The 56959-nt window shown below is 44.1% G+C and carries 58 protein-coding genes, 1 other RNA gene and 1 other annotated feature (2 of these 60 running past the window's edge); of the genes, 40 read left to right on the plus strand and 19 right to left on the minus strand.

Features of this window, described 5'->3' with window-relative positions; translation table 11 throughout:
- Together H9630_RS04500 and recU are read right to left on the minus strand one after the other, a co-directional pair.
- Positions 1-1990, minus strand: partial view of a penicillin-binding protein 1A gene (locus H9630_RS04500; RefSeq protein ID WP_191714265.1) — the 5' portion only. Its footprint begins 755 nt before the window's first position; only the first 1990 of its 2745 coding nucleotides appear in the window; it begins with the start codon at positions 1988-1990; its stop codon lies beyond the left edge, outside the window.
- 34 nt (positions 1991-2024) lie between these two features.
- Entirely contained in the window at positions 2025-2636 is a 612-nt protein-coding gene (recU, locus tag H9630_RS04505) for a Holliday junction resolvase RecU (protein WP_191714266.1), read from the minus strand.
- Between the two features lie 188 nt (positions 2637-2824).
- On the opposite strand from recU, the gene H9630_RS04510 reads away from it, so the two are divergent.
- From H9630_RS04510 to H9630_RS04560, 11 genes are all read left to right on the plus strand, one after another.
- A complete protein-coding gene (locus H9630_RS04510; protein WP_191714267.1) occupies positions 2825-3193 on the plus strand; it encodes a YppE family protein in 369 nt (122 codons plus the stop codon).
- Positions 3186-5456 (plus strand): DEAD/DEAH box helicase, encoded by a 2271-nt coding sequence (locus H9630_RS04515; protein ID WP_225218337.1) that lies wholly within the window; start codon positions 3186-3188, stop codon positions 5454-5456. Before H9630_RS04510 ends, H9630_RS04515 begins: the two co-directional genes overlap by 8 nt.
- Before the next feature lie 6 nt (positions 5457-5462).
- Positions 5463-6710, plus strand: a complete 1248-nt coding sequence (locus H9630_RS04520) for a ribonuclease H-like domain-containing protein (protein ID WP_191714268.1) — start codon at positions 5463-5465, stop codon at positions 6708-6710.
- A gap of 65 nt (positions 6711-6775) precedes the next feature.
- Positions 6776-7069: a cell division regulator GpsB gene (gpsB, locus tag H9630_RS04525; protein ID WP_191714269.1), complete on the plus strand. Its 294-nt coding sequence runs from the start codon at positions 6776-6778 to the stop codon at positions 7067-7069.
- A 48-nt stretch (positions 7070-7117) separates the two neighbouring features.
- An RNA gene (rnpB, locus tag H9630_RS04530) (RNase P RNA component class B) lies at positions 7118-7497 on the plus strand.
- Between the two features lie 272 nt (positions 7498-7769).
- The gene (locus tag H9630_RS04535) at positions 7770-8903 is read left to right on the plus strand and encodes a THUMP domain-containing class I SAM-dependent RNA methyltransferase (RefSeq protein ID WP_191714270.1); all 1134 of its coding nucleotides are present in this window, start codon (positions 7770-7772) and stop codon (positions 8901-8903) included.
- 53 nt (positions 8904-8956) lie between these two features.
- Entirely contained in the window at positions 8957-10864 is a 1908-nt protein-coding gene (locus tag H9630_RS04540; RefSeq protein ID WP_191714271.1) for an ATP-dependent DNA helicase, read from the plus strand.
- 53 nt (positions 10865-10917) lie between these two features.
- Positions 10918-12423: a carboxypeptidase M32 gene (locus tag H9630_RS04545; RefSeq protein WP_191714272.1), complete on the plus strand. Its 1506-nt coding sequence runs from the start codon at positions 10918-10920 to the stop codon at positions 12421-12423.
- 94 nt (positions 12424-12517) lie between these two features.
- Positions 12518-13276, plus strand: coding sequence for an SDR family NAD(P)-dependent oxidoreductase (locus H9630_RS04550; RefSeq protein ID WP_191714273.1), 759 nt, complete (start codon positions 12518-12520; stop codon positions 13274-13276).
- 97 nt (positions 13277-13373) lie between these two features.
- Positions 13374-16955: a dynamin family protein gene (locus tag H9630_RS04555; RefSeq protein WP_191714274.1), complete on the plus strand. Its 3582-nt coding sequence runs from the start codon at positions 13374-13376 to the stop codon at positions 16953-16955.
- Positions 16956-16958: 3 nt separating this feature from the next.
- Positions 16959-17888 (plus strand): sulfurtransferase, encoded by a 930-nt coding sequence (locus tag H9630_RS04560; protein ID WP_191714275.1) that lies wholly within the window; start codon positions 16959-16961, stop codon positions 17886-17888.
- Positions 17889-18414: 526 nt separating this feature from the next.
- Here H9630_RS04560 and H9630_RS04565 read toward each other — a convergent pair.
- Positions 18415-19725: a hemolysin family protein gene (locus H9630_RS04565; protein ID WP_191714276.1), complete on the minus strand. Its 1311-nt coding sequence runs from the start codon at positions 19723-19725 to the stop codon at positions 18415-18417.
- A gap of 170 nt (positions 19726-19895) precedes the next feature.
- Here H9630_RS04565 and H9630_RS04570 point away from each other — a divergent pair, with 170 nt between their 5' ends.
- The 5 genes from H9630_RS04570 (at position 19896) to H9630_RS04590 (ending at position 23683) form a co-directional block, all read left to right on the plus strand.
- Complete coding sequence (locus H9630_RS04570; RefSeq protein WP_191714277.1) at positions 19896-21473, plus strand: amidohydrolase; 1578 nt, start codon at positions 19896-19898, stop codon at positions 21471-21473.
- Complete coding sequence (locus H9630_RS04575) at positions 21473-22222, plus strand: SDR family NAD(P)-dependent oxidoreductase (RefSeq protein WP_191714278.1); 750 nt, start codon at positions 21473-21475, stop codon at positions 22220-22222. Before H9630_RS04570 ends, H9630_RS04575 begins: the two co-directional genes overlap by 1 nt.
- Entirely contained in the window at positions 22219-22428 is a 210-nt protein-coding gene (locus H9630_RS04580; RefSeq protein WP_191714279.1) for a hypothetical protein, read from the plus strand. Before H9630_RS04575 ends, H9630_RS04580 begins: the two co-directional genes overlap by 4 nt.
- 211 nt (positions 22429-22639) lie before the next feature.
- Positions 22640-23278: a pyridoxamine 5'-phosphate oxidase family protein gene (locus tag H9630_RS04585; protein WP_191714280.1), complete on the plus strand. Its 639-nt coding sequence runs from the start codon at positions 22640-22642 to the stop codon at positions 23276-23278.
- 60 nt (positions 23279-23338) lie between these two features.
- Positions 23339-23683, plus strand: coding sequence for a CPCC family cysteine-rich protein (locus tag H9630_RS04590; protein WP_191714281.1), 345 nt, complete (start codon positions 23339-23341; stop codon positions 23681-23683).
- Between the two features lie 45 nt (positions 23684-23728).
- Here the strand turns inward: H9630_RS04590 and H9630_RS04595 are convergent, their stop codons facing one another.
- Positions 23729-24487, minus strand: a complete 759-nt coding sequence (locus H9630_RS04595; protein ID WP_191714282.1) for an alpha/beta fold hydrolase — start codon at positions 24485-24487, stop codon at positions 23729-23731.
- A 231-nt stretch (positions 24488-24718) separates the two neighbouring features.
- Here H9630_RS04595 and H9630_RS04600 point away from each other — a divergent pair, with 231 nt between their 5' ends.
- The gene (locus H9630_RS04600) at positions 24719-27475 is read left to right on the plus strand and encodes a sensor domain-containing phosphodiesterase (RefSeq protein WP_191714283.1); all 2757 of its coding nucleotides are present in this window, start codon (positions 24719-24721) and stop codon (positions 27473-27475) included.
- A gap of 2 nt (positions 27476-27477) precedes the next feature.
- Here H9630_RS04600 and H9630_RS04605 read toward each other — a convergent pair whose 3' ends face one another.
- Together H9630_RS04605 and H9630_RS04610 are read right to left on the minus strand one after the other, a co-directional pair.
- Positions 27478-27858, minus strand: coding sequence for a hypothetical protein (locus tag H9630_RS04605; RefSeq protein WP_191714284.1), 381 nt, complete (start codon positions 27856-27858; stop codon positions 27478-27480).
- 193 nt (positions 27859-28051) lie between these two features.
- A complete protein-coding gene (locus H9630_RS04610) occupies positions 28052-28561 on the minus strand; it encodes an RtcB family protein (protein ID WP_191714285.1) in 510 nt (169 codons plus the stop codon).
- A gap of 246 nt (positions 28562-28807) precedes the next feature.
- Between H9630_RS04610 and H9630_RS04615 the strand changes: the two genes are divergently transcribed.
- Positions 28808-29515, plus strand: coding sequence for a DNA alkylation repair protein (locus tag H9630_RS04615; RefSeq protein ID WP_191714512.1), 708 nt, complete (start codon positions 28808-28810; stop codon positions 29513-29515).
- 54 nt (positions 29516-29569) lie between these two features.
- On the opposite strand, the gene H9630_RS04620 is transcribed toward H9630_RS04615, so the two are convergent.
- Positions 29570-29845: a hypothetical protein gene (locus H9630_RS04620; protein WP_191714286.1), complete on the minus strand. Its 276-nt coding sequence runs from the start codon at positions 29843-29845 to the stop codon at positions 29570-29572.
- Between the two features lie 175 nt (positions 29846-30020).
- Between H9630_RS04620 and H9630_RS04625 the strand changes: the two genes are divergently transcribed.
- Positions 30021-30950, plus strand: coding sequence for a phosphotransferase (locus H9630_RS04625; protein WP_191714287.1), 930 nt, complete (start codon positions 30021-30023; stop codon positions 30948-30950).
- Positions 30951-31030: 80 nt separating this feature from the next.
- The gene (locus H9630_RS04630) at positions 31031-31222 is read left to right on the plus strand and encodes a hypothetical protein (protein WP_191714288.1); all 192 of its coding nucleotides are present in this window, start codon (positions 31031-31033) and stop codon (positions 31220-31222) included.
- A 23-nt stretch (positions 31223-31245) separates the two neighbouring features.
- On the opposite strand, the gene H9630_RS04635 is transcribed toward H9630_RS04630, so the two are convergent.
- Positions 31246-32037: an alpha/beta hydrolase gene (locus tag H9630_RS04635; protein WP_191714289.1), complete on the minus strand. Its 792-nt coding sequence runs from the start codon at positions 32035-32037 to the stop codon at positions 31246-31248.
- Positions 32038-32135: 98 nt separating this feature from the next.
- Here H9630_RS04635 and H9630_RS04640 point away from each other — a divergent pair, with 98 nt between their 5' ends.
- Together H9630_RS04640 and H9630_RS04645 are read left to right on the plus strand one after the other, a co-directional pair.
- Positions 32136-32441: a hypothetical protein gene (locus H9630_RS04640; protein ID WP_191714290.1), complete on the plus strand. Its 306-nt coding sequence runs from the start codon at positions 32136-32138 to the stop codon at positions 32439-32441.
- Positions 32442-32633: 192 nt separating this feature from the next.
- Positions 32634-32852, plus strand: coding sequence for a hypothetical protein (locus tag H9630_RS04645; RefSeq protein WP_191714291.1), 219 nt, complete (start codon positions 32634-32636; stop codon positions 32850-32852).
- A gap of 91 nt (positions 32853-32943) precedes the next feature.
- Here the strand turns inward: H9630_RS04645 and H9630_RS04650 are convergent, their stop codons facing one another.
- On the minus strand, positions 32944-33636 hold the full coding sequence (locus tag H9630_RS04650) for a DUF3169 family protein (RefSeq protein WP_191714292.1): 693 nt from the start codon (positions 33634-33636) through the stop codon (positions 32944-32946).
- Positions 33633-33839, minus strand: coding sequence for a helix-turn-helix transcriptional regulator (locus H9630_RS04655; RefSeq protein WP_191714293.1), 207 nt, complete (start codon positions 33837-33839; stop codon positions 33633-33635). The genes H9630_RS04650 and H9630_RS04655 overlap by 4 nt, the downstream gene beginning before the upstream one ends.
- Before the next feature lie 208 nt (positions 33840-34047).
- Here H9630_RS04655 and H9630_RS04660 point away from each other — a divergent pair, with 208 nt between their 5' ends.
- The 4 genes from H9630_RS04660 to H9630_RS04675 all read left to right on the plus strand — a co-directional run bounded on the left by H9630_RS04660 (position 34048) and on the right by H9630_RS04675 (position 37555).
- Entirely contained in the window at positions 34048-34467 is a 420-nt protein-coding gene (locus H9630_RS04660; RefSeq protein ID WP_191714294.1) for an RrF2 family transcriptional regulator, read from the plus strand.
- Positions 34468-34492: 25 nt separating this feature from the next.
- Positions 34493-35425, plus strand: coding sequence for an NAD(P)/FAD-dependent oxidoreductase (locus H9630_RS04665; protein ID WP_191714295.1), 933 nt, complete (start codon positions 34493-34495; stop codon positions 35423-35425).
- 21 nt (positions 35426-35446) lie between these two features.
- Positions 35447-36043 carry a class I SAM-dependent methyltransferase gene (locus H9630_RS04670; protein WP_191714296.1) on the plus strand — a complete coding sequence of 199 codons (597 nt, stop codon included), beginning with the start codon at positions 35447-35449 and terminating at the stop codon, positions 36041-36043.
- Between the two features lie 129 nt (positions 36044-36172).
- Positions 36173-37555, plus strand: coding sequence for a M1 family metallopeptidase (locus tag H9630_RS04675; protein WP_191714297.1), 1383 nt, complete (start codon positions 36173-36175; stop codon positions 37553-37555).
- A gap of 30 nt (positions 37556-37585) precedes the next feature.
- Here the strand turns inward: H9630_RS04675 and H9630_RS04680 are convergent, their stop codons facing one another.
- Positions 37586-37738 (minus strand): hypothetical protein, encoded by a 153-nt coding sequence (locus H9630_RS04680; protein WP_191714298.1) that lies wholly within the window; start codon positions 37736-37738, stop codon positions 37586-37588.
- Between the two features lie 140 nt (positions 37739-37878).
- On the opposite strand from H9630_RS04680, the gene H9630_RS04685 reads away from it, so the two are divergent.
- The 9 genes from H9630_RS04685 to H9630_RS04725 all read left to right on the plus strand — a co-directional run bounded on the left by H9630_RS04685 (position 37879) and on the right by H9630_RS04725 (position 46873).
- Entirely contained in the window at positions 37879-38328 is a 450-nt protein-coding gene (locus H9630_RS04685) for a hypothetical protein (protein WP_191714299.1), read from the plus strand.
- A 151-nt stretch (positions 38329-38479) separates the two neighbouring features.
- Positions 38480-38962, plus strand: a complete 483-nt coding sequence (locus H9630_RS04690; RefSeq protein ID WP_191714300.1) for a hypothetical protein — start codon at positions 38480-38482, stop codon at positions 38960-38962.
- A gap of 263 nt (positions 38963-39225) precedes the next feature.
- Positions 39226-39408: a hypothetical protein gene (locus H9630_RS04695; protein ID WP_191714301.1), complete on the plus strand. Its 183-nt coding sequence runs from the start codon at positions 39226-39228 to the stop codon at positions 39406-39408.
- 494 nt (positions 39409-39902) lie between these two features.
- Positions 39903-40116: a binding site (T-box leader), on the plus strand.
- 56 nt (positions 40117-40172) lie between these two features.
- Positions 40173-41864: an arginine--tRNA ligase gene (gene argS / locus H9630_RS04700; protein WP_191714302.1), complete on the plus strand. Its 1692-nt coding sequence runs from the start codon at positions 40173-40175 to the stop codon at positions 41862-41864.
- A 198-nt stretch (positions 41865-42062) separates the two neighbouring features.
- The gene (locus tag H9630_RS04705; RefSeq protein WP_191714303.1) at positions 42063-43307 is read left to right on the plus strand and encodes an MFS transporter; all 1245 of its coding nucleotides are present in this window, start codon (positions 42063-42065) and stop codon (positions 43305-43307) included.
- A 36-nt stretch (positions 43308-43343) separates the two neighbouring features.
- Complete coding sequence (locus H9630_RS04710) at positions 43344-43895, plus strand: GNAT family N-acetyltransferase (RefSeq protein WP_191714304.1); 552 nt, start codon at positions 43344-43346, stop codon at positions 43893-43895.
- 653 nt (positions 43896-44548) lie between these two features.
- Positions 44549-45892 carry a PepSY-associated TM helix domain-containing protein gene (locus H9630_RS04715; protein WP_318247980.1) on the plus strand — a complete coding sequence of 448 codons (1344 nt, stop codon included), beginning with the start codon at positions 44549-44551 and terminating at the stop codon, positions 45890-45892.
- Positions 45893-45914: 22 nt separating this feature from the next.
- Entirely contained in the window at positions 45915-46385 is a 471-nt protein-coding gene (locus tag H9630_RS04720) for a FixH family protein (RefSeq protein ID WP_191714306.1), read from the plus strand.
- A gap of 29 nt (positions 46386-46414) precedes the next feature.
- The gene (locus H9630_RS04725) at positions 46415-46873 is read left to right on the plus strand and encodes a GNAT family N-acetyltransferase (protein ID WP_191714307.1); all 459 of its coding nucleotides are present in this window, start codon (positions 46415-46417) and stop codon (positions 46871-46873) included.
- 33 nt (positions 46874-46906) lie between these two features.
- On the opposite strand, the gene H9630_RS04730 is transcribed toward H9630_RS04725, so the two are convergent.
- The 3 genes from H9630_RS04730 to H9630_RS04740 form a co-directional block, all read right to left on the minus strand.
- Positions 46907-47437 carry a GNAT family N-acetyltransferase gene (locus tag H9630_RS04730; protein WP_191714308.1) on the minus strand — a complete coding sequence of 177 codons (531 nt, stop codon included), beginning with the start codon at positions 47435-47437 and terminating at the stop codon, positions 46907-46909.
- A 466-nt stretch (positions 47438-47903) separates the two neighbouring features.
- Positions 47904-49103, minus strand: coding sequence for an MFS transporter (locus tag H9630_RS04735; protein WP_191714309.1), 1200 nt, complete (start codon positions 49101-49103; stop codon positions 47904-47906).
- A 122-nt stretch (positions 49104-49225) separates the two neighbouring features.
- The gene (locus tag H9630_RS04740) at positions 49226-49804 is read right to left on the minus strand and encodes a TetR/AcrR family transcriptional regulator (protein WP_191714310.1); all 579 of its coding nucleotides are present in this window, start codon (positions 49802-49804) and stop codon (positions 49226-49228) included.
- 166 nt (positions 49805-49970) lie between these two features.
- Between H9630_RS04740 and H9630_RS04745 the strand changes: the two genes are divergently transcribed.
- Positions 49971-50447, plus strand: a complete 477-nt coding sequence (locus H9630_RS04745; RefSeq protein ID WP_191714311.1) for an immunoglobulin-like domain-containing protein — start codon at positions 49971-49973, stop codon at positions 50445-50447.
- A gap of 86 nt (positions 50448-50533) precedes the next feature.
- Here the strand turns inward: H9630_RS04745 and H9630_RS04750 are convergent, their stop codons facing one another.
- The 4 genes from H9630_RS04750 to H9630_RS04765 all read right to left on the minus strand — a co-directional run bounded on the left by H9630_RS04750 (position 50534) and on the right by H9630_RS04765 (position 52065).
- The gene (locus H9630_RS04750) at positions 50534-50899 is read right to left on the minus strand and encodes a hypothetical protein (protein ID WP_191714312.1); all 366 of its coding nucleotides are present in this window, start codon (positions 50897-50899) and stop codon (positions 50534-50536) included.
- Positions 50896-51084, minus strand: a complete 189-nt coding sequence (locus H9630_RS04755) for a hypothetical protein (RefSeq protein WP_191714313.1) — start codon at positions 51082-51084, stop codon at positions 50896-50898. The genes H9630_RS04750 and H9630_RS04755 overlap by 4 nt, the downstream gene beginning before the upstream one ends.
- Before the next feature lie 54 nt (positions 51085-51138).
- Positions 51139-51621, minus strand: coding sequence for a flavodoxin (locus tag H9630_RS04760; protein ID WP_191714314.1), 483 nt, complete (start codon positions 51619-51621; stop codon positions 51139-51141).
- A 234-nt stretch (positions 51622-51855) separates the two neighbouring features.
- Complete coding sequence (locus H9630_RS04765) at positions 51856-52065, minus strand: heavy-metal-associated domain-containing protein (protein WP_191714315.1); 210 nt, start codon at positions 52063-52065, stop codon at positions 51856-51858.
- A gap of 381 nt (positions 52066-52446) precedes the next feature.
- Between H9630_RS04765 and H9630_RS04770 the strand changes: the two genes are divergently transcribed.
- A complete protein-coding gene (locus tag H9630_RS04770) occupies positions 52447-54348 on the plus strand; it encodes a heavy metal translocating P-type ATPase (protein WP_191714316.1) in 1902 nt (633 codons plus the stop codon).
- 99 nt (positions 54349-54447) lie between these two features.
- On the opposite strand, the gene H9630_RS04775 is transcribed toward H9630_RS04770, so the two are convergent.
- Positions 54448-55248, minus strand: coding sequence for a TIGR00266 family protein (locus H9630_RS04775; RefSeq protein ID WP_191714317.1), 801 nt, complete (start codon positions 55246-55248; stop codon positions 54448-54450).
- Between the two features lie 277 nt (positions 55249-55525).
- On the opposite strand from H9630_RS04775, the gene H9630_RS04780 reads away from it, so the two are divergent.
- From H9630_RS04780 to H9630_RS04790, 3 genes are all read left to right on the plus strand, one after another.
- Positions 55526-56041, plus strand: coding sequence for a cupin domain-containing protein (locus H9630_RS04780; protein WP_191714513.1), 516 nt, complete (start codon positions 55526-55528; stop codon positions 56039-56041).
- Positions 56042-56090: 49 nt separating this feature from the next.
- Positions 56091-56339, plus strand: coding sequence for a hypothetical protein (locus H9630_RS04785; protein WP_191714318.1), 249 nt, complete (start codon positions 56091-56093; stop codon positions 56337-56339).
- A gap of 312 nt (positions 56340-56651) precedes the next feature.
- A protein-coding gene (locus tag H9630_RS04790; protein WP_191714319.1) for a hypothetical protein crosses the window boundary here: on the plus strand, positions 56652-56959 show its 5' portion. 196 nt of this gene lie beyond the right edge of the window; the window shows 308 of its 504 coding nt (coding positions 1-308); the start codon lies at positions 56652-56654; the stop codon falls past the right edge of the window.

The following is a 56959-nucleotide window of genomic DNA, read 5'->3' on the forward strand; positions in this document are numbered from 1 at the left end:
CTTCGACAACTTTCTCGGTAACTGAATCCGGCTGTTCAAAACGGGCCGTTTCAGGAGAAGAAATCTCAGACATTACACTTTTGAATAAACGCTGAGCTAGCAAACGTTCATCCGATGCTGTGTCAATTGGTGTTTTTCGAGTAGGGTAGCCGCTCCAGACGGAAACTGCATAGTCCGTCGTATAACCCGCAAACCAGACATCTGGTGCTGAGCTGGAGTCTAAATTATAATCTTGCATTTCTTTGGTTGTATAGTTGGTGGTACCTGTTTTTCCTGCCAGGTCCAATCCGCTGATAGCCGCTTCTTTACCGGTAGCACCGGCGCGGTTGGGATCCATGACATCTCTCAAAATGTCCGTCACCATATAGGCAGTACTGTCTTTCATGGCTTGTACCGGCTCCGGTTCAACGATTTGCTCGGTCGAACCATCACGGAATACAATTTTCTTGATGGTGTGCGGTTTAATGAATTCTCCTTTATTCCCGAATGCTGCAAAAGCACCCGCCATTTCGACTGTCGAAAACTCTGCTGATCCTAAAGCTGTTGATTCATAGATATTCTCCATGTCGAGTCCAACATTCTTCATGAATTCGCCGGCGTTTTCAGTGCCTACTTCGGCCAGGGTTTTAACCGCCGGGATATTACGTGAACGGTAAAGTGCTTCACGGATCGTCATGCTTCCAAGGAATCGTCCATCTACATTTCGGACTTCCTGGCCATCGTCATCATAGGAGTAAGGTTCATCCACAACGGTTTGCCCGGTAGACCAGTCCAAGTATTCGATAGCTGGACCATAATCCAGAATAGGTTTGATAATTGATCCTACTTGGCGACTGCCGTCAATTGCATAATTATGGCGTACATCCCCTGTATACTCACGAGCCGCTCCGACTGCGCTGATTCCGCCTGTTTTCGTGTCTACGACGGTCATAGCCGATTGGACATTATCATCAAAGAACAAATCAGAAGCCATCGCTTCGTTTACTTTAGTTTGGACATATGGTTCCAATGTCGTGTAGATGGTGAGGCCTTCGTCCAGCGAGTAGTCGCCTTCCAATGATTCAAGTTCATCCTCTACCATTTCCATGAACGCAGTGTGTTCGCTGCTGGCCGTTTGAGGCTGGCGCTCACCTTCAGGAACCAGTGAATCGGCAACAGGTGCTGCCTGCGCTTGTTCTTTTTCTTCTGTGCTGATTTTTTCGTGCTGATCCATCAGGCTTAAGACGACATTTCGGCGTTCTTCAGCACGTTCTATATTCGTGAACGGGTTATAGCCGTTCGGGCTCTGCGGCATTCCTGCAAGCAATGCTGCTTCAGCAAGCGTCAATTCGCCCAATGGTTTGCCGTAGAAATATTCTGAAGCTGTTCCGAAACCGTAAATGTTTCCAGACATCAGGATTTTATTGAAATACATCTCGAAAATTTCTTCTTTTTCATATTCCTGCTCCAACTTAAAGGCCAGATAAGCTTCCTGTGCTTTTCGCTTTAAGGTCTTATCATTGGTCAGGAACGAGTTTTTAATGACCTGCTGGGTGATTGTGCTGGCTCCTTGAGATCCGAAGCCACCAGTGATATTAGCGATGACAGCTCCGCCTAAACGGATGACATCGATGCCGGAGTGTTTGTAAAAACGGTTATCTTCTGTTGCCAGAATGGCATCTTCCATTACTTTCGGGATGTCTTCGTAGTTAACATATTCCCGATTCTCTGCGGTAATATACGGAATTTCCGTTTCGCCGTCAGCTGCATAGAAGGTCGGGCTGATCGGGTCGCGCAGAAGTTCTTCATCAATCTCGGGTGCGCTGCTTGCGTAGTAGGCAAACAGGGATGCTCCGAATACCAGTCCCGCAATGCCGATGGCGAAGATCGCCATTAGGATCCGTTTCATCCATAAAACTACTGGGGATTTCTTTTTCTTTTTGTTGTTTGCTTTCTTTTGGCGTTCGATTGCTTTTCGGCGTTCTTCACGCGAAATTTGTTTGTCGCTCAAGATCGGTTCCTCACTTTCATATATATGATGGTGCTTAAAGCTTATTCAGAAGAGGCAAATAGTCGATGCGGGGGAATGCTCCAGGTGTAATTTCAAATGAAGTTTCTTCAATTTCCTGCAAAGTAACCGATTTTCTTCCGCCTGTTATCATCCGGTTCCAAAAAACTTCGAGTTCTGCAAAAGGCATGATGAAATAGCGCTGCCAGGAAGAGAATCGGATGATCATGAACGCCGTTCCATTTTGTTTGACCACTTGAGACATATGATGTATCTGGTGGTCGTGAATGTTCTTCAATGGAAATGAAGTTTTGTTTTCCGTTTCCTTGGCTTCAAAGTCAATATAACGGCCATTCCAGACACCGTTATAGTCAGTTGTGGAAGGAGCTTGAAAATAGGCTTCCCGAATCACAGCTGCGCTTCTGGAAGGGTATTCTACTTTAACAATCTGCAGAGGTACCGGCTTCTTATGAATGACCGCCAATCCCAATTGAAGGTAATAATCATTGGTTTCATTCAGTTCATCCTCTAAAGTTTTGCCGCGGTTGCTGAAGGAAAAATCCTTCTTCTTTTTTTTGGCCGCTTGCTCTTTGGCAGGTTGAGCAGTTGAGGGAATGAATTTTTTCCCGTTCGGATAATTTATTGCCATTATGATACACCTCGCTTACTCTATCATATCACAAGCTCTTAGACGACTGATATGCTGAAAGGTTTCAACTTTATGTTCTAATAATAGCGGATTTCACCGGATGCTCCAACCCGAAAGAATGTCTGTTCGATAAAAGTCGTGTCACATTAGTGAATATGATAAACTAATGGCAATGGAGGGGTTGCACAATGACAGTTAGAGAACTCTCTTCCGCATTATACGATGAATGTGGAAAATGCCTGGACCGTTTTTATGAAATGCGTGAAAAAGACGCGGTCCCTGACTTTTATAAAGATGTTAAACCATATGCCGATTACTGGCATGGAAAAATAAATGAATGGCAAAAAGAATCGCTGCTATATATCCAGCAGCAGCGTCCGAAGTATGTACACAAGCCGACAATCGACACTGCGGCAGAAGGCATGACGCAGTTTTTTGTTCAAAGCTTTTACAAGGAAACGAGCAAGAAACGTTTTATCCAAACGATTCAAGCGGCTCAATATACATTGCAGACATTCATTTTGGCCATCGATGAAAAGAGTGCTGAAAATGATTAAGCGAAAAAAACTGCCTGAATTGATGAACGAATGGAAAACGGAACCGGACATGATGGAACGGATTGTCCATTGGCATACTAGACAGGAAAAACCGCCTCAATATGCTGATTTTCCACAGGAGATGCATGACAGCCTAAAAGCGGCACTCCGCAAAAAAGGCATTGAACAATTATATACCCACCAGCGCGAAGCCTTCGATTTGGCCACAGCGGGCAAATCGTTTACAGCAGTTACCCCTACAGCGTCAGGCAAATCGTATTGCTACCATTTGCCTGTCCTGCACAAGATTCTAAATGATCCAGGGGCGCGTGCGCTGTACTTGTTCCCGACGAAAGCGTTGGCACAAGACCAAAAAAGTGATCTGCATGACTTGATCGAAAAAACGGAAGAAGCGATTTTATCTTATACGTATGATGGAGATACTTCTCCTGCAATCCGGACAAAGGTACGCAAAGCGGGACAAATCGTCATGACCAACCCGGATATGCTGCATTCCGCGATTTTGCCGCATCATACAAAATGGGTCTCTCTTTTCGAGAACCTTCATTATATAGTGATCGATGAACTGCATACGTATAAAGGCATATTCGGGACACATGTAGCGCATGTCATCCGCAGACTGAAGCGGATCTGTGAGTTTTACGGAAGCGACCCAGTCTTTATTTGCACATCCGCCACCATCGCTAATCCGAAAGAACTGGCGGAAAACCTGACCAATAGCACCCATCAACTGATTGACCAGAACGGTGCACCCTCCGGCAAAAAGCATATTGTCTTCTACAACCCGCCGATTATCCATCCGACATTTGGCGTCCGCAGAAGCGCAATCCTGGAAGTACGAGATCTCGCCACCCATCTGATCAAAAACGGCATCCAGACCATCGTTTTTGCCAAGAGCCGCGTCCGCGTCGAAATGCTGGTGACGTATCTTCAAGCCATCACCAAAATGAAACTGCAGGACGACTCGATCAAAGGATACCGTGGCGGTTATTTGCCGACAGAGCGGCGAGCCATTGAAAAAGGGCTGCGCGATGGTTCGATACAATGCGTTGTGTCCACCAATGCCTTGGAGCTTGGTGTCGATATCGGCCAATTGCAGGCGTGCATCATGACAGGATATCCCGGCAATATTGCCAGCGCCTGGCAACAGGCGGGGCGTGCAGGGCGCCGGCAGGACGAATCTCTGGTCATTTACGTGGCACAGTCGACTGCACTGGACCAATACATCATCAACCATCCGGAATATTTGCTGGACCAGTCTCCAGAAGAAGCGCGCATCCATCCGGAAAACATCATCATTTTGATGGACCATTTGAAATGCGCTTCTTTTGAACTGCCGTTCCGCATTGATGATCAATACGGCGAGTTTGACGTGCAGGAGTTGCTTGAGTACCTGCAGGAAGAAGGGGTGCTTGTCCGGACCTCGGACCGCTGGCATTGGATGAGCGACCGTTTCCCGGCGCATGATATTTCGCTTCGCTCCGCTTCACAGGAAAATGTTGTCATCATCGACCAGTCTGTACCTGCGGATACACGGGTGATAGGCGAGATGGACCGTTTCAGTGCAATGACGCTTTTACATGAAGAAGCCATCTATCTGCACCAAGGCACACAGTTCCAAGTGGAAATTTTGGATTGGGAAGAAAAGAAAGCCTATGTCCGGGAAGTCGATGTAGATTATTTCACCGATGCCAATTTGGCGGTCGAGCTCAAGGTGATGAGTGAAGACAAAGACAAGAAAATGAACAAATCGGAAGTGTTCTATGGAGATATCGCTGTTCTGGCAATGCCAACAATCTTCAAGAAAATCCGTTTCGATTCGCATGACAATATCGGTTCCGGTCCGATTTCGCTTCCTGCGGAAGAGCTGCATACTTCGTCGACTTGGCTGAGCTTCACCAAGCCGGAGGACTTCTCGGAATCGGAATTGTCGGATACGATGACCGGAGCGGCCTATGCCATCGAGTCGTTCATTCCGGTATTTGTCCAATGCGACCGCCGGGATGTCCATGTTGTGCCGCAAGTGAAGTCGCCGCATAACGACATGCCATCCTTTTTCATCCATGATTCCTATCCGGGTGGCATCGGCATCAGTGAACGGATCTACGATTTGTGGATGCCTTTGCTGGATAAGGCACAGCAGCATGTTTCAGAATGCCCATGCCTCGATGGATGTCCGTCATGCATTGGTGCACAGGATGCTGCCATCAGCATGAAAGGCCATGTCATCCGCCTGTTGGATGATCTCCGTAAAGAGGGGTGAAGAAAGATGTCGTTTGAAAATAAACTTCTTCAGATGAAAGGCATGCTGAAAAAACAGCCGCCTAAAAAGCAGCAGCCGAAAGCGGCAGAGCGGCCGCTCCATGAAGGCAAATGGAATAACATCGGGCTTGAGCTCGTAGAAAATAAATTCGGTTTTGTGTACCGGAAAAAAATCATTTACCCGCTCGATACCCGCCATGGTTCAGTGGTTCTGAATGAACTCGATCCTGTGCTGAAAGCTTGGGGGAATGTGGATTTCGATCATCCGTTTAAACTGAGCGAGCAGGACCCTTTGGTGTTTTTCGATACGGAAACCACTGGCCTTAGCGGAACCGGCGCCTATATTTTTTTGATCGGCTTGCTGGTGAAACGCAGTGACCATTTTGAGATGATGCAATACATCATGCCGGACCCTTCACATGAAGCTGCGTTTTTGTATGAAACCGGTTTGTGGAAAAACGAGGATCCGATCATCTTTTCCTATAACGGAAAAAGTTTCGACTGGCCACAGCTGACATCCCGTTGGACCATGCACCGGCATATTCTGCCGAAATTACCAGTTCCACGGCAAATTGACTTATTTCATGGCACCAAACGGATCTGGAAAAATGAATTGGCCCGGATGAAACTTAGTACCATCGAGGAAGAAAAGCTTGGTTTTATGCGTCAAGGGGATGTGCCGGGTTATTTGATCCCAGCCATTTATCTGGATGCGGTGAAAAGCGGCTTTCCAGAAGGTTTGGCAAAAGTGTTATACCACAATGAACTGGATATCTTGTCATTGGTGTCACTGTACGTGCTGTCGTCCAATCTTTTGATGGAGGATATGGAATCGGAAACAAGCGGCGCCTATACGAATATTGGGAAATGGTATGCGGATTTAAAGCAGTTTGATCAAAGTGCTGCGTATCTTGAACACGTCACCGCAGAAAGAGGAGCTTCTTCAGCATTGGCCCGTTATTTGCTCGCCATCCAAAAGAAGCGGGCGGGCCACCATGAGGAAGCCGTCAAATTGTTCAAGGAAGCGGCGCCTCATCTGCGCGGCAGCATCGAAGTGGAAGCGTGGATCCATGCGGCTAAACTGTATGAACACCAATTGCACAATCTGGACCAGGCATTGATTATGGCCGGCTTTGCAAAAGAAGCCAGCGAGCATACGAAAGTACGCCAGTCATTGATTTCGGATATCCACAAAAGGATAACGCGGCTGGAAGAGAAAAAGCGAAAAAAACGCCCGGAACTTGATGAGAACTAAACACGAAAAATCCACCTTATGCTATACTTAGCGTAAGGTAGTTTTTTTATGGAAGGACGATTAAAATGGAAAATAAATTCACATCTAAAGATATACTGGAAAAAGATTTTAAAACAGGTATGCGCGGCTATAATCAGGATGAAGTAGATCATTTCCTCGATGAAATCATCCAGGATTACGAAGCATTTTCAAAACGGATTGAACAATTGCAAAATGAAAACAAACGCTTGCGTATGGAATTGGAAGATACTCCAAGAAAACAGGCAACCCCGGCTCCAGGCACAACGAATTTTGATATTCTGCGCCGCCTATCCCATTTGGAGAACCACGTATTCGGCAACAAGCTGGATAATAAGTAAAACCATTGTTTTATTGCGCCAAATGACGTATACTAGTAAAGCCATTTGAAATTCTGGCAATCGCTCCGGCTTTTTAGCTGGAGAGGAAAGTCCATGCTCGCACGGTTCTGAGATGACCGTAGTGATCGCGCTCAGTGAAACAATAAGCTGAGGCAGCTAGCAATAGCTGACGGCGGGTAGAACGCCTAAGTCTTCGGATATGGCCGAAATACCCTGAAGGTGCCACAGTGACGGAGCTGTATAAGAAATTATACAGGTGGAACGAGGTAAACCCCGTGAGCGAGAAACCCAAATTATGGTAGGGGCACTTTTCTGAGGGAAATGAACCGATGAAGAGGCAGACGCAAGTTTGCAGATAGATGGTTGCTGTCCACTAGTACGAGGTGCAAACCGTTTGAGTACGTGGAAACAAAACATGGCTTATAGAATTTCACATGGTCTTAAAATGCTTATCAAAGGCTCTCCTGTCGGGGGAGCTTTTCTTCATATTGTGAGACAAACTTTTGAGCAGGGCTGGTTAGATCCTACTAATTTAACTGTGTGCTTGTGCTGAAATATAAAAATTTCTATAATCGCTTCGGCCGCTTTCGGCATGGCGTCCGCCTGGCGCGATTTCTTCATACGTATTTTTCTTGCGATTGATGAAAAATAAAACAAACACCGAAAACTGAAATAGTGAACAACTGGAGAGGGAGTCGTTATGACAACATTTAAATTGCTCGCAACAGCCGCAATGGGCCTAGAGTCGATTGTAGCCAACGAAGTTAAAGAATTAGGATATGAAACACAGACAGAAAACGGCAAAGTATTTTTCGAAGGAAACGAACGCGATATCGCCAAAACAAATCTGTGGCTGCGGACAGCTGACCGCGTCAAGATCATCGCCGGTGAATTCAACGCTTATACTTTTGATGAATTGTTTGAACAGACAAAAGCCATCGAGTGGGAAAAATTCCTGCCGGTGGACGCTGAATTCCCGGTACAAGGGAAATCGGTCAAATCGACGTTGCACAGTGTGCCAAACTGTCAGTCGATCGTCAAGAAAGCGATTGTCGAGCGTTTGAAAAAAGCGTATCACCGCAATTCATTCTTAGATGAAACAGGGCCGCGCTTTAAAATTGAAGTCTCAATTTTGAAAGACAAAGTTCAATTGTCCATCGATACAAGCGGCGCTGGACTGCATAAACGTGGGTACCGTCTGGATCAAGGGGAAGCGCCATTGAAAGAAACCTTGGCTGCAGCTTTGGTGAAGTTATCAAGATGGACGCCGGACCGTCCGTTCGTAGATCCATTCTGTGGTTCAGGTACAATCGCTATTGAAGCGGCGATGATCGGGCAAAATCTTGCACCTGGCTACAACCGGGATTTTGACAGCGAAGAATGGCCGTGGATCGGCCAGAAGATTTGGGATGAAGTCCGCGAAGAAGCGGAAGAGTTGGCGAACTATGACCAACCCCTTAATATTCTGGGAACTGACATCGACCACCGCATGTTGAAAGTAGCGGAAGAAAATGCACGGGAAGCCGGTTTTGGCGACTTGATCCGCTTCGAGCAGCGCCAAGTGAAGGATTTTGTCGCAACGGAAGAAAACGGCGTAGTCGTCGGCAACCCGCCATACGGCGAACGTATCGGTGAGATTGAAATCATTGAAGAAATGATTGCTGACATGGGCCGAGTTTTTGCACAACACCCGACTTGGTCGGTGTATATGCTGTCGTCTATGGGACGTTTCGAAACCCTATACGGGCAGCCGGCAACCAAAAAACGTAAATTGTTCAACGGGTTTATCCGTACGGATCTTTTCCAATTCTGGGGAGAACGTTCTAAAAAATAAATGAGACGAAACGGAAGGGCAGCGGCTCTTCCGTTTCTCTGTGAGGAGAGTTTATGAGACAACCACTACCATTTCCTTTAACAAAGGACAAAACTTTCTTTGAATCACTCAATGATTGGATCGGCGATGTGTTTTACGATGAGCTGCCTGAAAAAGGCTATGACTTGCGCGATGAGCAGATTTTCATGTCTTTCCAAATTGAACAGGCTTTGAAAGAAAAAGCGGTGCTGTTTGCGGAAGCCGGAGTAGGGACTGGGAAAACCATGGCTTATTTGCTTCCTGCGATCGCTTATGCACGCTATACCGGAAAACCGGCACTCATTTCATGTGCGGACGAAACGCTGATCGAGCAATTGGTCAAAAAAGGCGGGGATGTCGACCGTTTGAATGATCTGTTCGATTTGAACCTCGATGTCCGTCTGGCGAAATCACGTGACCAATATCTATGCCTCCAGCGTTTTGAAGGGGCAAAAAAACGCAGCGATGCTGATTTTCTGGATGATATCGAATTCAGCCTGCCGGAATTCGTCAACAAAACCTATTCCATGCAAAATACCTATCCTTACGGCGAACGCTCAAGCTATCCGGAAGTTACGGATGAAGAGTGGCAGCAGGTCAATTACCATCCGATCCAAAACTGCAATGCCTGCGATCTGCGCAATAAATGCGGGCAGACCATCCACCGCAACCATTACCGTCAGGCGACAGACCTTGTCATCTGCTCTCATGATTTCCTGATGGAGCATATTTGGACAAAAGAAGCACGCAAACGGGAAGGGCAGACGCCTTTGCTTCCGGAATTCTCGCAAATTGTTCTTGATGAAGGCCATTTGCTCGAATTCTCCGCACAGCGCGCACTGACTTACGAAGTGCAGGAAAGTACACTTCAAGATGTGACAGAAAGCATTCTTTCCGATGGCATGCGTGAAAAAACATTGAACATGATCGAGCAGACCATAGATCTCCACAATGAGTTTTTCCGTCTATTGCGCATCCATACCGTCGCAAGTACTGAAGACCGCAAAGCCATCGCGAAAGCTCCGGAATTAGTCGAAGTCGGCAAATTGCTGATTCGCCACATTGATTTGATGATGGAAGAATTCGTCTTTGAAGGCGAGCTTTTCACCATTCCTGAATACGAGCTGCGCTTGGCTGAAGAATATTTTGAGCAATACACCTTCTCGATGCGTTTGTTTGTAGAAGAAGGCGACGCGGTAACATGGCTGGAAATAAAAGATGAGATCGAGACATTGGTCATCATGCCGCGCCTCGTTACCGATATTTTGGACGAAAAACTGTTTGACGGAAAAATTCCGATCATTTTTTCTTCTGCTACCTTATCGATTCAAAAAGATTTCACTTATTTGTCTGATAGTCTCGGAATCGATAAATACCAATCATTTTCTGTTTCGTCTCCATTTGATTATGAAGACGTCATGAAAATCTTTAAACATCCACTGGAGCAGCAGCAGAAATTTGAACGTGTCTATGACCTGTTCAGCACGGGCGACCAATCGCTTGTTTTGTTTACTTCAAAAATGGAGATGGACAATTTCAAGAAATCTTTGCCGCTGGATCATCAATACACCATTGAATTCGAAGGAGATCGTGAGCTGTCGACGGTCGTCAAAGAATTTCAGGAAGGCAAATTCCAGATTTTGTGTTCGTATCATTTATGGGAAGGTTTGGATCTGCCTGGTGAAGCTTTGACGAAAGTCATCATCGTGGATCTGCCGTTCCCTCCGAAGGATCCTGTTTTTGATGCCAAACGCAAGTTCAGCAACAACCCGTTGGAAGAAATCGATTTGCCATTCATGCAGCTGCGTATCCAGCAAGGAATAGGCCGCCTGATCCGTACTTCGAAGGATTACGGCGAAATTCATCTATTGCTGAATGAAGACGAACTGCGCGTAGAACATTTATGGGAAACAATTCTGCCGGTCCCTGCTGAAAACTTTTAAGCTGTTGGTTTTGTTGTGATACAATAGTCTCATCAAGCATTGGGGGGATTTAAGTGTCACTCGAAAAACAGTTTACCGAGCATTTCAGCAAGATCAAAGGCTATGAAGAAGCAATTGCATTATTGTATTGGGATTTGCGGACAGGTGCACCCAAAAAAGGCGTAGAACTACGCTCTGAGAGCATCGGTACGTTGTCTGCAGAAGTATTCAATTTATCGACTTCAGATGAGTTTGGCGAACTGCTTTCTTCTTTAGAAGAAAATCAGGCAACACTGGATCCTTATATCCGCCGTTCCGTAGAAGAAGCGCGCAAAGAATACGATTTGAGCAAAAAAGTCCCTCCTGAAGAATACAAGAAATTCATCATTTTGAAGTCCAAAGCGGAATCGGTCTGGGAAACTGCCAAAGATGCTTCGGATTTCTCAATGTTCCTTCCTTATTTAGAGGACTTGGTGAGCAGCACGAAAAAAATGATCGGCTATTGGGGCGAGAAAAATGGCAGCCCTTATAATACGTTGCTCGATCAGTATGAACCGGGCATGACGACAGAGATTTTAGATGAAGTCTTCGGCAAATTGCGTAACCGCATCGTGCCGTTGGTGCAAAAAATTGCCGCTTCACCGAATAAACCCGAAACGGCATTTCTCTATGAGCATTTCCCGAAAGAAGCACAGGAGGATTTCAGCCGTCAAATGCTGGAACAGCTAGGCTACGATTTCGAAGCAGGCAGATTGGATGAAACGGTTCACCCATTCATGATTTCGATCAACCGCCAGGATATCCGGGTAACGACCAAGTACGACGAAGGCGATTTCCGCAATGCGGTATTCGGCACCATTCATGAAGGCGGACATGCCATGTATGAACAGAACTTGGGCGAAGCGTTGGCTGGCTTGCCGATTGAAACGGGCGCATCAATGGGGATCCATGAATCACAGTCTTTGTTCTGTGAGAATTTTATCGGCCGCAACGAACATTTCTGGCAAAACAACTTTAATTTATTGAAGGAGTACGCACCTAAGCAGTTTGCTGATGTGGAACTGGCGGATTACGTGCGGGCCATCAATGAATCAAAACCATCATTGATCCGCATCGAAGCAGACGAATTGTCGTACGCATTGCATATCATGGTGCGCTACGAGCTCGAAAAAGGTTTGTTTGATGGAGATTTACAGGTTCGTGACTTGCCGCAGCTATGGAACGATAAATACGAAGAGTATTTGGGTGTCCGGCCTTCGAATGACGCAGAAGGTGTACTGCAGGATGTCCATTGGGCTGGCGCGAGCTTCGGCTACTTCCCTTCTTATGCACTTGGCTATATGTACGCAGCCCAGTTCAAGGATGCCATGCTGAAAGACTTGCCGAATTTTGATGAGTTATTGGCAGAGCGGAACGTCAAACCGATCCGTGAATGGTTAAGCAAAAACATCCATCATCATGGGGCGTTTAAAAAACCATTGGAAATCCTCAAGGAAGTTACGGGAGAAGGATTAAACCCGGATTACTTGGCAGATTACCTGGAAGAGAAGTATTCGAAGATTTACCAATTGGATAAATAACCAACGAGCTACCGTGAAATTCACGGTGGCTTTGTTTAATTTATAAGACAATTGCCGAATTGTTTGATTATAATAGGAGCGGAGGCGATAAAAGATGTTGAAATCATTCAGTTTAGACGGCAAGACAGCAATTGTCACAGGTGCAGGCAAAGGCATCGGAAAAGCGATCGCCATGGCGCTGGCAGAAGCTGGAGCTAATGTTATGCTGGTGGCACGCACCGAATCGGACCTGCAACAGACCCAGCAGGAAATCGGCAACGGCCGCACCGCATACATACGTACAGATATTACTAAGCGCAGTGACATCCAGGCAGCGGTAGAGAAAACGATGGATCAGTTTGGAGCGATTGACATTCTGGTGAATAATGCCGGAATGAATATCCGTTCTTCTCTGACGGATGCAACCGATGGGGAATGGCATCAAATTATGGACACAAACGCGCAAAGCGTTTTTATGTTTTCACAGGAAGCGGTCAAAAAGATGGAAAGCGGCAGTTCCATCATCAATATTAGTTCAGTCGGCGGAGACCGTGCCTTGAAGACCGGCGTAATTTACGCTGCGTCAAAAGCAGCCATCATCCAAATGACCAAAGTGATGGCGATGGAATGGGGACCGAAGAATATCCGGGTCAACGCAATCGGGCCCTGGTATTTCAAAACGCCTTTAACGGAGAAGATTTTAAACGATCCCGAATACCTGGATTCGATACTGGCAGTGACGCCGATGAAACGTGTCGGGGAATTGCCCGAAGTGGCTTCGCCCGTCGTATTTCTGGCTTCAGACGCAGCGAGTTATATTACAGGGCAGACGCTTTTCGTCGATGGCGGCATGTCCATACACGGGTTTTCATAAGAATACGGACTTCCTTCCCAATTTCGGGAAGGAAGTTTTTCGTTCTCCATTAAAAATGATATGATAGAGAACAGTAAGCGGAGAAGGAGATTTCTAAATGACAGTTCTGGATCATAAAAAAGAATTACTTGAAACGGCGCATCTCTACAAGATCTTCAAAGACAATGAAGATACTGAGCGTGAAGCGAAAGCCCATTTATTTGCGAAGAAAATTCTGAAGAACAATTTCATCATCGGTTTTGCCGGACATTTTTCATCCGGCAAGTCATCCATGATCAATGCGCTGACTGGGGAGACTCTTTTGCCGTCCAGTCCGATTCCGACCAGCGCCAATATCGTCAATGTCCAGAAAGCGGATACGGATTTTGCCATCGTCAATATGCGCAACGAAAAGCCTGTCTACTTTCCCGAGAATTATGATTTTAACGCCGTCAAAGAATTCTGCAAGAGCGGGGATGTTACTCAAATCGATATTGGCCACCAAGCATCGGTCTTGCCTAAAGGCATCACTGTAATGGACACGCCAGGTGTCGATTCAACAGACGACGCCCACCGCCTGTCGACAGAGTCGGCACTGCACGTTGCGGATATGGTCTTTTATGTCATGGATTATAACCATGTTCAGTCCGAATTGAATTTCAATTTCACGAAAGAATTGCAGAAATACACGGAGCTGTATTTGATTGTCAATCAGATCGATAAACACCAAAGCAGTGAAATGAGCTTTGCGGATTTCCAGCAATCGGTCTATGACTCGTTTGCAGCATGGGGAGTCGTTCCAAAAGGCATCTTCTTCACGTCCTTGAAGGATTTCGATTTTCCGGGCAATGATTTTGAGAAGGTCAAGGGCTTGGTGTCCTCGACTATGCAGGATTGGAAAGGCCATATCGGTGAAGCTTCTGATTCAGCTTTGAGCCAATTGAAGGATGAACACATCAAGTTTTTGGAAGATGAAAAAGCAGAGCGTCTTCAGGCGTTTTCCGATACACTCGATCCGGAAGAATGGGAAATGCGCGAAGACCTAAAAAATGAAAACGCGTTGGTGTCCCGCCGGATGTCCGTTCAGGACTTCGAAAACTGGCAAGCCAAGTTCGAGAAGAGCCGCAAAGAACTGCTGGAAAACTCGAATATCATGCCTTATGAATTGCGCAGCGCCTTGACCAGCTACTTGGAGTCGGTGCAGCCGAATTTTAAAGTCGGCATGCTGTTCAGCGGAAAAAAGACAGAAGAAGAACGGCAGAAGCGGAAACTGGATGTGGCTGAACGGCTGGAACTGACTGTTTCCTCTCAGATCACCAACCATTTGAAAAAATTGATGAAGTCTTCATTGAAGGATGCCGGAATATTGACCGATACTGAATCACTGGCAATTGATGATATGGTGTTTGAAGTGCCGTTTTCAGTCGTTGAAGAACAAACGCCAAAAGGTGCTTCCACAACTGGAGATGCCGTACTGAACTTTGCCACCAGCATTTCGACGGCTGTGCAGCGCTGGTTTATCCGTGAAACGGATGGCTGGAAAAAAGCACAGGAAGAAAAGTTCGAAGGTTTGACGGATGATGCCAATACAGAAATCGACATGAAATCACAAATCTTGTCTCAGAAAATATTGGCCATCGAAACGCTCGAAGAGATGGACAGCAAAATCGAAAAAGTGAAAAAATCCTATTCAGCCATGTTGCCGAAACAAAAAGCGGCAGCCGAAGAAAAAGTGGATCAATGGTTGGAAGAATTTGAAGTCTCTATTGAAGAAATGACAGAATTCAATCCGGCTATGCTTGAAAAGAATGAGCAGCAGCAGGAAGTACAAGAACAGCAGGAAGAAACGCTTGAAGTGGCGTCATTCGATGAAATGGCTGTTCTTGAGCGTGCCAACAGAACCGCAGAAGTAATCGACCCGATCAAAGGTTTTGCTGAAACGGCTGCCTATTTGAAACGAAAAGCTGGACGCCTGGAAGGGCAGGAATTCACGATTGCTTTATTTGGTGCGTTCAGTGCCGGTAAATCTTCGTTTTCAAATGCCTTGATGGGAGAAACGGTCTTGCCGGTATCACCAAACCCGACAACAGCCACTATCAACCGCATCCGGCCAGTTACGGAACAGCATCCGCACGAAACAGCGGATGTACGTTTGAAGACACGTGCACAGATGACAGAAGATGTAAAAAACTCCTTTCATGTCCTGGGAGTGGAAGTTTCCACATTGGAAGATGCATATGCCAAGTCTTTAAAACTGCCCGAAAATACACCAACCGAGCAACAGGTTCATAAATCATTCATCACTGCCTTCAACAAGGGCTATCCGGTGTTTAAAGATCGCTTGGGTGAAACCATCCGTACAGACCGTGAAGAGTTTGGCTTATATGTAGCAAAAGAAGAGAAAAGTTGTTTCGTTGATGAAATTGACTTTTATTATGATTGCGAACTGACGCGCAATGGTGTGACGCTCGTGGATACACCGGGAGCGGATTCCATCAATGCGCGGCATACCAATGTGGCGTTCGAATATATCCGCAATGCCGATGCCATCCTGTTCATCACGTACTACAACCACGCCTTTGCACGTGCGGACCGGGAATTCCTGATTCAGCTTGGACGAGTCAAAGACGCTTTTGAAATGGATAAGATGTTCTTTGTCGTCAACGCTATCGACCTGGCTAACAACGAGCAGGAAAAAGATGCGGTCGTTACGTATGTAAAAGACGAGTTGCAGCGTTTTGGCATCCGTTTCCCACGATTGTTCGGCGTGTCCAGCCTTTTGGCACTGCGTGACCGGGAACATTCGGGAATGCCGGAGTTTGAGGAAGCGTTCCAGCATTTCCTGAAAGAAGAACTGAAAGGCATGGCGGTCCAGTCGCTTGCAGAAGAAGAGCAAAAAGCAGTGGACCGCTTCCGCAGCTTGATTGAACATACGGAAAAGAACCTGCTGCGTAAAGACGAACGCTTGGAGGAGCTCAAGCAGTTGGAACAGCAGTTGCGCATCCTTTTCGGTGCATCGATCGCCAAACTATTGGAACGTGAAGCTCTGCAGGAATTGGATGAATTGCTGTATTACGTCAACCAACGGGTCTTTTACCGTTTTAACGACTTCTTCAAGGAAGCATTCAACCCTTCTGTGTTCTCGAATAAACCTGCGCAGCAGGCATTGGATACGGCTTTGCAGGATATGAATGAAATGACCGGTTTTGATTTCCAGCAGGAATTGCGCGTCACCAATTTCCGTCTTGGCCAGTTTATCGAAAAGAGGTTGGAATCGCGCTTCAAGGAAGATGCTGCCAAATTGAAAGAATTGAATCCCGACTTCTCGTTTACTCCATATGAAGTTCAGGAAGCCGGGACCCTGGAAATTGCCAAACCGTTCATGGAGGCCGATTATTCTTCGGTCAAATCGTATTACAAGAACAATAAGAGCTTCTTCGAGAAGAATGAAAAAGAGAAGCTGCGTGATGCGCTGCAGGCCATGATGGAGCCGGATGCGCTGCGTTACCTGGAAAAAGAGAAGAAAGAACTGGGCAACTGGGCTGAATTTTGGATTGAGCAGGAAGCGGAAGGCTTGCGCCAGCATATGCTTCGCCAAGCAGTCGACCAAATTGATTCAGAACGCACCTTGCTGCAGCAATCTGAACGATTGGCACAATGGAAAGAGCTGTATTCAAATTTGATGGACGGAAGGGTGTAGACGATGTCAGTGTTTATTGAAACGACCGATACCGAAAACCATAAATGGATAGATGCACGATTCGATTTAAAAGATCCATCAGCAGGCAGAAAGCTTTATGAGCAAGAGCATGTGGCAGGAGCAGTCTTTTGGGATCTGGAAAAAGACATGTCCGATATGTCCTCTTCTAATGGGCGGCACCCAATGCCGTCAACTGAGCAATTGACTGGACTGATTCGAGCAAGCGGCTTGGACCCCAAGGATTCTGTTGTCATTTACGATCAAGGGGGCTCACCATATGCGGCGCGTGCCTGGTGGCTCTTGAAATATGCAGGTTTTGATCAGGTTTACATCAGCCAAAAAGGCTTTGATAAACTGAAAGAGCAGGGAATCGCCGTTTCTGTTGAAATGCCGAATCCCCAGCCAACTGAGGCAAAAATCGAGTTCAAAGATGAACTTTTTGCTGATCAGGCCTACGTGAAAAATGTCATCAGCGGCGATGAGCTGGGTGTGCTGGTGGATGCACGTTCCGCCGCACGCTATGCAGGGCTGGAAGAACCGATCGATCCAGTGGCCGGGCGGATTCCAGGAGCACGGAATTTGGACTGGGCTCAATTTGTTTCTAAAGGAGAGTTCCAGCTAAGCGATGACATCAGCCACATCGTCCAGCAGCATGAGCCTGCAGTAGTTTATTGCGGCAGCGGCGTAACGGCAGCCGCTCTTTATGCCATCATGGCTGAAAAAGGCTATGACCAGCTGAAACTCTACATGGGCAGTTTTTCGGATTGGATTACAGACGGGGAGAACGTTGTCGAATTCGACCGGGGAGAGCACCCTGAAGCAGCAGATGAGCAAACAAAAGCGATCTTGGCAAAATTGATCGAAGAGGGTTATTCGGGTGAGATGCTGATGAAAAAGTTTGAGTACGAAAAATCATTATTGGATAGCAAATAAGAAAATCCCCGACAGCTGTTTTAGCTGTCGGGGATTTTTTCAGACTGTAGACAAAGTCTTTCCAAAATGAATAGCAGTGCATACCCCAACCGTTCCGGCCACTTCGCGTTCCATGGGCTCAGTTTCAGCCTCCACGTCACTGGAAAAACCTGTGCTCCTGCATCGCTGCGCTGCTCCCACAGGAGTCTCCGTGGCCGGCCCGACGTGGGCGTGTAGCTTCAAACAAAGGAAATAGCCTGCTAGTCAAGATCCGGAAACCATCGTCCCAATAAACTTGGTAACTCCTTCATACAAAGATCCGAAGCGCAAGGCGGCGACTCCAGCGGGATAGCGAAGTGCCGAAATCCACTCGGGCGCCAGTCCGAGTTAGTTCGGCGCAAGCCCGCAGGAAAGCGTCCGCCTGGAGTGCAGGATCCAATAGAAAGACAATAAATTGCATATTCCCTTTTGAACGACATAAATATTCTTTTGACTACAAGCTGGAAAATCCCCGACAGCTGTTTTAGCTGTCGGGGATTTTTTTGAATCATTCTTTTCGTTCAGCGGTGCGTGTCAACAGTACACGGATAATCTGATGGTTTTCCATCTCGCGTACAGTGATGGTATGGGTCGGCAGGTAGACTGATTCGCCTTCATTGATGTCCGTGTTCTTCAATTGAATCCAGCCGCCGATGGTATCGACGTCTTCGCTGTCATCGAACTCGATGGCAAAACGCTCTTCCAAGTCTGATAACAGTACGCGTCCATTCAGTAAATAATTATTGATGTCGACGGCCTTGATCTCGTCGCGTTCGTCTTCATCGAATTCGTCGCGGATTTCTCCGACGATTTCTTCCAAAATATCTTCCATCGTGATGACGCCGGCTGTTCCGCCGTATTCGTCAACGACAATCGCCATATGGACATGCTCTTTCTGCATTTTCAGCAAGACATCCTGTATAGGGGCCATATCATGCACGAAGGGGATATCGTGGACCACAAGACTGTCGTTCAAGTCCTGTTTATAAGTATAATTGGTCAGCATTTCTTTAACGTTGATGAAACCCAAAATGTCATCCTTATCCCCATGTTCGGTGACTGGGTAACGGGTGTACTGATGGTCACGTACAATCTCCATCAAATCGTCATGGCTCATCTCAAGCGAAATGGTCTCCATTTGTGTCCGCGGCAGCATGATGTCTTTTGCCAGCCGTTCGTCGAATGAGAAGATGTTCTGCATATACGATAATTCCGTTTGATTGATTTCACCGCTTTGGTAACTTTGCGTCATGATGATCTTCAGCTCTTCTTCCGAATGGGCCTGTTCATGCTCTGCCGGCTCAATGCCGAAAGCACGCAGCAACAAACGGGCAGAACCGTTCATCAGCCAGATGAACGGGGACAGGATGATGCCGAACAGAAAGAGCGGGCGGGCGAAGATAAAGGCCATTTTCTCAGCGTATTGAATCGCCAGAGTTTTCGGAGCCAATTCACCGATCACCACATGCAAAAAAGTAATAACGGTAAACGCGATGATAAAGGAAAAGATCGACGCAGTGGGCTCTTCGATTCCAAAGTTTTCAAAAACCGGATGCAGGATCCGTTCGACAGTCGGCTCACCCAACCAACCAAGGCCGAGTGCCGTCACTGTAATTCCCAATTGGCAAGCGGATAAATAATAATCCAGGTTGCTGGTGATTTTCTTCGTCAAGATGGCGTTTTTATTGCCTTCTGATACAAGTTGATCGATGCGGGACATCCTGACGCGAATAATTGAAAACTCCGATCCAACAAATAAAGCGGTCAGCCCGATTAAAAGAGCGACCAAAAACAAATTGAGAATGAGTATACTGTCCAATTCGTCCCTCCGACTGGGAGGGTTCACCTCTGCTTTCTATAAGTAAAAACAGTATACCATAAATGAAAGGCATCATGCTTTACGGAAAGTTGAGTGAAAAATTCAAATCAAACGTATTGAATGCCGAGGCGAATAAACTTATGATGGGAAGAGAGAAAAGGAGTGGTTAGATGAAAGTGCTATGGCATGGGGGAACGATTTATACAATGGAAGATGAAGGCGCTACTGCAGAAGCGGTATTAGTGTCTGATGATCGCATAGAGAAAATTGGTACATACAAGGAATTGAAGCAATTTGCAGAACGGGAAGTCGATTTGGGCGAGAAGGTTATGTACCCTGGATTTGCCGATAGCCACATGCATATGATCGGACACGGAGAAAAACTAATGCGTGTCGACTTGTCGAAGATCGAAAGTTCGGAGGAGATGCGTGAACAATTGATCGAATCCACAAAAGGCTTAGGAAAAGATGAGTGGTTTATTGGAGAAGGCTGGAATGAAAATAATTTTGCTGACCGCAAAATTTTCCATCGCTCTGAGCTTGATGAAATCAGTGAATCGCCGATGCTGCTGAAGCGGGTTTGCCGCCATGCCATCCTGGCCAATTCCAGTGCGTTGGCTCTTGCAGGCATCACCAAAGACAGTCCGGATCCAGAAGGCGGTGTGATCGTCCGTGATGCAGACGGCGAACCCACGGGTTACTTGCTGGATGCAGCTCAGGACCTTGTCGCCGACCAGGTGCCGGAAGTCAGCGTCGAATACTTGACGCGTGCCCTGCAAACATCAGTTGACAATTTGCTGTCGCTTGGCTTAACAGGTGCCCATACAGAAGACATGGGGTATTACGGCCATTATTCACGTCCATTGCAGGCCTTTAAAAATGTCATCGGCAACGAAGTGAAATTCCGTGCGCATCTGCTTAGAGCCCATAGTGCTTTTGAAGAGATGATGGAAAACGCCACATACGCAGAGCCGTTTGTCGACCCAGGCCCAATGAAAATCTTTTCGGATGGTTCGATCGGCGGCCGTACGGCATTGTTGAGCAAGCCGTATAATGATGATCCATCAACGGTCGGTGTTGCAATCCAGTCGGATGAAGAGTTCAAACGCTTGGTGTCGATTGCGCGGAAACACGGTGAAGCGGTAGCCATTCATGTTATCGGAGACCTGGGCCTGGAAATGGCATTGGATGCCATCGAAGCGCATCCGGTGCCTGCAGGCAAGCGAGATCGCCTGATCCATGCAATGGTGGTGCGAGAAGATCTAGTGGAGCGCATGAAGAAAATCAATGTGGCTTTGGATCTTCAGCCAAGCTTTGTGACATCCGACTTCCCTTGGGTCGTGGAGCGTCTTGGTGAAAGCCGTTTGGAATGGGCTTATGCGTGGAAAAAGCTTCTCAATCAAGGCTTGATTTGTGCTGGTGGATCAGATGCGCCGATTGAAGAAGTGGATCCGTGTCTGGGCATCTATGCGGCAGTTACGCGCAGAAAGCCTTACGATTTGCATGAAGGCTATCAGCCGGAAGAAAAACTGTCACGTTTTGAAGCCATTCAGCTTTATACAAGCGGCAGTGCGGCAGCGATTTACAAAGAAGACGTGCGCGGAATCATCCGGGAAGGCTTCGACGCCGATTTCACCGTTTTCGATCGAGACCTGTTCTTAGGAAATGAAGAACAGATTCTGGAGGCTCAGGCAGTCATGACTGTCGTTGCAGGAGAAATCATGTTCCAAAAGGGTGAAGAGAAATAATGGCAAAAGAAGCCTATATCATTACTGGTGCATCTAAAGGAATCGGTTTTGAATGGAGCCGCCAGCTCAATGCTGCGGGTCATGTAGTTATTGGAATTGCACGCACTGAGCCGGACAATTGGCCGGGAGGACATTTTTTGCCGTTTGACCTGACAAGGCTGGACGCGATCGAAGAAATTATTGCGCAAGCGTTGAACTTGATTCCTGGAGAAACGGAAACCATTGTCTTGGTGAATAACGCTGGAACGATTGAACCGATTGGGCTCGCACATACTAACGATGCCACTCAGGTCAGCCAAAGCATCGTCCTTAATTTGACAGCGCCAATGCTGCTATGCGGTGCTTTTATCAGGCAGCTGAAAAGCAATTCAGCTGATAAGAAAATTGTCAACACGTCTTCAGGAGCGGGGCGTAAAGTCTATGAAGGCTGGAGTGCTTATTGTGCCGGAAAAGCTGGACTCGATCATTTCAGTTCTTGTCTGGATGCGGAAAATGATGATGTAAAAGTGGTGTCGGTGGCACCGGGAATCATCGATACTGCCATGCAACAGACCATTCGCCAAAGTGAAGCTGCCGACTTTCCATTGATTGACAAGTTTCTTGACTACAAGGAAAGCGGACTGCTCAGCAGTCCGGAAGAAACGGCGCGTCTCTTGATGGAAATGACCCGCCGTCCAGATTTCAACGAATTGCCGACCATTTTGGACATCCGCAATCTACCGCAACCAGGAAAGGGGAGCTTGAATTGAGCAAAACACCGGAACACATCCTGATGAAGCTGGCTGATGCCAACCAAGCGGGAATTGATATGGACAGCCCGAAAGCCGTTGTTACGTTCTTGCTGGCACAAGGGGAAAAAGAATCCATTCTCTTTTTCTACAAACCGAACAGCGTCGAATTCGATTTCGACAAATACAAGGCAGCCGTAACGGAAATGAATGACTGCAAAAATTAAACTCCTGATCTAGGGTTCTTATAGTAGAAATTAACCGGGTGCCTGCAACGTGACAAAACATGTTGCAGGCATATTTTTATGGAGCGAAATAATTGTGGGGCTCTTGAAAAGCAGTCTTTTTGAATCGCATGGATGTTGCATCATTGCTTAAGTTACAATAGAGAAAAAGAAAAAAGAAATAGGGCATTAGAATGAGAGGAGATTTAAAACGATGAAAACCACACAATCATTTCCGAATACAATCCAGACGATAGAAGAACTTCGCGAAATTACGGGAAACCCGAGTGAACTGGTGAACAATAAAGTGATTTCATACTTGGATGAACATTGCAGAGATTTTATCACGAAGTCACCTTTTTTGACGATTTCAACGGCTGATGAATTGGGTTCTTGCGACGTCTCTCCAAGAGGAGACGCAGCCGGTTTTGTCTATGTGTTAAATGAAAAGCAATTGATCATTCCTGAAAGGCCCGGCAATAAGCGGATGGATTCGATGCGGAATATCTTGTCGAATCCGAATATCGGTTTGCTGTTTCTCATACCGGGACTCGGCGAAACTTTGCGCATCAATGGAAAAGCCAGTGTGATCCATGATGAAGAATTGTTAGAAAAAATGGCAGTAAACGGAAAAAGACCGCTTCTTGGAATCGGCGTCGATGTGGAAGAATGCTTTATTCATTGCGCCAAGGCGTTCAGGCGCTCAGAATTATGGAGCCCTGATACATGGAGGAACAAAGGAGAGCTGCCAAAAGGCGCGAAAATATTGGCGGCTCACGCGAAGTTGCCGAATGCGGATGAAGAGGCGATTGGAAAAATTCTGGATAAGAGCTACCGGGAAACATTGTATTAGATTTGATATGAAGAGGGATTTACCTGAAAAAGATAAATAAAACACCAAAGGAGCGTCGGAATGAGCAGAGAAAAATGTCGTTGCTGCGGAAGTCCTACATTAGAGGCGAGAGGCGATTATGAGATATGCCTGCTTTGTGATTGGGAAGATGACAATCAAAACGATCTTCAAGAAAAAGAAGTCTGGGGCGGACCCAATGGAGATTACTCTTTAGAGGAAGCCAGAATTAATTTTGCACAGAACTTAATCATGTATAGAGGGAAAAATGAAATGGATTCTCTCAGCACAAAGGTAAAGAAAACAAAGTTGCTGAAAGCTTATCAGGAATTAGAGGCAAGCAATGAAACGACTAAGAAGTGGCTGGACATTCTACTATTGGAACAGGAACTTTATATGTCTAAATAGCCGATTGGTATTCAGCTTATCTTCAGACGGCAACTCGCCAAACAGCTATTCACCATGTTTTTCATGAGGAAGGCAGTTTAGCCAATCTCTTAACAGTTGGTTAAATTCATGCGCTTTTTGCACCGGCCAAGCATGTTGGGCGCCAGGAATCAAACGTCCTACGGAATTTGGGACTAATTCAGGAGCTAGACTTACAGCTTCCAAAATACCGGGAGATTCCTGGTCCCCTGCTGTGAACAAGCAGGGAACAGCAATATTTCCATACGACGGATCCAGCTGGAACTGCATAATTTCCTTCCAAATGGTTTCATAAGTTTTGCGTGTCAGCAGCTGATAATTCGCACAAAATTCAGCTGCTTTATCGGGAGGCAAATGATAATAGCCACGGGCGACTCTATTGAGATAACGTTCATTTTGGATTTCTCTTTGGACAATTCGGGATTGCATTTTATGGAGAAATTGAAAGCGCATGGGTGTGGCGGTAATGCCACTGATAAAGGCGCTGAGAATTTTGTCGGGATGCCGTTTCGCCAATTCCAAGGCGACATGGCCACCTAATGATATCCCGACTACATGAACGGTCCGGTTTTTTATGACTTCTTTTGCAATCAAATCAGTAGTATCCATTAAGCTGACCCAGGGGACAGAAACGCTTTTTCCATGCCCTGGCAAATCCACCAGGATGATCGGGTAATCCGAGAATGCTTTTTCTTGCTGCCACCACATCCACCGGCCCGCACCAATTCCATGGATAAAGAGAATGGGCTCGTTTTCATTAGTCTCTGTTTCCGAAAAATGGAGCATTATATTCAACTCCTCTCGTTTTCTCCAATCAAAGATCCTCTCTAACCAATGAATTAAAATCCAAAATTAACCATATAAAACAAACTTTTTGACCTTTAAATGAAATAAAATGGTAGAATAATGAGAAAGTCACTAAAATGAATAGACTTCATTTCTATAATGTCATTCATGATGATAAAAATATACCTAATAGCTCTGATGCATATCTAGGAAAAGACGGAGGATCTTCAAATGCAAAAAGAACAAACTAGATATTCTCGGTTAGCTCATATAACAAAATTAATAAATTCCAAGTTCGAATTGCGGCCTTTGATGGAGTATGTCATCACGGCGATATCGGAAGAAATTGTCCAATGTGATTCTGTCGGTATTTATTTGCCTCAAGAAGATGGTAATTTCAGAGGATATGTTGGTAAACCTGAAGTAATAAACGGAATGACCTTGGATATGCACTTGATTGATACGAAATTTGATTTATTGGCAAAAGAAGTAATTGAAACTCAAAAAACAATTTACATACCTGACACAGCTAAAGACCGTCGCCCGGACCCAAGAGCAGTGGCAGGATTCGGAATAAAATCTTTGTTGGCACTTCCTATTTCCTATGAAGGAGAATTGTATGGGCTCGTTTTTTTATTTGACTATGGGATCCCAATGAATCTGTCACCTGATGAAATACAAACGGTTGAAGCCTATGTCAATATGGCAGGTGTTGCCATCCGCAACACGAACAATTTAGCGCGCAAAGAAAATCTCATTTCCGAAAAACAATTGCTGTTGGACCTGACTCGGGATTTATCTATGAGTGCCTCGATTGCGGCTGTTATGGATAAATGTTTCCATTATATCAGCGTTGTTTTAAAAAACGATAATATTGGCGTTCATTTACTGGATCCTTTGGCTGGTGCAAAAATCAAACCTACTAATTTAAGTGAAAAAAGTGATTGGGATAAAGAAGAATGGCTGGAGAAACATGATGAGCTGCGCTTTGACCCTTCAAATGACCCGGTTTTCGACGAAGTGATCCGAACGAAAAAGCCATTGCTGATTGCAGATGTGACAAAAGATGAAAGACCGAATCAGGAAGTATGCCGCTCTTTCGGTATTGAAGGGATGCTTATGATTCCTTTTGTAGCTATGGGAGAAGTTTTGGGTGCCTTGGCTCTCGTGCAGTTTGAAAAGAACGCATCAGCCTACAGTGAATCAGATATACAATTGGCACAATCTATAGCCGATGCCACTGCCTCTACACTATCTAATCTGCTGTACATGGATAAACAAGAAGTAATTATTGAAGAAAGAACTTCAGAAATCCAGACAAAAAATAATGAATTAGAAAAAGTTGTTGCTGAATTGGGAAGCTTGAGCCGGGAAAAGGAATTGATATTAAATTCAGTTGGTGAAGGTATTTTTGGGTTTGATCTGGAAGGAAAAATCACTTTCTGTAATGCGGCAACCGACTCTATCCTGGGTTATGAAAAAGGTGAACTGATCGGACATTCTTATAAATCAGTTTTTGACAAAGCTCAGCTATCCATGAAAAGTTCATCTTCGATAAAAGAAGGTGTAAAATTCCGCAAAAAAGACAGCACTTCTTTTTCGGTTGAATATGTACTTTCGGCAATAAAAGAAAATGGTGAAATCATAGGAGAAGTCGTTACGTTCAGGGATATAACGGAAAGAATGCGATTAGAAGAAGAAATTCGATATTTAGCTTATTATGATAAACTTACTGATTTGCCGAACCGGATTCTTTTAGAGGTTCTCTTGATACAGGAAATAAGCAGAGCAGCAAAATCAAAAGGCAATATAGCAGTTTTTTATTTGGATTTAGATCGGTTCAAAATGATTAATGACAGTTTGGGCCACAGCTATGGAGATCTTCTCTTAAGGGATGTCGCAAACCGATTAAGACGTACTGTTCCTGATGAGGCTATTGTTTCCCGGCAAGGGGGAGACGAATTCACCATTCTATTGCCGGAATTCCAATACCATAACGAAGTTTTGAACCTAGTGGAACGAATAGTGAATTCTTTTGCTGAGCCTTTTTCGTTAAAAGGAAGTGATGTCTACATTAAAACCAGTATCGGAATTAGTTTGTACCCTCAAGATGGTCAGTCAGCTGAAACCTTGATTAAAAATGCAGATGCTGCCATGTACAAATCCAAGGAAAAGTCTGGAACCTACCATCATTTCTTTAGAAGTGAAATGAGCGACAGAAGCCTCGAAAATATAATGCTGGAGAATGCGTTGTACAAAGCTTTGGAAAATGAAGAGCTAGAGATTTATTATCAGCCTCAAATTGATAGTAGAAACAATCAGATTATGGGTGCAGAAGCATTGCTAAGATGGAACCATCCGATTAAAGGAATGATTTCTCCCCTTGATTTTATTCCGATAGCTGAAGAGTCAGGGTTGATTGTTCCAATTGGAAGATGGGTGTTGTTGAATGCATGCAAACAGTTGAAAATATGGCATGAGCAGGGACATACAGATATGACTGTATCTGTAAATCTATCAGGACGCCAGTTTGAAGAAGACGACTTGCTAACGATGATTGAATCCATCTTATCTGAAACAGGTTTAGCTCCTGATTTTTTGCATATTGAATTAACGGAAAATCAGATTTTTAAAAATACCCATTTTACGATAGATAAAATGAAAGAGCTGAAAATGCTTGGCGTCAAAATAGCATTGGATGATTTTGGAACAGGCTATTCATCTTTAGGCTATTTGAAGAATTTTCCGATTGATACATTAAAGGTGGATCGATCCTTTATGGCGGATATCACAAAAGACAAAGACAATGCAGCCATCACCAGCACGATTATTGCATTAGCTCAAAATCTCGGGTTGGATATCATCGCTGAAGGCGTAGAAACCGAAGAACAATTGGTTTTTCTTACGGCTAAAGATTGTTTCACTATACAAGGCTATTACTTCAGTAAACCGTTAAAAGCCGATGCGCTGACTGAAAAATATATGTGAAATCAATTATTTGCCCGCAAATAAAGCTTATTCGCAGAACAAATTCTCGGAATAGACTCTGCACATGTGTCTCCCAAGATGGCTTTTATTTCCCCTTGAACTATAAGTTGATCCCCGGTTAGAGGGGTTTCTTGGAAGTCGGTAATGACCGTTTTATCATTCACTCGAATCCACATTACGGTTTCATTTGCTGAAATTTGTTGCGATAATTCCACCAAAACTTTGTCATCCTCTATTTCAGTAATGGTTCCACTGATTTCAGTTTCCGCTTGATACTGAGTGTCTTCAGAATTTTCATCTGGGCTGGCGGAGATTTGGGATGTTGCGTCACCTTGGCAAGCGCCCAATAAAAAGACCAGCGCTAAAAACCAAATTGCCTTCATCGGATTCACTCCTTCAACTTCTAAACTATTTCAGCTCTGTAGTGCTAGACGGAGAGAACACCTTATAGTTTCAATCAAAAAAGAGCAGCGAAAGCCGCTCTTTTATTTGTTCTTTCTCCAGTCTTGAAATTCTGTAGCCTTGAAATTGTAGCCGGGCTTCAGTACAGACTGAATCTCAATGGTTACTTTCGTATTATCGATGATCTCCTGCATCGTTTTGTATGCAAAAGGCGACTCCTCGATTGTGTCTTGGCTGACACTTGTGGTGTAGGCGTCTTTCATCGTATCCGTGAAATCGTTTAGTTCCAGCAGCTGTATCTCTGGAGAAGTTCGCCAAAACACGGTCCAGCTCTACATGCTTGATAAAGTCATGAGCGGCAGTTCGGATGGATTGGCCAGAAGGGACGAATGCCTTTACGGCCGCATCCAACTTGGCGAAATCAACATCCGGTTTCTGAACTTCCACGCATAGCATGCCGCAGCCAATGTCCACGCCGACCAGATTCGGGACCACACGATCGATCACTTTCATGGTAGTCCCGATGACGGCACCTTTTCCGGCGTGGCAATCCGGCATGATGCGGACCTGTGCATTTGCTGTCAATTCTTCGTTTAAGAACCCCTCGATTTGCGATACCGTAACATCGTCAATATTGTCTGTAAACACTTTTGCATTACTGTACTTGCCTTTTATAACTTTCAATGTCATCCCTCTTTATTCCGTTTTAGTAAAAAGTACCTTTGCAATATAAATCTATAATATCAGCTTTATTTCTATTTGTGTAAGAAATTGGATATACATTTCGGATTTCAGTGAATATACTGAAAGTGGAGGTAGGAAGATGCAAATACTATGTCTTAGTCGGGATAATGAGCCAGCCAGAATTATATGCATTAATTATGAAATTTACCCGGAAATGTGAAAGCTGTTGAAAGGAGAGACTAAATGATGGATTTCGAAATAGTAATGCAGGAACTTGAAGCGCTGGGCAAAGAGCGGATGAAGAAAATGTACGTATCCAATGGTGCACACGAACCGGTTTATGGAGTGGCTACGGGGGCGATGAAACCGATAGTGAAGCAAATCAAAAGAGACCAGCAATTAGCAGAACAGCTTTACGCGACCGGCAACTATGATGCCATGTATTTTGCAGGTATTATCGCAGATCCGAAAGCCATGGCCGCAACAGATTTTGAGCGGTGGATCGATGGCGCATATTTTTACATGCTATCAGATTATGTTGTAGCCGTAACGTTGTCGGAATCGGATATTGCACAGGAAGTAGCCGACAAATGGATAGACAGCGGCGAAGAGCTGAAGATGTCTGCAGGTTGGAGCTGTTACTGCTGGCTTCTGGGGAGCCGGAAGGACCAGGAATTTTCCGAAAGCAAAATCGCCTCAATGTTGGATCGAGTTAAACATACGATACACGATTCGCCTGAACGAACGAAATCTGCAATGAATAATTTTTTATACACGGTTGGTATCTCTTATAGACCGCTTACTGAAAAAGCGGTTGAAGTTTCAAAAGAAGTGGGAGTAATCGAAATGAAGAGGGACAATAAAAAGAGCAGTTTTTTGAATGCCAATGAAAGCATTCAAAAGGATCTGGATAAAGGCAGAATCGGATTTAAACGGAGATATGTAAGATGTTAATAGAAAAGGACAATCTTCTGTGGATTGTCCTTTTTGAGTTGTTTCGGACTTTCTTTATTCCTCACGCAGTTTTTTGGATGCATAGCCAATATACAAGAATGCCAATCCATTAACCAATGTAGCAACAGCAAAAATAAAGCCGAAAAAGCTGACACCGATTCCGGCCTGTACAATAGGCGCGATGACTCCCATAAAAATGGCGTAAACCAAAAAAGGGAGCAGGAAAGCTGTCATGTATCCGGAATGAATCCATCGGTGCCGCTTGTTTCCGGCAAACTTGCTTACCGAAAAGCTTAACAGAGCAATGTATATAGCCAAAATAAGGATCATCTCCAGACCTCCAATTCATTTGATTTTAAGTGAAAGATAACACACAAGTATTTCAACTATATCCACGTACTGGTAAGATAAGGGAAAGTGTTGATGTATGTAAAAGGTAATCCTAAGCAGGCAATGAATCATCTTTCACCTAGTAGTGGATATAAACCAGTAGAGGAGCATTTCAATGAACGCTAAAGACATACTGAATAAATTCGGATTCCATGCGGAAGATGAGCCGATCAGCATTTATGCTTTTTCTCCTGTGTACCGGGTCACTCAACCTGGAGGAGAATATATCATCAAAAAAACCCAAAGTCCGATGCTTAAAGCAAATCGTCTGATGGCCTACACCACAAGTTTGAAAGAGTCGGGAATTGACGTAGTCGTACCTGTTTCCATGACCACGGATAATCCGATGGCTATTGATGGCGCAATATATGTCGTGTATCCGTTTATTCAGGGAAGTACTTATTCAGGACTGGACAGTGAAATCCAGGAAGCTGGTAAACTGTTCGGCCAGATCCACGCTCTTTCTTCCAATGAAAATGAATTTAATTTAAGTCCCTATGATGCATATGATTTTAATGAACAAGAAGCAGAAGAAGGCATTCAAAAAATCACCCAGAATTCATCAGCATACGATATCGAAATATCTCCCAAGCTGGAAGACCGGCTTATGCAAGCGGTCCACAATCAAGAAGACTTAAATCAAGCTGCATTGCCCCACGTTGCCACGCCTTATGATTTTAAAGCGAACAACCTGATCTATACTCCCGACCCTTATTTGATTGATCCGGATAATGCAGGTTGGGTCCCACGGATTTTCGATTTGGCGTTGGTTCTTTTACTGTTTCACAATGAACTGGAAACTGCACCAGATCAGCCATTTACTTCGCGCCAATGGAAATTGTTTTTAACAGGCTATGAAGAATCGGTGGCCCTGTCACCGCTAGAAAAATCCTATTGGCCGAAAGCCATTCAACATGTATTTCTTGATGAAGTGATGTGGCTGATGGCCGATACCCCAGAAGATTGGCACAATTCTGCGCAGCGAAAATTGTTCGAGAAGCTTGTCCAATTGCTGATGAATGTTGAAGAGTATGATTTTATATAACCCGATCAAGAAAGTATATTGAGTGCTTTGAATTAAGTAGAGGAGTTATCACTTATAATTTTCCAATAAGGAGCGTTTTTATGAAAGATCGAATCATTTTAGCAATCATCTTATTTTGTGTACTCGGAGCAGCCGCAGTGAGCAACATAGATTTTTTAAGCCAAACTGCCAAGTCCGCTTTTTATATCGTCAGCATGGGCATCCTTCTTATAATAGGGATTGTCAGTCTGTTTGCTTTAATAAAAAAAGGCAGAAATAAAGAAGGGATGTAACCTTGATGCATTCTTTGGACACTCTATTGTTTCAATGACATCACTAGCTCTTTAAAATGAACGGATACATAAGCAGGGTTGGTAATCGGTAAAAGGTGATGGCTTTTCGGGATAACCTTGATGATCGCCTCTGACTGTGAAAGACGGAAGGCCACTTTTTTCTCTGCTTCAGACTCGTCTTTTTCCTTATCAGCCAGCAACAACAAAAGAGGAACGTCAGATTCTTCCTTTAGACAATAGTTAGTTTTGGTAACGGCTTTAGACAGTGCATTCACTGCAACTGCATCGCTATGATGGACATATATTCCATCTCTGTTTACAAAGTTGCCGAGCAGATACACAGTAAATTTCTCTTTCATAAAAGATGGCATATCCATTGCCTCGACTTGTTCCTGGATGGCTTGTTGTAAATCTTCGAGCTTTTCAACGGCAGAAAGTTCAATTTCTTCATCTTCACCGCCGCTATAATCGCCTATGAAATAATGACCTCCATCCAACAAAGTGATGCTGAGGACTATTTCAGGAAATTTTTTATAGAAATGTTGGATGATCCAAGCTCCGATTGAATTGCCTATAAGATGGACTTCGGAAATTGATAATTCGGCTAAAAGTCTCTTAAGCTCTTCTATATAGGTTTCAATTGAAAAGTTTTTGCTTGCCTCATTATTATGGCCAGGCAAATCGATAGCCAACAACTGGAATTCCTTCAGATTTTCAGCTAAGGATTCATAGATTTCCTTCCGTTCTCCAAGTGCTGGGATTGCGACGATTGTGGGTTTATTGTTTCCTTGATTGTATAAAATAGACTGTGACATTCAAGTGCCTCCCAAATATTCCTAGATAAAGTACTATTTCGTTAACCGCAAAATAATACCTGCAAATTCATTCGTTTTAATCGAAAAGGGGACAGGAAATGACAAAGTTAACTGCGTGGGTGATCGGCAGTTTTGTGTCGGCTACAATCTTATGTGTTTTCGGGCAAGGGATCGCATATTTTTTGAACGAGAATGTTGTTGATATCGCGCCAATTTACTACTTGACGGCTTTAACTGTTAGTGGCATTTCACTGTATGCACTAGCTGCAATCTTAATTTTTTTTCTGTTCAAAAAGAAAGAATTTGTTTCTGAAAATCGGGAAATCTATTTGATGATCTTGTGCATAACGGCTCCAAGTGCATCTGTCTGGGCATTTTTTGTTACGGTAATGTGGTGGGGATAGAAGCAAAGTTTCACAGAAAAGCGCGCTTTAAAGGATCTGATAGCTTTTGATTTCATAAGAATAGAAACAAATTTTATATTTATAGGACAGCACGTGCTATAATATAGAACTTAGGGCAAAACCAGCTTTTGCCGTAATTGAACGGATGCCAAAAAGCCTCCGCTTCCCGAAAGAATATGGAGGTGTAAGAAAATGAATAAACGATGGACCTTTAAAGAAATTAAAGCATTTGTTGAAAAAAACTCAGACAGCAAATTATTGTCTACAGAATATCATGGGTTTTCTCAGAAGCTGCTGTTTAAATGTGCATGCGGCAATAATTTCGAGAAAACATTTACAAAATTCAATACGAAAAACCAGCGTAAATGTGACGTGTGCCAGCCGCCGAAAGCGCCGCGTGGCCAAGAATAAATAGCAAAAGAACTGATTTCTGAATACAGAAATCAGTTCTTTTTTATGCTCAATACGAAAGATAATCCATCTCTTCGTTGCCCATAGGCAATTATTTGTTTCGAATGCTGAATTGGTATTGAGTGTTGGTGATGGCCAAAATACCAACAATGATAAAAATGCTGAACAGCTGTGATGAATCTGACGCAATCGAGTAGAAAAGAAGCAGGACAATCGCTCCCAGCAACAGGGAATTCATAGTGATATGTGTTTTATATAAACCGCCAAGCATTATGTGCTTTTCGCCATCATCTGAAACATTCAACAGTTTTTCGGCATATTTCTTATCAGTAATGGAAGGCAAATCTCTTTCTGGATACATATTTTTCATCAATCCTGGCAGAATGCCGGAAATGATAAAACTGAAGGCAATCAGCACAAGACCGAAAATCAGCAGCCAAAGTGGTTGGGTCGTCAAAAGGCTCAAGCTCATTGATGCCAAACTGAACAAGATGGCCAAAGTAGAAGCAAGGCTTGCATCTGCATAGTGTCTGTACATCCGCCCTTCAGCAGCGTCTTCTTCCTCTCCGGACAAATCCTGTTTGGCGAGATTGCGGATACTGACATAGCGGTAAGCGGAAAAGACAGCTAAAACAGCAGCGGCTGCGAGAATGATCAAGTTTCCAGGGTAGGCGTAAGGCGATAAGTCGATACGGAAATCTCCATCCAAAACAGCGAGCATACCGAAAAATCCAATCAATGCACCGATCACCAATTGACCGATTAAACTTCCGTATTTTTTCATTTCAGTTCCTCCTCTTCAAATTGAAAAATCTCTTCGACGGGTTCTTTAAAGACACGGGCGATTTTCGTAGCAATCAGCAGAGAAGGCATAAATTCTCCCCGTTCAATCAAACTTACCGTTTGCCGGGAAATCTTTGCCCGTTTCGCTAATTCTGTTTGATTGATGCCCAATCGAGCCCGTAATTCCTTTAATCTTGTCTTCATGTCTTCACCTCACTATAGGTAAAGTGTAAACGATGTATTTCAAAATGACAAGTATATTAGTCATATTGAAAATTATTGTTGTCTTTCTCCAATAATTTATAAGGATGAAGATGAATAAAAATTGACTCCGCATGGCATGGGTGTTATATTTTATTTAATTAGAGACAACAAGAGTCTGTAATGTCTCTAAAAGGAAAGGAAGGCCATTATGAAATATTCAAACGCGACGAACTATGCTTTGCACACGATGGTGCATCTTATCCGGTTGCCGCAAAACAGTACGATAGGTGTTCAGGAACTGGCGGAATTTCAAAAGCTGTCGCCAACTTATCTTTCGAAAATATTAACCAAGCTTACCAAGGGTGGACTGATTGAATCAACTCCGGGTGCCAAAGGCGGGTACAAAATCTCCAAGTCTCCAAATGAAATCTCATTTTTAGATGTCATTATTGCCATTGAAGGAGACAGCAAGCTGTTCAATTGCTCGCTTCATCACAATGAAGGCTGCCTGATAGAAGAAGTCATGCGACAATCTGAAGAAAATATGAAATCTGAACTTGAAAGCCGGTTATTGATTGATATCGTGAAGAAGATGGAGAGCAGAGCCGAAACAGCCACCGGCAACTAAATTTATAAAGAAGGAAGATGATGGCATGATAATGGATTGCGCAGTAATCGGCGGAGGGCCTGCTGGATTGAATGCTTCACTGGTTTTGGGCAGGGCAAGAAAGCAAACGGTTTTGTTTGATGACAATAAACCAAGGAATATTGTCACATCGGAAGCCCATGGATTTATAACACGCGACGGGATAGATCCTCAGGAATTGAAACGAATTGCACAAGACGAACTGGCTGAATATCCGAATATCCAAATTGAAAAACAGCGGGTGCAAAGCATAGTAAAAGAACAAGAGCTGTTCCATATTGAAACCGAGCAAGGTGATCAATTCAAAGCCCGAAAAGTGATTTTAGCGACGGGCTTTAAAGAAGTTCTTCCGGCTATCGACCGCTTGAACGAATTTTATGGAAAGAGCCTTTTCAGTTGCCCATTTTCTGATGGATGGGAGCTCAGAGACCGTCCGCTCGTTGTGCTTGCAGAAATCCCAGGTGCTTTTCATATGGCCAAAGTGGCTTCCAATTGGACGAATGATTTAATTGTCTGTACGAATGGAAAACCGGTCCTGTCTATAGAGGAAAAAGAGATTTTGGAAAAGAACAGCATCAAAGTCAACGAGAAAAAGATCCGCTCATTGATTGGGACAAAGGGTAAATTGGAAGCCATTGAGTTTGAGGATGGCGAAAGTCTTTCCCGTACAGGCGGGTTTGTAGCATCCGAATGGATACAGGCTTCTGGGTTTGGCACATCACTCGGCTGTGATTTGAATGAACGGGACGGTGTGAAAACCGATCGTTTTCAACGGACCAATGTCGAGGGAGTCTTTGCTTGCGGAGATACGGTGATGGATGGGCCATCACAATTGATCATCGCTGCTGCAGAAGGCAGTATGGCCGGAATTAGCGTCAATGGAGAACTGCTTGAAGAAAAATTTAAAAAACAGGACAGGTTGAATTCGATTCAAAATTAAAGAGAATGAGGAGAGTTGCAAATGCCAAACAACCACAGCAAGCCCCAAGAAAAAACACATGGCCATCACCACGGGAAAATCTCTTATCTGGAAAACCCGGAAAGAAGAAAGGCATTTTCTCCCGAAACCTTGTTGAAAAGAATTCCATTGAAAAACACTGACTCTGTTTTAGACTTTGGTGCTGGAACCGGTTATTTCACGATCCCTGCAGCTAAACAAGTCGATGGCGATGTCTATGCATTGGATACTGATTTGAGTATGCTGGAAATGATCAAAACAAAAGCCGCGAAAGAAGAGCTTACTAATATTGTGCCAATCCAAGGCGGTGAAGGAGAGCTTTCAATCCCGAAAGAATCCATAGATGTGGTCATTGCATCATTGGTTTTACATGAAATTGATCCTTTGGCAGAAACGTTAATGAAGATAAAAGAGTTGCTCAAAGCAGGTGGCCATTTGGCCGTCGTTGAATTGGAGCCTAAAAAAAAGCCGGACCAAAAAGCGCCGAGAGTTTCATTGGCCGGCATGGAAAAGGAAATTGAAGATGCGGGGTTGTGTATTACCGATAAGTTCTTTCCGGTTGACTCCTTGTACGTTCTCATTGCCCGGAAGCAAGAGTAGGCAAAAGGTTTACTGACTGATATTCAGAATGGAAATTTAGCTCTGGATGATTGGTAAAACAGAAAGTCAAAATCACAAGATATCGGCGATAATGAACTGGGCGTTAGCTGCAGAAATGGGAGATGAACCATGAAGTTTAAAATAGGGGCGGCTATTATAGCCATAGGGATAATCGTGTTTTTAATTCTTCAAGCGACAGTATTTTGCGAAGCGTGCGGCAGTGAAAGGGCAGATATGGAGCAAGATGCTACAAATGCGGTTTATGAGTTAGATGTTCAGATGAGTGAAGACGGGAGCTTTCAAGTTGGAGCTTCAATTGAAGTGACGAATGATTCATTGGATTCCTGGTCTGAAATCGGCTTTTATCTGGTGCCGAATGCCATGAATTCGGAAGAAACAGCGAACTACGAAGATGAAGACCTTGAGATTGAAGTGTCTTCAGTCTCCATTGACGGTGTGGAAACCGACTACAAACTGGACAACAATGAACTGATGGTAGAACTGGAAGACAAGCTGGAGCCCGATTCCCAAGCAATAGCGGCCGTCGAGTATGCGATGGTTTTGCCGGAAGGCGGCATGCGATTATCCCAAGTGGATGATAATTATTACCTGGCCCATTGGTATCCGATGCTCGGCATTTACAAAGATGGCTGGGACATTATCGATTATGATTCAAAAGGGGAATCCTACGATACGGATTACGGCGACTATGCCGTCAGCTACGAGTTGCCCAAAGAATACCTGGTAGCCAGTTCAGGTGAAGATGGACCAATTGAAGCGACACAGAACGGTCTGGTGGAAGGTAAAAACATCAAAGATTTTTACCTGGCAATCATGGACCCGGATGAGTGGGAAACCGAAACCGTCCAAGCCAATGACACCAAACTGCGGGTGTTCACGCCCGTTTCGGCAAACATGCTGGAGGAAACCTCAGAATTGGCTGCTGAATCTTATGTATATTTTGAAGAAAACATTGGCGACAATCCCTTTGGTGAGTTGGATATCATCGGGAACGACGGCTATATGGAATACCCGAACATCATAGAAGTAGCCGCAGATGAGGAATCGCAGGAGTCGGTTTTGGTGCATGAAATCGCCCATCAATGGTTTTATTACTTGGTGACGAATGATCCGTATCAGGAAGCGTGGCTTGACGAAGGCTTGACGGAATTCGCGAGTTCCATTTTCATCAGCGAACGCTATGACGATGACGAATACGGATTTTGGGGCGCTGCAGCAGCTGAAGAATATTATCCGACAGAAACCTATGTAAACATCCCACTCGATAAATTCGTGGATGAATCGTATTACTCAACCATTTATGGCAAGGTTCCAATGTTGCTCAAAGAATATTTTGACAGCCTGGATGGAAATGAAACAGCGCTGGAGTTCCTCGCTGCCTATTACGCAGAATTTCAATTCAAGCAAGTCGGCACCGAAGAGTTTAAAGCATTTTTTGAAGCGTATTTTGAAGGGGATCAAAGCGAATTCCTGGATAGCTGGTTAAAGTAGGAAAGGCTTGAGAGAAAGGGGGCTGTACACTCATGTCTTTTCCTTCTTTTGATGAAAAGACTGCATACAAAACCCGGTAAGCTGCAGCACCAGCCCGACTGCGAAATAGATATCAGACCCTGTATTAAAATATATAATAACAAAAGCCAGCCCTGTTAAATAAAGTGTCCATGCAATTTTCATTATTGGAAACTCCTTGTGTGTTGAAAATCTGGTCTACATCTAAAGTCGTAGTCTTAAGCACCCCTGAGCCCGATGGTTTAGATGGTAAAGCCGGTTATGCTGGTATTATTAAAGATTTACCAAAATTCAGGAGGTGCTTTATGCAGTTGAATCAAAAATTGGTTTTATCATCTATTCTTTTATTGGTTGCTCTATTGGCCGGCTCTGGATTATTCGTGAATTCATTGGAAAGGAATCAATGGGTCCACGAAACCTTGATCGAAGTGTTTCAAAACGATGCGAAAGTAAAACAGGATATGAGCAGAGGAGAAGTCACGGTTTCCGCAGATGAATTTGCGGATAATATGGTTATTTTTGTAGAAGACGTCCTAATGTATCCTTTTTACATGTTGGTCTTTGCCGTATTCCTAGGCTTGTTCGGATTTCTGATGATGGCGACCCATCCTTCGATTGCGTCAGCTTTTCTTGCGCTGGCCGGTGTATTATCCCTGTTCACTTTAGTTCCGCCTGTTTTATTGTTTTTTGCTGCAAACAGTTTAGTGAAGTCGGGTGGGACTTTAACGGCGGTACCCCACAGGAACGCATTTTGATCACTGGGTAGATCGGCAGAAAAGGAGCTTTAAAAAGGCTTCTTTTTTTATGCGTATATGGCTAAAGCATAAGGGAAAAGAAGGAGTTTTCAATGAAATGGAGAATATAACCAACTAGCTTGAAATGGTGCATTTGTGAGGGAGGAACAATATGTACAAATTGCTTATGTTGTTGTATTGGCTTTCTGCATTCCTTACGCTTGCTGTTTTCTATGGCATGAATAGTTTGAGTGAACCGGTAAAAAATGATGATTTCGGAGGAGGAAATGGCAACCCGACTCTGGTTATTCCATTTTTCCTCATGCCGTTCATTTTGTATTTCTTATATGGAACGATTGAATTATCGATGAGAGCAACCAGCAGGTGGTACAGTCCTAAAGGCATTTGGACTGGAATTGCAATCAGTTTCATTTATGTGGCTGTATCCTCTGCTTATACATTGAAAAAAGCAAAAGACTTTCGGATCTATATCGTTGAGACAAAAGATGCTTTTGACAACCCCAAAGACTTTTCCTTATTCACTATTTTTTCCAATCATATTTTCTTTAACCCACTGACTTTTGGCCTGCTGGTGGTGGGGTGTTTTCTGATAGGATCGGTTTGGAGTTTAATTAGACAAGCACCTGAGAAATAAAGAGAAGATACATATTGCCGTTCGCATAAGAAAGGACATGAAAGGCATGTTAACTTACGGGTATTACGTTGTATTGCTGGTTTTAATTCTGCTAGCGGCATGGAGTACGTGGGGGGAAACCCATAAAACGATCATGTATGGAATTGCCATAGCCGGACTTTTGGGTTTAGTCGTCCTAAAAGTATTAGAAAAAAGCCGATGTAAAAACTGAAAAGACTAACAACTATGTTAAACTTAACCAATAAATACTGGAGGTGTTATAAATGTCCAATGAAGTACTTGGAATCATTGCTTTGTTGTCCATAATCATCTGGATCGCGGTTTCCAAAGAAGCGGTAAAACCGACGAAAGAGATCCAGTGGCCGAAGATGTTAACTTTGCTGTCTGCAGGAACTGCATCAGCATTCGTCATCACTTTGTCGCTTTTTCAAAGCCTGCCGTTCTAAAACAGACTCAGTGAGTTGAGTCTGTTTTTTTCTTTCTGTACTGAAAACGCCAAGCATAATAAATAATCCAGGCACTTAAAAGAACCAATGAGGAAAGATATTGGTAAGCATAGTCTGCAAAAATCAGAATGGAAAATCCGATAATCGCTGTAGGAATCATGATATAAAGAGAAACTTCAATCAGTGGGGGGTTCTACATCCCCCGCTGATTGTTAGTTGATCCAATCGGACTTTTACGGTCAGTGGATCTCCCGCTTATAAAAGCGGGAGTCTTACTGCTCGTTAAAGCGGGATATATCCACATTCTTACTTCTTTGTTTTTCAAACTCAATTCGAATCGATTCGTCATGGGCATCTCCTCGTTTCTGACAAGTTAATAAACAATAGATTTGTTTAATCATACCTATTTTTGGCAACAGGAACAAAAAAACCTTTTGTTTTCAAAATATTTTGACTATGCAAGCATTGTAAGCTATGATATTCCAAAACTATACAAAAATTCTGTGACGAAGAGAGTAGTTGCATACGGATACGTCAGCGAGCCGGGGACAGTGAAAGCCTGGTGGTGTCTGCTGCAATGAACCGCACTTCCGAGAAACTGCCTGAACCTTCCAGTAGGGCATGTCGGTGAAACCCGTTATCATGTTTAAGTTGGTCTGTTTAATTATGGACAATGAGAGTGGTACCGCGGGAAAGCCCGTCTCTGTATGAATGCATACAGAGACGGGCTTTTTTATTTTTAGTTAAAAGAGGAGGACTATGGAATGGAATTAAAACAAACGTATGCTGAGGAAATTGCTTTGGAGCTGAATGGGCTTGTGGAGCTTGATGAAATCGTGAATTTAATTGAACAGCCGAAATCCGACACACAAGGAGATCTGGCTTTTCCTTGCTTCACATTGGCAAAAGCAGCGAAGAAGTCGCCTGTAAATATTGCGAAGGAGCAGGCACAGGCAATTTCCCACCCATATTTTGAAAAGGTAGTAGCGGAAGGGCCATATGTAAATTGTTTTTATAATAAACCGGACGTCAGCTTAGTGGTCATGAAAGAAATTTTGCATAAAGATGCTGGCTACGGGTCTTCAGAGATTGGGCAAACCAAGACGGTAACACTGGACTTTTCTTCTCCCAATATTGCGAAGCCATTTTCCATGGGGCATCTGCGTTCAACAGTTATCGGCAATTCTTTGGCGAACATCTCTGAGAAATGTGGCTATAAAACCATTCGGATCAACCATCTTGGCGACTGGGGAACACAATTCGGCAAATTGATCACCGCTTATAAATTGTGGGGGAATGAGCAGCAAGTGAAAGAGGCCCCCATCAGTGAATTGCTGAAGCTTTATGTGAAATTCCACGATGAAGCTGAAAAGAATGCGGAATTGGCGAACGAAGCCAGATTGTGGTTCAAGAAACTTGAAGATGGAAATGAAGAAGCCCAGCACTTATGGAAATGGTTCCGTGAAGAGTCGCTCCAGGAGTTCGCCAAAATCTATCAACTATTGGATGTGGAATTTGATTCTTATAACGGAGAAGCTTTTTATAACGACAAGATGGATGAAGTGGTGGAGCTTCTGGTAGAAAAACATTTGCTGATCAAGTCGGAAGGGGCGGATGTCGTTGATTTGAGTGATTATAGCCTGCCGCCCCTATTGATCAGAAAATCGGATGGCGCCACGTTATACGGCACGCGCGATTTGGCGGCAGCTTTGTTCAGAAAAAGAAGTTACCAATTTGATCAATCATTTTACGTCGTGGGGCAAGAACAAACGCTTCATTTTAAGCAATTGTTTTTGGTGTTGGAAAAGATGGGATATGAATGGCCAAAAGATATGGTCCATGTGCCGTTCGGCTTTATCTTGAAAGACGGCAAAAAGATGTCGACTCGTAAAGGCGGCGTGATTTTGCTGGAACAAGTCATCAAAGAAGCGATCGCTCTTGCGGAAAATAACATTGCAGAAAAAAATCCAGCGTTGCCGGATAAAGAAGAAGTAGCCAAAATGGTGGGCGTAGGGGCGATCATTTTCCATGATTTAAAAAATGACCGCCAAAGCAATATAGAATTCTCCCTTTCGGACATGCTGAAGTTTGAAGGCGCTACAGGTCCTTACGTCCAGTATACCCATGCGAGAGCCCGTTCCATTTTATCGAAGTCTGCAATCGATCTTACACTGCTCAATCCGGCAGGACTGAATGATCCTTACAGTTGGCCGATTATAAAAAGATTGCTGGCGTTCCCAGAAGTGATTTCCAAAAGTTTTGATTATGCAGAGCCGTCTCAAATTGCCAAATACCTGATTTCGTTGGCTCAGGAATTCAATACCTATTATGCGCACGTGAAAATATTGAGCGAAGATATCGAACTGGAAGGAAGACTAGCCCTGGTTCAGTCCGTGGCGATCGTATTAAAGGAAGGATTAAGGTTACTTGGAATCAAAGCGCCTGAAAGAATGTAAAGAAATTTTGGATACCATGCAAGCCTAAACCAGGATAGAAAATAGCCAGATTCACAGATCTTTAACATATTCAAACTGAAATTTTCGACTAATTATTACTTATTATGGAATATTATAATGCTATACTTTAAATATATCGGAGAAGATATAATAATCTGTCAGTTAGTATGGATGGTTCTAAGTTAAGGAGGATTTGTGGTGAAACAGCATTTGAACGAATGGAAAACGCCTTCCATCCTGCTTGGTTCTTTGGGCATCGCCAGTCTGGGAGATTTCATCTACCTGGTGGCGATCAACATCATCGTATACCAAATGACCGGTTCGGCAGCTGCTGTGGCAGGGCTTTGGGTGATCGGTCCGTTGACCAATATCGTGACGAAATTCTGGACAGGCAGCTTTATTGATTACCGAAGCAAGAAGAACATCGTGATGGTGACTTTGGTCGCACGGGCATTGTTTATCGCTTTCATGCCTTTGGCGCCGAATCTTCTGGCGGTGTACGCGATTCTCGTTGTTCTCAGCATTGCCAAGTCCTTTTTCGGTCCCGCTTCAATGACTTATATCACCATGCTGGTATCTCCGCATAAGAGAAAGCGATTTAACTCGCTTCGGTCATTCAGCTCATCGAGTGCATTCATCATTGGTCCAGCTATTGGTGGAACGCTTATCCTCACAACCAATATTTCGGTCACTTTGTGGCTGACGGCTGTGTTCTATCTGCTGGCCTCGTTGTTGCTGGCTCTGTTGACTGAAACCGAAAAAATCGAACCAACAGAAATTCCTGCTCTGACGTTTGCTCAAGTCGCAAGAGATTTTACAGTCGTCTATGCTTTTATGACTGAAAGAAAATATGTATCTGCGATTTACCTGGGTTTTCTTGCGGTGATGTTGTTTTCTTTTGCCATGGATGCCCAGGAAGTGGTCTTTACCCAGCAGGTGATCGGTCTGACGGAAGTGGAGTACAGCCTCCTGATCAGCATCACGGGCATCGGTTCAGTGAGCGGGGCGATGTTGCTGTCCATCTTTTCGAATAAAGTATCTATCCGTTATATGATTGTCATCGGTTTGCTGATGATGACTTTCGGCTATGTCATATACGCATTTTCCTGGTCTTTTGCATCGGTTACTGTCGGCTTTATCATACTTGGATTCTTTAATGTCTTTTTGAATGCGGGAATTGCGACTTTTTATCAAAACAATGTACCGGTGTCTGTCATGGGGAGAGTGACAAGCATCTTCCAATTGATCCAAAGTATTTTTCAAATCTTTTTCATCCTGGGCATTGGCTTGCTGGCCGATCTAGTTTCATTGAAACTGACGATTGGGGCTCTTGCAGTGATTATGCTAGTGGCCGCTTTCTTGTATGCTATAGCGGTGCTGAACCCGAAGTATTTCGGCTGGTATGAGGAAGCGGAAGAAGAACTGGAAGAAGAGCTGGCTTAAAAAATATAAATGCCAGACAGACGGGAGTAAATATAGATGTTGATCGACCAGAAAAACTTTTCTTCAAGTAATGTAATTTTTAGCATACGGACGGCATCTGAAGAAGATGCCAGTCATTTATCTGAACTAAGGCTGAAAATAGATGGCGAAACCGAAAACTTAGACAGGGAAAAAGGAGAAGCCTACATAGATGAAGCCGGGTTCAGAAAAATAATTGAAGAAGATAAACTTAGTGGAAATAGCTTGTTTCTAGTAGCCGAAACAAATGGAAAACTTGTAGCATTTTCAAGGTGTGCAGGGAATGGACTGAAAAGAACTTATCACCAGACAGAATTTGGTATCGGCGTCTTGCGTGAGTATTGGGGATATGGCATTGGGAAAAACATGCTGAATGAATCAATCCAATGGGCAGACGCGAATGGCATCCAAAAACTAACCTTAAAAGTGTTGGAAACCAATAGCAAGGCCATTGCTTTGTATAAGAAATTTGATTTTGAAGTAGAAGGCATATTAAGGAAAGACAAATTTCTTTCGGATGGGGATTATTATAATACGGTCTTGATGGGCAGGTTCAACATACATGATTAATTTAACGCAGAAACACCCTCGCACGAGACATCATGTCTTGTCTTATGCGGGGGTATTTGTGTGAATGGATTCTGTGCAACTTCAGGATTTGTATGATACCACCCTTTTGGCACTGCAAAAGGAGATCCGGAAACGAGATCTTTGATTACGACGCAGTCAAGGTCAAAATGGCTTTGGCCGATGGACTGTTGTCACCTCGAATGGCGGTCTTTCAGTTCGAATAAAACGATTAAAATCAATAAACTCAAATGATCAGACTGATCATCATCACTTAGTAAAATTATTGGTTATTTTAGTGCGATTTCAACAAATACTTTTGGACTTTTTTCAGTTCTCTGTTATGCATATATATAAAGGTGAAAACATGTATTTTTTTTGTAAAGAATTAACGAGATAAGCTTGCGTAATTTAACTAAAGTTAGGAGAATTAATAATTGCGTTCGTTATTACTGCAGAGACGGTAGACTTCCTTTGTCAAACCTATCCTGGCTTCTAATGATTACGGACATATCCGGCAAGGTATTTATAAGCTTTTATGCAGTTCAACAGATCTAAATCGGGACTTTAAACGTTAATTCAATAAAGCAGCTGCATGCAAAAGAAAAGAGGAAGTTCAATTGAAAGACAATAGAGAGAAAAGGGATTCCGATAAAATCCCCAAAAAGACGCTAGGCAGAAATACATATAAAACAATATGGAGATGGCATTTGTATGCAGGTGTTCTTTTTGCACCGCTCCTTTTACTTTTAGCAGTAACAGGCTCTGTTTATTTGTTTAAAAGTGAAATTGAAAGTGTACTTTACCAGGAATATTATCAAGTTGATCCACAGAAAGAAAAACTGGCTGTTTCTGAACAGCTGGAAGAAGTGAAACGGTTATATCCCGAAGCCATCGTCACGAAATATCGGCCAGGTGAAGACAATGAGCGTTCGAGTGAAGTAACCATAAGTACAAACGAAGAATCTCTGACGCTTTTTATAGATCCTTATACAGGGAAGTCCGTTGGAGAACTGAATAATGAAGATCGGATTATGGATAAAATTGAAGAAATACACGGCGAACTTATGGCTGGAACGCTGGGTGATCGGATGGTCGAATTGGCTGCTTGCTGGGCCATTGTACTATTGGTGACGGGTTTCTTTTTATGGTTTCCCAAGAAACCAAAAGGTATGGGAGGGGTTTTGTTTCCCCGATTGAAAAAAGGCGGAAAGATTTTAAGGCGCGATTTGCACGCAGTTCCTGCTTTTTGGGTTTCTGGAGGGTTATTATTTTTAATCCTGACAGGTTTGCCGTGGTCAGGATTGTGGGGAGCAAATTTTCAAGCAATCACAACAAATACTGGGGAAGGTTACCCGCCTTCGGTATGGATAGGTGAGGCACCTGTTTCAGGAGTTGAAACACAGGATATTGCAGAAGTTCCCTGGGCTGCTGAAACCTTGGATGTTCCCATATCGAGTTTGCAGGGTCTGGTACCGCAAACACTGGATCAAGTGGTTAAAATTGCAGAGCAAACAGGCATTTACCCAACCTACTCCATTATCATTCCTCAGGAACCGGAAGGCGTCTATACACTTTCCGTGTTCCCGCCTAAAGCCCAGGATGAAGCGACTATTCATATTGATCAATATTCGGGTGCGGTTCTGGCGGATTACCGTTACGATAATTACGGAATAATCGGTAAGGTGGTAGCGTGGGGGATTACGTTGCACAAAGGAACTCAATTTGGTTTGGCCAACCAACTTGCTAGCCTGATCATTTGCTTAGGCGTTATATTGACAGCGATAAGCGGCGTTTATTTATGGTGGAAGCGAAAACCGAAAAAAGGGATGGGTGGACCAACTGCACCAGCTCTTTTTAAAACGAAAATGTTTCTTTGGCTGATGATCGGATTGGGGATTCTATTTCCACTGGTCGGTTTGTCGATATTGGTTGTCTGGTTATTTGATTGGCTGATCATCCAGCGCATCCCAGTTGTTAAGCGGTGGTTTAACGTCTAAACGAAGAAAGGCGGACAGAAAAATGAAAAGGAAATATTTATTGGTTCTATTCATCGGTGGTATGCTTCTCCTTAGCGCTTGCTCCCTTCGAAACGATGCGGCGGATTTGTACAAGAAAGAGAACGCTCTTGAAGTTAAAGTAGCTGTCCCCGATGTTATTGCTGCCGATGAGCCATTTAAAGTGCAAGCAATTTTGTCGCGAGATGGTGAGAAGCTTGAAAAAGCTGATTTTGTTCATTTTGAAATTTTAAAACATGACGGTTCGTTTCGTTTGCCGATGGAAGAAGCAGCATTCATAAAAGAGGGGCTGTATGAAATGGAGCTTTATCTTGAAGAAGATGGACTTTATTATTTGGATGTCCACGCCGGATTTAAAGGTTCCATCGTCAATCCCCGCCAGCAATTCATCGTCGGTGAGCTGTCAGAGGCAGAGTTGGATGCGCTAAAAAAAGGGACAGTTGCAGATCAAGAAATGCCTAGTAAACACCATTAGTATTTAGTAAATGAATAGGAGCAACGAAAATGAAAAGCGAAACTGCACGATTAATACTGCTTCCATGTGACAGCCAGTCAGCTCAAGTCATAGAAGCTCAACACTATGAGAACGGTCCTCAAATCGCCGATCACGTCAAAGAATTGAAAAACGATCCGGCATTGTATGGTTGGGGAAGCTGGCTGGTGCTGCGGAAATCCGATGGGTTGATCATTGGTGATGCGGGATTTAAAGGGAAACCGGATGCCAATCAACAAGTGGAAGTGGGATATGGTTTTCTCGAATCTGAGTGGGGCAAAGGATATGCTACAGAAGCTGTCGAATGCCTTTTGGATTGGGCGTTTCATAAAAAAGATGTTATAAAAGTAATCGCAGAAACGGATTTGGACAATATCGGATCCATCCGCGTCCTCGAAAAGCTGGGGATGAAAAGAACACAGGCCACATACGATATGATTTACTGGGAAAAGAATAAAGAAAGCATCTAGAACGATAAAGTTGGAGACCAAAATCTTTTGGCTTTAGTTTTTAATCAGTTTTTCAAGCGCGATGTCTACATGGTCCCACTCATAGATCAATTCTTTTAAAACGGTCCCGGATATTTTTATCTCTACAGACTTTATAAGCTTAGCCCCATAGTATTCATAAAAATACCGTGTTTTATTCTCCTCGAGTACTTCCACAAATACGCTTTTGTAACACGATTGCGTGAAATGAAGAAACAATTCCGCCAGCAGTAATTTTCCGATTCCTTGCGATTGATAGTCCTTCAGCAAATAGATAGACGTCAAATCAGCCGCCCCTTCAACGGTGTTGGTTCTTCTTTTTGCTGCAGTACCGAAGCCGATGATGGTGCCTTCAGCATTCTCAGCTACCACGATATAATTTGTTTGATCTGAAATATTGCAATCCCATAATGTTGTCCGCTGCTCATAGGATAAGTTTTCCAGAAATTCAGCTGGCAGTATGTTCTTGTACGTCGTTCTCCAGCTGTCTACATGCACTTTTGCGATGCCTGCTGCATCTTTTGCTTGTGCTTGCCTGATTTGCATTATTATCCCCCTTTTTTCTGTCATTGTAGTATGAAAGATTTTCGTCTAAACAAACATAGCATAGCGAAAGACGATTCTGTACGATATACAGCAGGCATTGCTTGATTTTAAAAATTGCTTACTGCCAATTGAATGAAAGCGGAAGGTCATCAAAAGCAAAACGAGCCCACTTTGGAAATTCGAGGGGAGATTTCTTTACGCAACTCAAGAATGGCAATAAACTTTAAGTAATGAGGAAGCTGACATTAGAATTCAAGCTATAAAGGACAAGTATTTCAGACCATAGAGCTGGCAATAACGTCAAAATGAATGCGCTATTCTTTTGGCGTTATTTTGTGGATGAATGAAGTTTGAGTCCTTGCAAAAAATGGAAAGTGAAAAAAACAGGCTTACTTGAATAGATCAAGTAGGCCTGCTTTGTGTTTCTTTATTTATTCTTTTCTTCCATTCACGGCACCACACGAGATCAAGAAATTTCAACAGGTTTGCTGGTTTCTTTTCCTTGTCCCAACGAAGGGCTTTTCCATACATACGTTAAGGCGATGCCGACTCCAAGTACGATGGTCGCAAAATAGAACGGGTAGTTCAAATCGATATCGAACAGGATCCCGCCGATAATCGGACCAAAAATATTGCCGATGCTCGTAAACATGGAGTTCATTCCCCCAGCAAATCCTTGCTCGTTTCCGGCAATCCGGGACAGATATGTAGTGACGGCAGGGCGCATCAGGTCAAAACCGACAAACACCACCATCGTCACCAGCAGGATTGACCAATAGCTGTTGACGAAAGTCATAATGAACACCAAGATGGTCGACACCAATAGGCTGTAGCGGATCAACCGGATTTCGCCGAGCCATTGAGTCAGCCGGTTGAACAAGCCAACCTGGAAAATTACGCCGACTATAGCGCCGAGTGAAATGATGATGGCGATGTCCATCGCGGTAAAGCCGAACTTATGGTCGACAAACAGCGCAAACAGCGATTCGAATGCGGCCAGACCAAATGACGAAATGAGGATGACCATGAACGCAATGAAGTACATGGGTGAAAAGATCTTTTTAAATCCTGATTTCGGAATCGCCTGATGTTTTTCCTCCACTTCGTATATCCGTTCCGGCTCTTTTAATGTAATCAACGATAGAATGGTCGCAAATAAACCGAAGCCAGCTGCAAAGAAGAAAGGAAGCCGTGTACTGATATCAGCCAGGAAGCCGCCGATCCCCGGGCCGATGATGAAGCCGGTGGAAATGGCCGCAGACATATAGCCTAAAGCTTTCGGGCGCGTACTGCTGGTCGTGATGTCTGCAATGAAGGCGGTCACAGCCGGCATGATGAATGCGGCACTGACGCCTCCGAGAATCCGGGAAAGAAACAGGACTTCAACTGTTTCACCGATGCCGAACAGAAATTCCGAAATGCTGAAGATAAGCAATCCGATAATAATCATGGGCTTGCGTCCGATATTATCGACCCATCGTCCAGCGATCGGCGAAACAATCAGCTGGGCTAAAGCAAAAGCAGAAACCATGTAACCGACGACGGTTCCTGAAATGTCCAATTCGTTCATAATGGTCGGTGTAACCGGGATGACCAGGCCAATTCCTAAAAATGCGATAAATAGATTAAGCAATAATGTGGATAAAACTAATTTATTTGTTTTCATGTGGTGATCTCCTTAGTATATTCGTGCCTGATGAGTCGTAATGGTTTGGATTAGAAGGAAACCACTCAGTTTAATGAATGAAAGATTCAAATCAAGAGTCTGCATGACGAGAATCTGGTGATTTACTTGCGCAAGCCGCGCCAAAAGATCGGCCAAACAGCCTGTAGGCGGCTTTCATAGCGGTCCATGCCGCTATAGACCAATTCAGTCATCGTTCCTTCTGTTACCGTCAAATAGGCTAATGCCGCATTTGAAAAATCCTCTGAATGTAAAACTTTTTCTTGTCGGTCCCGCTCACGCAATAGACGGGTTAAGTGGCGATGCATGCTGTCAAAAAAAGGGTTGAAAAATTCGCCAACTTCTTTTTCCAGTCTGAGTGGCGGGAAATAAGCAACTCGCAAGATGAAGTTCATTCGTTCGTTGTCCTGGCTTTCTTTGGCGAACCAATTGAAATAACCATAAAGGATGGATTCCAACGGTTCATCTCTTACGGAATTAAAATAGGCTGCCAAGTGGCTTTTTTGTGTATTTAACGAATACTGAAGTGCAGAAAGGAATAAATCGTCTTTTCCTTTGTAATGAGCATAAATCGATGGCTTCTTGATGCCAACTTCCTCGGCAATTTTGCTGAGCGAAGCGCCTTCAAAGCCTTCTTTTGCAAAATGGCCGACGGCAGTTTGAAGAATATGGTCAGCTTTCATTTTTTCACCTTCCTAACGGTCGTTAGGATATAATCTCATGTGCTCTTTCTTTTGTCAAACCTTCTTTCTTGGCATTTTTATGTCCATTCCATCTTCCTTGAGAAGCTTGATGGGGGTCAAGGCGAAGAAACTGCCCTAGAGCTATGCTGAAGGGAGAGGTGAGTTTATGAAAAAGATACTGTGCTTGGTGTTTCTTCTGGCAATGATGACAGCCTGTGGCAGAGAACCGTTGATGAAGACATTGGCCGATCCGTCTCCTGATCAACTGCTGCATTCGAGTGAGGCGGGATTATCCATGCATCTTGAAAAGGCGCGATACCAAAAATCGTCCATTGTTATTGGAATGGAACTCGAAAACGACAGTGGACAGGATTTTGGGTATGGTGACTATGTATATATCGAGTTGAAACAGCAGGACGGCTGGCATCTCCTGACCCATTCAGACGCTGTATTCATCAACAATCCCGACTTCAATGATTTTGGCCATGTACTGCAGGCGGGAACTAAAACGGAGATGGAATTTTCGATAGAAGGATTGGGGATTGAACTGGCTCCTGGTGAGTACCGGATCGTTAAAACGTTCTTATCGCAAGATGTACCTTATTTCGAGATTTCCTTGGCGTCACCATTTCGTGTCGAATAGTTCCTCGCAATAAAACGTCTATTCAGCGCCTGCAAAGGCATAGAATAGACGTTTTCTATGATGTGCTGCGACCGAACACCGTGTCATCAATACAGAAGATGGCCTGTTCCTGCATTGCCGCCTTTGGTGATGTCATGCGGCCGTAGATGTGTTTTTTCAGAATGCCGATAAAAACTAGTGTCGACGGCAGCTTTGACTTTCCAAATCATCCAGATTCCGAACAGTACCTGCAGAATGACCAGTACCAGGTAAAGCGGATTGGATAAGGTTTCTGTGATGACAAAGAAGAGGGCCAGCAGGACAGCCTGAGCAATAACGAATCTTCCCGCCCTTAACACCACCGAGACAAAGAGGATCAGAAGCCCGATAATCAAAATTGCTTGATGTTCCTGCATTAGAGAGCTGAAGGTGAAGTCTGTAGAGAAAGGTGAAATCCACTGAACTGCATTCATTTTATGTCTCCTCCTTGTTCGGATATTTCAACTGGCTGGACTGAAGGGGTGGGCTGGTATTTTTCTTTCAGCTTCAGATGAGCTTCCGTATACTTTGGATCGACTGTGCCTCCGCTTAATCCTTCGTCAATCATACGATCTATTTCCTGGATGCAATCACAATTTACGGGGTGTTGAGTTTTCATTTTTACTTCCTCCTCATATTATCTAAATTGACTTTCCTTAAGTAGTTCCATAAATCAAAAAATCCCGGCTTTTCTGGTTGCGGCGGAATTTGTTGTCAGATCCTGAAACTCCTCAGCCAGTTTTTTGATGGATTGCAGATCTTCTTCATCGGGTGACAGGTCCACTTTGACGGAATGCTGGATGACCCGGGCGTTCTGCTGTTTAAATTCCGCTTTCATCAAGTCAACCGCTGCACAGAATTCGTCATAAGCCGTATCTCCTGAACCGAAAACCCCAACGACTTTCCCGGTAAGGTCGACAGTCCGCAGAGTATCGCAAAAGATATCCGTTTCAAAGGGAAGGTCCCCGTCATCATACGTATAGGTGCCGAAAAGAATGCCGTCATACTGAAGAAGGCGCTGGGGATCCATGTCTCCCATTTCGATATTTTCCATGGTCGTTTCACAGACTGTCGGGTCCAGGTACTTTTCTATTAAATCGGCTATTTCTTCTGTATTCCCGGTAGAACTAGCATAAAGGATAAGAACTTGAATCATAGCGAACACTCCTGTTCTTAACTTTCTTTCTACATTCAGCTTACCGGAAAACCCGATAAAAAAACTTGATGCACATCAAGTCGATTGATTTGTCTGGCGTTTTTTTCAAAAATCAACCAAATAAAAAAGCCAAGAAAAATGATTGCTGTTTCTTGGCTTTTGTTCTGCTGTTTCTTAGTGAAGGATGAAGAAAACTCTATAGGTGGATGCGTCTCTTTAACGGAATGCCAGCTGTTAAGCGACAACTGGGTAGCCTAGTTTCTCAATGACTGCCTTCAAGTCTTCCGGTGCTACTTTGTCTTCGTCATAAACGGCTTTTACTTTACTGGAATTGAACAACACCTTCACTTCCTCAACGCCATTTATTTTCCCTACTTTTCCTTCGATTTTTTTGATGCAGGAAGGGCAAGTCAGCGGTTCTAATTGGAATTTAACTGTGGTCATTTCAATCACTCCTTTGTTTTTCTAATTTCAGTATAATGTCTCCAGTCAGTTCATTCCTTGACCTGCATCAAGATGTGAAATGAAAAACGGGTTAAAGAGCCGTTGAGAATAATAGGTGGAAAAGCCCTTGTTCGAATCGTTGCAGTCTATTCTCTATTGAATGTGATTTCATTTACCAAACCCCATTTCTATAGAAGATCCACTCACCAAATGTATGAGAAAACAAAAAAGGCATTAATTTTCAATCGTAAACTGCAATTGCTTGACGGGGGTCAAGTACTAAAAAAATAATCCGGTTTATTATAGAAGTATAAAGAAAAGCATCACGCACGAGGAATATGTTTGTAATTTCGAAACTAATGAAAGAGGAGTTGAAGAGCGATGTTTGCATTTATTCACAAGCACAAAAAAACGATGACATTCGGAGCCGGTTTCTTGCTGATGCTCGCCTTGGCTTTGAATAGTGGAGGTTTTCATGAGTTGCGCCAGCTCACATTGATCCTCGCGACGGTCATTGCGGGAATTCCAATTGCCATCAAAGCGTTTCAGGCATTAAGGATGAAAGCCTTCAGCATCGAGCTGCTGGTGACAATCGCTGTTATCGGGGCGTTGTTTATCGGGGAATACGTGGAATCCGCAGTTGTGACATTCCTGTTCCTGTTCGGAGATTATCTGGAAGCCCGTACATTGGAAAAAACGCGGTCTTCTTTAAAAGGTTTAGTGGATATGGCACCACAGGAAGCGAATATCATCCGGAATGGCGTCAATGTAACTGTGCCGGTAGAAGAAGTGGCCAAAGGAGATCATGTCATCATCCGGACCGGCGGCAAAGTGCCGGTGGACGGCAAAATCCTCACTGGACATGCGTTATTGAATGAAGCGGCCATTACAGGAGAATCAGTCCCGGCATCCAAAAAAATAGGGGACAAAGTGTTCAGCAGTACAGTCATCGATACTGGCTACATCGAAATTATCGCCGAAAAAGTGGGAGATGACACCACATTCGCGAAAATCATCGAATTGGTGGAAGAAGCGCAGGAATCAAAATCGAAAACCGAAAAATTCCTGAACAAATTTGCGAATATCTATACACCTGCAGTAGTGCTGTTATCGATAGTTGTTTATATACTGACCAGAGATCTTCATCTCGCCATTACGTTTCTCGTCATTGCCTGTCCCGGTGCATTGATCATCGGCGCACCGGTCTCCAGTGTAGCGGGCATCGGCAACGGAGCGAAGAACGGTGTTTTGGTCAAAGGCGGGGAAGTGATGGATCGGTTTTCAAAAGTTGATGCACTGGTCTTCGATAAAACCGGTACATTGACGAAAGGGAAACCGGAAGTGACAGAGATCAAAGTCTTTCATTCTTATAATGAACAGGAATTGCTTCAATGGGTGGCGCAGGCGGAAATGGTGTCTGAACACCATCTTGGCCAAACAATTGTCAAAGAAGCGAAAGCACGGAATATGGACTTTGGCCAAGAACCGGAAAACGTAGAAGTCACCAAAGGCAACGGGTTGGTGGCTAAAGTAGGAGAGCGGGTTTTGGCGATTGGGAACCGGAAACTGATGAAAGCGAAAAACATCTCCATCCCGGCGGAAACAGAAAGTTATGCGGTAGGGCGTGAAAAATCCGGAAATACTGCCATCTTTGCAGCAGTAGACGGGAAAGTGGCCGGCATCTTTTCGATCGCCGACCAAATCCGCGAAGACGCAGCGCCAGCGCTCGCTCAAATGAGAAAAAACGGCGTCAAGAAAATCGTCATGCTGACGGGTGATAATCAGCATACGGCCGAGCTGGTCGCCACAGCTTTAGGGCTGGATGAATTCCATGCCGAGTTGCTTCCGGAAGACAAAGTGGCTTTCGTAAACCAATTAAAAAAACAAGGTTATGTAGTCGCAATGGCAGGAGATGGGGTCAACGATGCCCCGGCGATCGCTACAGCGGATATCGGACTGGCGATGGGAGAAGGCGGCACCGATATTTCAATGGAAACCGCGGATGTCGTGTTGATGGCTGACAAACTGATGCAGTTCTCGCATGCCTATTCATTGTCAAAAGCAACGATCCGCAACATGAAACAAAATACTTTCTTTGCAGTCGGCATTGTGGCGGTCCTGTTGGCCGGTGTGCTGACGGGATCCATCCACTTGGCTTCCGGCATGTTCATCCATGAAGCGAGCGTTCTCATCGTCATCTTGAACGCCATGAGACTGATGGGCTTTAACTACAAAAAAATAAAAACTGGGAAATATTTGAAACCGGCCAATGCCGGGATTTAAAACACAGATTCACCGGTAGGAAAGCCTATGGCAAATTGAATTTTAGACAGGAAAAAGCCGACTGTTTCCAATTGGACAGTCGGCTTTGAATTAGTATGATTATCTTCCGCCCAACAAATCGAACAACCCGCCTGCAGCACTGCCTTCACCTTGCGAGCGGCCGGCAGGGTTTTGGGGAGCGGCTGCGAATACGCGGCTCGCCAGACGGCTGAATGGCATTGACTGGATCCAGACACTGCCCGGTCCACGAAGCGTAGCGAAGAACAACCCTTCGCCGCCGAACAAAGCAGTTTTGATGCCGGGAACGGTTTCGATATTATAGTCGACGTCGCCCGTCATCGCGACCAGGCAGCCGGTATCGACGCGCAGCACTTCGCCTTTTTGGAGATTTTTTCGGTAAATGGTGCCGCCTGCATGGACGAACGCTAAGCCGTCGCCTTCAAGTTTCTGCATGATGAATCCTTCTCCGCCAAAAAAGCCGGCACCGAGTTTGCGCTGAAATTCAACGCCGATGGACACGCCTTTTGCCGCTGCCAGGAAGGAATCTTTTTGGCAGATGATTTTGCCGTTCAGTACGCTCAAGTCCATCGGAATGATTTTGCCGGGATAAGGGGCCGCAAAAGACACATGGCGTTTTCCGGTCCCGTTATTGGTGAAGGCCGTCATAAACAGGCTCTCACCGGTGATGATGCGTTTTCCTGCACCCATCAGTTTGCCCATCAAGCCGCTGCCGCCGGAACTTTTGGAGCCGTCCCCAAAAATGGTTTCCATGGCGATGCCATCTTCCATCATCATCAAGGCACCCGCTTCTGCAATGACGGTTTCGGATGGATCCAGTTCCACTTCTACGAACTGCATATCGTCCCCATGAAGCTTAAAATCGATTTCATGATTATTCATTTTTTATTCCTCCTCGGTTTATTATATAAGTTGAACTAAGAATCATCGCCTGCTGATATTCCTCAAACCAGCTCCGCTTTCCTACGGGCTTGCGCCGAAATCCCGCGGGAGTCTCCGCTGGTTTGCTCCATATCTTTTATGTATACAGTGGTAATTTGAAAGCTGGTTTCTATCGTTCAACTTATATGGATATGTTATATAATGAATACGTCTAAAGAGCTGGAAAGTTTCATTAATTTGGGGCAGGAAAAAATAATAAGGAATGGAGCTGGATATGATGAATGCAGAGGATTGGATCACCCATTTGGATATGGCTGCGCACCCGGAGGGCGGATATTTCAAACAGTCTTTCGTCTCGCCTGAAAAAATCAGCCTGGATACGCATCCCGCCGAACGGAATTTGTATACCAGCATTTACTTTCTGCTAAGGTCGCAGGATGTTTCCCATTTCCACCGGCTGAAGTCTGATGAACTGTGGTATTTCCACGCGGGGCAGACCACTACGGTGCATATTCTCGATGTTCAAGGGAATTACAGGGCAGAAAAATTAGGCTTGGATATAGCAGCGGGGGAACGGCCGCAGGTTTTAGTCGAGAAGGGCAGTATTTTCGGTTCGACTGTGGAGGCGGATGAGGCTTTTTCACTGGTAGGCTGCATGGTTTCGCCTGGATTTGACTTTGCGGACTTTGAATTGTTGCTGCAGGCGGAGCTGCTTGAACAGTTTCCGGATCAGGAACCCATCATCCGGAAATTGGCATATAAAAAATTGCCAGACACTCTATCAGGTCGGTAGGATAAATGCTAGACTTGTGGAAGACAAAGCAAAAGGGTGAGGGAGAACAATGGGGAGTAGTTTATTGATTTTAATTATTGCAGTGGCGATTTTTGTGGGCATCGCCTCCAAGAAATTCTATGACCGGCCGTATATTGTGAACTTCGGCATCGCGGTCATGATGGCACTTCTGGTCATCCAGACTTTCCAAATGACACCGATCGGCGGGCTTGGCTATGCCGCGATCATTCTCTGTTCGATCGCGTTTGTGTTCCAGCTGGTAATGGGGATTAAGAATTTAAAAACAGTCTCGCAATAGCAAAAAATACGTGTGTAATTAATTGGTTTAGTTTGGAGTCGCTAAATACGAAATGTCTTTTGAATGTATATTATTGAGCACCGCTTTTAGCGGTGTTTTTTTGATGCTATCTATTAGGGATTCACGGTGTACTGTAAACTGGCTGAAGTAATAAGGTCCTGAAATAAATTTGATGTGTAACTTTTGGGATTAATAGCCGACTAAATGATATAGAGATAGTCAGTTATGCAATTGAAGTCGAGACTAAGTCTTTCTCCCATTAAATCTGTTGTTTATAGTTGACTGTCTAGGTACTGAAAAAGGAGGGGTTCTTTGAAGAAATTAATCTTTATTCTATTTATTATCTCTCTAATCTTAATGCCTAAACCCGGTTTTACTTTATCGTGTGTGGAGCCTTCTCCGCCAGATATTGCTTTCGATGAATACGATGCAGTGATAATAGGAATAGTAGTAAACATCAAAGAGAACCACAATGAAAAAATTTTAACAATAGCTGTTGATACAAGCTTTAAAGGTGTAGACGAAAACTTTATTACAGTAAAAGAAGATATCACTTGGGGGTCAAGTAAACTGAATAAAGGTTACTTGTATTATCTTAATAAAGAAGGAGAGAACTGGAT

The sequence above is a fragment of the Planococcus wigleyi genome (genome assembly GCF_014836985.1).
Taxonomy (GTDB): Bacteria; Bacillota; Bacilli; order Bacillales_A; family Planococcaceae; genus Planococcus; species Planococcus notacanthi.

What these genes read in the sequence shown, in the direction of transcription:
- H9630_RS04560 (WP_191714275.1), top strand. Translation starts at nt 16,959, where the DNA reads ATGTCAGTGTTTATTGAAACGACCGATACCGAAAACCATAAATGGATA.
- H9630_RS04710 (WP_191714304.1), top strand. Translation starts at nt 43,344, where the DNA reads ATGTTGATCGACCAGAAAAACTTTTCTTCAAGTAATGTAATTTTTAGC.
- H9630_RS04650 (WP_191714292.1), bottom strand. Translation starts at nt 33,636, where the DNA reads ATGAAAAAATACGGAAGTTTAATCGGTCAATTGGTGATCGGTGCATTG.
- H9630_RS04725 (WP_191714307.1), top strand. Translation starts at nt 46,415, where the DNA reads ATGAAAAGCGAAACTGCACGATTAATACTGCTTCCATGTGACAGCCAG.
- H9630_RS04740 (WP_191714310.1), bottom strand. Translation starts at nt 49,804, where the DNA reads ATGAAAGCTGACCATATTCTTCAAACTGCCGTCGGCCATTTTGCAAAA.
- H9630_RS04550 (WP_191714273.1), top strand. Translation starts at nt 12,518, where the DNA reads ATGTTGAAATCATTCAGTTTAGACGGCAAGACAGCAATTGTCACAGGT.
- H9630_RS04615 (WP_191714512.1), top strand. Translation starts at nt 28,808, where the DNA reads ATGGATTTCGAAATAGTAATGCAGGAACTTGAAGCGCTGGGCAAAGAG.
- H9630_RS04735 (WP_191714309.1), bottom strand. Translation starts at nt 49,103, where the DNA reads ATGAAAACAAATAAATTAGTTTTATCCACATTATTGCTTAATCTATTT.
- H9630_RS04575 (WP_191714278.1), top strand. Translation starts at nt 21,473, where the DNA reads ATGGCAAAAGAAGCCTATATCATTACTGGTGCATCTAAAGGAATCGGT.
- H9630_RS04720 (WP_191714306.1), top strand. Translation starts at nt 45,915, where the DNA reads ATGAAAAGGAAATATTTATTGGTTCTATTCATCGGTGGTATGCTTCTC.
- H9630_RS04665 (WP_191714295.1), top strand. Translation starts at nt 34,493, where the DNA reads ATGATAATGGATTGCGCAGTAATCGGCGGAGGGCCTGCTGGATTGAAT.
- H9630_RS04675 (WP_191714297.1), top strand. Translation starts at nt 36,173, where the DNA reads ATGAAGTTTAAAATAGGGGCGGCTATTATAGCCATAGGGATAATCGTG.
- H9630_RS04600 (WP_191714283.1), top strand. Translation starts at nt 24,719, where the DNA reads ATGCAAAAAGAACAAACTAGATATTCTCGGTTAGCTCATATAACAAAA.
- H9630_RS04785 (WP_191714318.1), top strand. Translation starts at nt 56,091, where the DNA reads ATGGGGAGTAGTTTATTGATTTTAATTATTGCAGTGGCGATTTTTGTG.
- H9630_RS04595 (WP_191714282.1), bottom strand. Translation starts at nt 24,487, where the DNA reads ATGCTCCATTTTTCGGAAACAGAGACTAATGAAAACGAGCCCATTCTC.
- recU (WP_191714266.1), bottom strand. Translation starts at nt 2,636, where the DNA reads ATGGCAATAAATTATCCGAACGGGAAAAAATTCATTCCCTCAACTGCT.
- H9630_RS04685 (WP_191714299.1), top strand. Translation starts at nt 37,879, where the DNA reads ATGCAGTTGAATCAAAAATTGGTTTTATCATCTATTCTTTTATTGGTT.
- H9630_RS04540 (WP_191714271.1), top strand. Translation starts at nt 8,957, where the DNA reads ATGAGACAACCACTACCATTTCCTTTAACAAAGGACAAAACTTTCTTT.
- argS (WP_191714302.1), top strand. Translation starts at nt 40,173, where the DNA reads ATGGAATTAAAACAAACGTATGCTGAGGAAATTGCTTTGGAGCTGAAT.
- H9630_RS04520 (WP_191714268.1), top strand. Translation starts at nt 5,463, where the DNA reads ATGTCGTTTGAAAATAAACTTCTTCAGATGAAAGGCATGCTGAAAAAA.
- H9630_RS04635 (WP_191714289.1), bottom strand. Translation starts at nt 32,037, where the DNA reads ATGTCACAGTCTATTTTATACAATCAAGGAAACAATAAACCCACAATC.
- H9630_RS04620 (WP_191714286.1), bottom strand. Translation starts at nt 29,845, where the DNA reads ATGATCCTTATTTTGGCTATATACATTGCTCTGTTAAGCTTTTCGGTA.
- H9630_RS04775 (WP_191714317.1), bottom strand. Translation starts at nt 55,248, where the DNA reads ATGAATAATCATGAAATCGATTTTAAGCTTCATGGGGACGATATGCAG.
- H9630_RS04585 (WP_191714280.1), top strand. Translation starts at nt 22,640, where the DNA reads ATGAAAACCACACAATCATTTCCGAATACAATCCAGACGATAGAAGAA.
- H9630_RS04660 (WP_191714294.1), top strand. Translation starts at nt 34,048, where the DNA reads ATGAAATATTCAAACGCGACGAACTATGCTTTGCACACGATGGTGCAT.
- H9630_RS04760 (WP_191714314.1), bottom strand. Translation starts at nt 51,621, where the DNA reads ATGATTCAAGTTCTTATCCTTTATGCTAGTTCTACCGGGAATACAGAA.
- H9630_RS04770 (WP_191714316.1), top strand. Translation starts at nt 52,447, where the DNA reads ATGTTTGCATTTATTCACAAGCACAAAAAAACGATGACATTCGGAGCC.
- H9630_RS04625 (WP_191714287.1), top strand. Translation starts at nt 30,021, where the DNA reads ATGAACGCTAAAGACATACTGAATAAATTCGGATTCCATGCGGAAGAT.
- H9630_RS04630 (WP_191714288.1), top strand. Translation starts at nt 31,031, where the DNA reads ATGAAAGATCGAATCATTTTAGCAATCATCTTATTTTGTGTACTCGGA.
- H9630_RS04730 (WP_191714308.1), bottom strand. Translation starts at nt 47,437, where the DNA reads ATGCAAATCAGGCAAGCACAAGCAAAAGATGCAGCAGGCATCGCAAAA.
- H9630_RS04535 (WP_191714270.1), top strand. Translation starts at nt 7,770, where the DNA reads ATGACAACATTTAAATTGCTCGCAACAGCCGCAATGGGCCTAGAGTCG.
- gpsB (WP_191714269.1), top strand. Translation starts at nt 6,776, where the DNA reads ATGGAAAATAAATTCACATCTAAAGATATACTGGAAAAAGATTTTAAA.
- H9630_RS04555 (WP_191714274.1), top strand. Translation starts at nt 13,374, where the DNA reads ATGACAGTTCTGGATCATAAAAAAGAATTACTTGAAACGGCGCATCTC.
- H9630_RS04750 (WP_191714312.1), bottom strand. Translation starts at nt 50,899, where the DNA reads ATGAATGCAGTTCAGTGGATTTCACCTTTCTCTACAGACTTCACCTTC.
- H9630_RS04680 (WP_191714298.1), bottom strand. Translation starts at nt 37,738, where the DNA reads ATGAAAATTGCATGGACACTTTATTTAACAGGGCTGGCTTTTGTTATT.
- H9630_RS04780 (WP_191714513.1), top strand. Translation starts at nt 55,526, where the DNA reads ATGAATGCAGAGGATTGGATCACCCATTTGGATATGGCTGCGCACCCG.
- H9630_RS04755 (WP_191714313.1), bottom strand. Translation starts at nt 51,084, where the DNA reads ATGAAAACTCAACACCCCGTAAATTGTGATTGCATCCAGGAAATAGAT.
- H9630_RS04765 (WP_191714315.1), bottom strand. Translation starts at nt 52,065, where the DNA reads ATGACCACAGTTAAATTCCAATTAGAACCGCTGACTTGCCCTTCCTGC.
- H9630_RS04640 (WP_191714290.1), top strand. Translation starts at nt 32,136, where the DNA reads ATGACAAAGTTAACTGCGTGGGTGATCGGCAGTTTTGTGTCGGCTACA.
- H9630_RS04510 (WP_191714267.1), top strand. Translation starts at nt 2,825, where the DNA reads ATGACAGTTAGAGAACTCTCTTCCGCATTATACGATGAATGTGGAAAA.
- H9630_RS04590 (WP_191714281.1), top strand. Translation starts at nt 23,339, where the DNA reads ATGAGCAGAGAAAAATGTCGTTGCTGCGGAAGTCCTACATTAGAGGCG.
- H9630_RS04605 (WP_191714284.1), bottom strand. Translation starts at nt 27,858, where the DNA reads ATGAAGGCAATTTGGTTTTTAGCGCTGGTCTTTTTATTGGGCGCTTGC.
- H9630_RS04695 (WP_191714301.1), top strand. Translation starts at nt 39,226, where the DNA reads ATGTCCAATGAAGTACTTGGAATCATTGCTTTGTTGTCCATAATCATC.
- H9630_RS04645 (WP_191714291.1), top strand. Translation starts at nt 32,634, where the DNA reads ATGAATAAACGATGGACCTTTAAAGAAATTAAAGCATTTGTTGAAAAA.
- H9630_RS04745 (WP_191714311.1), top strand. Translation starts at nt 49,971, where the DNA reads ATGAAAAAGATACTGTGCTTGGTGTTTCTTCTGGCAATGATGACAGCC.
- H9630_RS04655 (WP_191714293.1), bottom strand. Translation starts at nt 33,839, where the DNA reads ATGAAGACAAGATTAAAGGAATTACGGGCTCGATTGGGCATCAATCAA.
- H9630_RS04690 (WP_191714300.1), top strand. Translation starts at nt 38,480, where the DNA reads ATGTACAAATTGCTTATGTTGTTGTATTGGCTTTCTGCATTCCTTACG.
- H9630_RS04670 (WP_191714296.1), top strand. Translation starts at nt 35,447, where the DNA reads ATGCCAAACAACCACAGCAAGCCCCAAGAAAAAACACATGGCCATCAC.
- H9630_RS04570 (WP_191714277.1), top strand. Translation starts at nt 19,896, where the DNA reads ATGAAAGTGCTATGGCATGGGGGAACGATTTATACAATGGAAGATGAA.
- H9630_RS04515 (WP_225218337.1), top strand. Translation starts at nt 3,186, where the DNA reads ATGATTAAGCGAAAAAAACTGCCTGAATTGATGAACGAATGGAAAACG.